The organism is Lampropedia aestuarii, from assembly GCF_004803635.1.
In the GTDB taxonomy this organism is placed as follows: domain Bacteria; phylum Pseudomonadota; class Gammaproteobacteria; order Burkholderiales; family Burkholderiaceae_C; genus Lampropedia; species Lampropedia aestuarii.
Window position 1 is genome coordinate 1 of the sequence record NZ_SSWX01000020.1, and the last position, 57,671, is coordinate 57,671.

Here is a 57,671-nt window from a genome sequence, read left to right on the forward strand (position 1 = left end):
GTTGAGCGCTATAACCGTACCGTACGCTATGTTTGGCTGGCCCAGCACCTGTTGTTTAGCAGTCTGCAAGAAGTTCAGCTAGGCGCCTCTGCCTGACTATGGAGCTACAACAACGAAAGACCGAACATGGCTCTGGGGGGCATGACCCCAATACAAAAATATAGCCAATAAACAGTCAAACATCTCTACTAATGCTTACTGCTAAAAATAGGGGATTACCATTTGAGTAAAAAGAAGGCAAGGTAATTCCTGCCCTCTATGCTGACTCCACAACATCTAAAAATGCTGGCCAACTATTCAGGCCATGGTCTGAATCGCAACGATACGCTGCGCTGTACAGGCCAAGTAGCCGCCATCCAACGTCCGGTAAATACATAGCGTATGTTGCAAGCCGAGTGCATCACTTTTGTGATTGTTAGGCAACGCCACGCGAGCGTTATGTCCACATGCCCACACACCTGGCACTTGCGGATCAAACACCAGCAAACTACGCAGTTTGGGCGGTCTAGTCGCACTATGCTCACACTCCACTCCAGTGACCAGCATCCACCGCTTGCCCTCTTTTGGCAATGCCAATTGCACCAGCATCACGCCATCTGAAGACAAGCCTTTGAGCAGAGGCTGTGCCATTGCATGCATAGAACTTTCAAGCGTTTTTGCTTGGTACTGCGCGCCTGCCTCGTCTAACCATGACTGCCATTCCACCGTTGTTTCAGGCACGGCTTGTGGGGCATCGCGCAACAAGTCATTGATACGCACCAACAGCGAAATCTTTTTTTGGACTGCTGTTGCTATGGATGTCCCATCTTGCTCAGAGCACAGCGGTTCCCAACGCCCTTGCTCTTCCAAATATTCCAGCTCCGTATCAAACCGCAGTCCTGCCATGAAGCAGTGCTGCAGCTGGGGTTTGATCGATAGGCTTTGTGAGTCACCGCTTGCGTTCATACTCGTCATACAGCCCCCTGAATTGCTGGTTGATTGGATTGAACGGAATCAGCAAATCCTTGGTGGCTGCCATCAACCGCCTTGGCTTTGATTTCCAGCTCATGGGCCAATGAAGGCGTTCGCGTTGATCGCTTGGAACTGGCTGGCAAGGCAGTCGTTACCCCTTCGGCATTGCCTACTAGGTAAAACTCCTCCATCACCCCCAGCCCTTGGACAGAGGCGTTTTTAAACACGCCATTGGCCTGGCCTAGACGGGCAGCGTCATCCAATGCCTGTTGATCCATCCCTGCCTCTTGCTTTGCCTGCGTATCTTGTTTGGCGTGTGTGATGGCCTCAGCGAGGCTCATGCCTGAGCGCACCACCAAGTCAGCGTAAAAGATCGGTGCGCTATGAGACTGCGTGCTCGACTTGGCTCTGGGCTTCACCTCCAGCGGCCATGTCGCCAAGTGGTTTCCTGAGACAGCGGCCCAATAGCGCAGTCGTGCAGCCCATGTCCAGGTACTGTTGTAAGTCGCGGTTCGAAACACATAGCTGCCCAGCGCACCTATTGGTGGTTGGGTTTCTTTTGAAGTTTTTGGCGTGGTCGTTACAGCATCAATTACCACATTGAGCCCGGCATACGGCTTGCCGTTGCTGCCTAGCTTGTGCTGGCTTTGGTCCGGTGAAGTGCGCAGCAGTGTTTCCACTCCTTGGGCTGTTTGCCTTCTGCTGGCTTCCGCATTGCCCACGCACTCCGCCCTGCCAGTTTTGCACTCGAACAAACAGTAGTCAGCTCGCAGATTCGAATCTGGCTCATTGAGCAGCACCTTGACCGGAATACTGCGTAGTTGGCTTGTCGCCGTGTTTGCCTGGTTTTGCTGGCAGGCGTTTACATAGGTGGCAGTACCGCTGCGCAATGGCTCATCGAGTCGGTGAAGAATCCAGCTTGCTTGGTGCTGCACCTGGGTGGTGATGGTAAAACCAACGTCTTTCTGCAGCAGGCGCTTGCCATAGCGTTCGATTGCTTTGCCAATGGATATGCGCCCCACGACTGGGGACGTGATAGCGAGGCCTTTGATCATAAAAATCCTTTCTGCACACTGCGGTGCAAACAAAAAAAGGCACCTCAAAACCGAAGTCTTGACGTGCCTGACGGAATGATGGAAATTGGGTACGAAATCGAGTGAAATCTGCTGCCTGAAGCTGAACGTTGGTTGGTACACCTCATTCTTTGGTTTGCAATAAAAACCGTTTGAAGCCTGCTTTGGGTTGCGTGTATTGCGCAATGAGTTCAGGCTGGTCTTGGGCCAGTTTCTTGGTGTCTATGCGGCTCCACTCCCTGGCTGGTTTCCAGCTCACGACGCCCGTCTCAAACAAGGCCACACTGGCACTGCCCATCGCCTGCTGAATGGTTTGCTTCAGTTGGCTTTCTTGCTCCTGGTATTGGGTCAATTGGCTGCGTACATCCAGCAAATCACCAAATGTGACGCCCATAGAGGGATCTGCTTTCCAAGCCACGATGGGGCTTGCATCTTTGGGGTACAAACACCGCAGGGCCAAATCCGCTGAATCCGAGCCATCGGCAGCGGGCTCTTGGTTGGAAGTAACCAAGCGCCAGAGCTGCTGCTCCAGTGCAATGAGTTGGGCAATCATGGTCTCGTCCCTTTCAATGCGATGCGCCTGCAGCTCTTGACCGCGGATGAGTTCGGCTGCGTCAGCGGCTTACTTGCCTGTGACGGCCAGTTGGTGCATGGCTGGTAACTGGGTGTATTCAGGCACGCCGTCTTTCCAGAGACGGGCATCCGTTCAGGATGCTGCAGCACCGCATTGACCCAGCCTTGATGGCTGTGCGTTTGGAGTGCTGCGCAGCCACAATGGGCTTCAGCAATATGCCCAATACATGGGACTCGATTCGTCATTGGAGCCGTTTGGTGACAGTAGGTGTTGCTTGCCTGTTGTGACCAGCGACAACTCCAGTCGGGAGCAATAGCGATTGCGGCCCACCGCATAAGCGGTACTGGATGAACCAAGGCCTTTGATGCGCACATCCAGCCATTCATTGCGTGAGAGGCCATTGGTTTTAACCAAGCGTAGTACTGGACACACAGCTGGGTGCAAGGGACGTTGAATGGGTTCCGCATTTGGAGTGACTTGAGACACCAAAACCTCCGTGGAGTTAAAAATGGCATGCATAGATTAATGGCGTTTGATCCCGCATGGTCTGTCATACTCAGCCCCCACATCAAAAAAATCCCATGTATCTCGAGAAGGGCCTTATGACGGGGATTTTGGGACGTAGACACTAGTCAGGTTCACGCCACCATCTGTAAGCCCTGTTCCAGGGCCTTCTGTTTGATTGCAGCCCCTTGACCGAACCTGGCACTGTTCAAGCGGTTGTCTTGAGAGCGTGCACGGCGCTCATGGTCCACAAACTCCGCAATGAACGACAGCAAATCCCAAGCCGTGCCTTTGGCTGCTTGCAGGTCTGCATCACGGCCTGCGCCCTCATACAAGGACTGGGCTTTCTTCAAAGCCAGTTCATTGGTCAAGCCAGAAGAAGCGCGAGAACCATTGAAACCGCCTACCCTGCCTGCGCGCTCTCGGAGGATCTCGGAGGAACACAACACTTTGAGGAAGAAGCGCTTCGCCTCATGGATTTTGACTTTGCGATCAGCAAGGCATTTTGATGCGGTGCATCAAGCCATCCCACTGGGTCACTGCAATGCCCAATTGGCGTTTGACCTCTTCTGAATTGAATGAGCGGCTATGTGGCAAACCGATAGCACCAGAGGCGTTGCCTGCTGCAATGGCCTAGGCAATAGACAAGGTGTTATTGCACGCGCCACTCACGTTTGTTGGCGCTGCAGTAGTGGCCAAGGTGCCATCGCAAGATGGCAGCCAGCAGCAAATCCCCTTTGACTACACCCTTGCCTTTAAGCGCTGTTTCTTTACCTGTACGGACTAATGCCCTGCACTTACGCCAAGCACGGAGTTCGCGTAAGTGGCCAGCGTACTCTCCCACTGAAGTGCATGCTTTGGGTTTGACCACTCTGACTTCTTCGACTTGATGCACTCGATTGCAGCATCCTTGAATTTGATCTGCTGCCGAGCGGCCTTGATGTTTTCCACCCGTGTGGCGCGCAGGCTTTCCAGTGGGTCGATTCCATCGTTGAGTAAATCCGCTGCGGTTCTAGCCTTCTCTGGCTTTGGCTAGAGTAACCAAGGGAAAGGCACCTGTGCCCATCCTGCAGCGCATCTTTGTCGACGGTGAGGTGTAGCGCAGCACCCAGGCACGCCGCCAACAAGATATGAGCCGTTTTCTTTGAGACGAGAGACTTCGAGAGCCCCTGATTCCTTTGCCCGTTTTGGCATTGAAACTACTATAGGCCATCCTATAGGCCATCGCATTTAAGGCTTAATCGGTCGTATTTGGCCCTATTTGGCCTTTAACTTAGCGATTAGGTGTGTTTTAAGCCAATCATGCATAAAAAAACCAGCCTTTTGGGCTGGTTTTCCTAATCTATCACTTCAAGTGGCGGAGACGAAGGGATTCGAACCCTTGATGGAGCTCATCACCCCATACTCCCTTAGCAGGGGAGCACCTTCGGCCTCTCGGTCACGTCTCCGCTTGAAGACCATGATTATGCACGAAAATTAGGTCATTTCTGGCAAATCACGATTTTTTTGATTATTTTTCATCATTGCGCTTCGGTACTTCGATGGCGCTGTCGCCATCCAGGCCAAAAGCCGTATGCAAGGCACGTACCGCCAGCTCAACGTACTTCTCGTCGATCACGACCGAGGTCTTGATTTCAGAGGTCGAGATCATCTGGATATTGATGCCTTCCTGGCTCAAGGCACGGAACATCGTGCTGGCGACACCGGCATGACTCTTCATACCAATACCGACGATACTGACCTTGCTGATGTGGGGGTTGCCCACAGTGCTGGTGCCTTCGCCCAGTTGTGGCAGGACTTTTTCATTGAGCAGCTTCAGGGTGCGATCGTAGTCGGCACGCGTGACCGTGAAACTGAAGTCGGTCTTGCCTTCTTTACTCAGGTTCTGGATGATCACATCCACGTCGATCTTGGCATCGGCGACCGCGCCCAGGATGCTGTGCGCAATGCCAGGCTTGTCAGGCACACCCAACACCGAAACCTTGGCTTCATCACGCGTGAAGGCGATGCCTGAAACAACTGCTTTTTCCATTTTTGCGTCTTCCTCGAAAGTGATCAATGTGCCGGACTGGGCTTCCTCTGCCAAGTCAATATCCCAGGGTGTGAAGCTCGACAACACACGCAAAGGCACGCGGTATTTACCAGCAAACTCGACCGAGCGGATTTGCAAAATCTTTGAGCCAAGGCTGGCCAATTCCAGCATTTCTTCAAAAGAAATGGTTTTCAGGCGCTGGGCATTGGGCACCACGCGTGGATCGGTGGTGTAGACACCATCCACATCGGTATAGATCAGGCACTCATCGGCCTTGATGGCAGCAGCAATGGCCACTGCCGAAGTGTCAGAGCCACCACGCCCCAAGGTCGTGATATTGCCCTGGCTGTCAATACCTTGAAAGCCCGTGACAATCACCACGCGGCCGGCATCGAGTTCTTTGCGAATGCGCTGGCCTTCGATGGATTCAATGCGCGCTTTCATGTACGAGCTATCGGTACGCACCGGCACTTGCCAGCCGGTAAAACTCACCGCGTCCTGGCCTTCTGACTGCAAAGCAATCGCCAGCAACGCCGATGAGGCCTGCTCGCCTGTTGCAGCCAAAGCGTCCAGTTCACGGCGCGTGTTGCTGCCGCGTTCCTTGGGCTCGAGCTCCGCGGCCAGGCCCAACAAGCGGTTGGTCTCACCGCTCATGGCACTGGGCACCACCACCACTTGGTGACCGGCGTTAACCCATTTAATGACGCGTTTGGCCACGTTACGGATGCGTTCAGTGGTGCCCATCGAGGTACCACCGTATTTATGAACAATCAGTGCCATCTTCTTTTCAGGAGGTTGTGCAATGCCAAGGACGTCCTACAAACCCTCGCCTGCTGGACAGCCTCCGGTATCAGAATGCGCCGCAAGGCATCTTGTGAAGGCCATAACCATCGCCATGAACCCAAAGACAACCAAACAGATCGCCTGAAACCGTGCTCAGACCACCACAGGGAGTTTCGCAGCGCGCGCCTAGGCATTGCGCTCAAAAACTGTCAACGCCATTAAAACTAACTTGCAGTACTACCACAAAGTCCCAACAGAATTGATTCGCAAAAGCAAAACCGGTCTATTCTACCCAAACTAGCAAGTCCTTGACACGGATGACCATGCCGCGGCCAACTTTTATCGCGATGGCGTGGCCCCGGGTCGTGCAAGCGGCCAGCTGGCGCTGCAGCTCTTTGAGCTGCGCCGCCGCCGCCTGTGTCTGGTACTGTGCCAACCAGTAACGCAGCACATTGGCCTGGCGTGCACAGCTCAATTGCTGCAAACCACGGATTGAGGCTTGCTGGCCTAGTGCCAGCCAGTCGTCGTGCGCGACCTCTTGCAGCAATTGCTGGGCCTGCGCCGCATGGGCACTGCTGCGCGCAAAAGTCTGCCTGAAACTGGGAAAAGCCTGCGCCAGTGCCGGCACGATCTGCTGGCGAATGCGGTTGCGGGTGAATTGTGTATCGGTATTGCTGGGGTCTTCGATCCAGCCTTGCCCTTGGACACGCAGCCAGGCTTTGAGGTCTGCAGCAGGCACGTCGAGCAAAGGCCTAAGCCATTGCAAACCACCGCGCTGCGACTGCCTGGGCATCGCCGACAAGCCGGGCAAGCCTGCGCCTCGGCTGAGTGCCAGCAGCAGTGTCTCGACCTGGTCATCGGCATGCTGGGCCAATGCAATCGCCTCAATCGGGGCTGCGCGCTCTGCATTCAAGGCGACAACCCCTGCAGTCAGCGCCCGGTAACGCGCCTGGCGCGCTGCATTCTCCGGGCTTTCGCCCGGCTGGTGGCGCGCGTCCACATAGGCCACATGCAAGGGAATCTCGCGCTCTGTACAGAACTGGGTGCAAAAGTCCGCAAAGTCTGCCGCTGCGGCTTGCAAACCGTGGTGTACATGAATGGCTGCGACTTGCTGGGGCCAGCGCTGCCATACAGCCAGCAACAAGGCCGTTGAGTCGGCGCCACCGCTAAACGCGATGGCAAGCGGCAGATGTGCTTCCAAGCCGTTCAAAGGGAGATTAGGAGTAGCAGACACGTTGCACACGCCAAGAAGTGAGCGCCAGCAATAGGCGAAGGGGCTGAAGTGGCAAGCCACTGCTTTGCATGCCTGCTGCACTGGATTGTAAACAGCGTGAGGGAAATTTCTACAAAGCGCCCTTTCTTGGCCAGAGCACAGTCTCAGGCGACTCTGTAGAGTCGCCCTAATCAAGGACAAAGCCGCTGGGGACTCGGCTCACGATGTCATATTGCCCGCATTCAAAGCACTTGACCCACAGCACGCGCCCAGGCTCCCTGCGCAAAGCACTGAATGCGGCGCCGTCCGTGCGGTCTTCAAACACTTGCAGCACACGTCCTGCCTCATCAAATATGGCAAGAAACCGGCCTGCCTGGGATTGCCTATCTTCAAACACGCCAACTCGTAATAGATACAAAGACGTATCCGTCACTGGGATTACGCTGCTAAACACGATTCCTGACTCATCAAACATCTCGCGGTTTGCGGCTGTGATGGTTTCAGGGAATGAATTAACGTCAATGAATTTCGCCTCAAGCCAGTTGTGGCGCTGATTGAGAAGAGTAGAAATCAAGGAGGCACTTGAAGCCACTTGATCGCTTGAAGTTGCCCGTATATGAGGCTGCACACCGCCTTCATTTGAAGATTGAATCTGGCCATTGGTACTACACGCCACCAAACCCAATGCCATCCATGCCAGTAACAACAATTTCATAGCCATCACCAATCAATATGCCAGTGTTTACCAGCTGCGGCACGGGGCTCTCTCAACACTGTGGCGCCTAGCACTTCGATGCGTGTCTGTATTTCATCAAGATCATGCGCTGAACCATTGGGCCAAGCAATGTCTCTTGCTGTGTTCGATCAATGGTTTGACACCACGTCTCCGCGCGCGACCGCATGTCGGATGATTTGATCAAATCGCGCAACCGCCTCATCCCGAGAGACGTTAGGATTTTGCAATGTCCATTGATCCATCTCTGTGATGTGCCGCCGCGGGGCATAGGTGCTTAAAAATTCTTGCCTATCGGCTCGAATTCGATCCACCATCAACTCTGCCTGACGCGATGTCGTTCGAGCACGACCCGTGATGCGAATCCCAGCAGATGGAAACTCCCTCGCCACGATATTGATAAGGGTATCAATATCTCTCGGACATATGCTTGACACCATGACACCTCCCTCCGGTCTTGCAGTCTGAGCAGACTAATTGGCAAGACCTGGAGGCGTCAATCGGGGAGGTGTGAACAATGCTTATCTAGCGTCTTTGAACACGCCATACGCCATGATTTTCTCTTGCCGCTTGTGCAGCAATTGAGGAATGTCCATGGCTTGCAAACGGTGCAGCTCTTCACGCAAGGCCGTGCGCAGGTAATTGGCGGCCAGTATGGGGTCGCGGTGGGCGCCGCCAGCAGGCTCGTTGACAATGCGGTCAATCAGCGCCAGCGATTTGAGCTTAGGCGCAGTAATGCCCAAGGCTTGGGCCGCCTCTTCGGCTTTGTCTGCGGTTTTCCACAGAATCGACGCGCAGCCTTCTGGGCTGATCACCGAGTACACCGAGTACTGCAGCATCATCACCGCATCGGCCACGCTGATGGCCAAGGCCCCGCCCGAGCCGCCTTCCCCAATGATGGTGCTGATGATCGGGGTTTTGAGCTGGGCCATCTCAAAGATATTGCGGCCAATGGCTTCGGACTGGTTGCGCTCCTCGGCCTCAATGCCTGGATAAGCGCCTGGCGTATCAACAAAGGTGAATACGGGGATACGGAACTTCTCCGCCAGCTTCATCAAACGCAAAGCTTTGCGATAGCCTTCTGGCTTGCTCATGCCGAAGTTGCGTTTGGCGCGCTCTTTGGTATCGCGGCCTTTTTGATGGCCCAGCACCACGCAAGGCATGCCGTCCAAGCGGGCCAAACCGCCAACGATCGAGGCGTCATCGGCGAAATGGCGATCGCCATGCATTTCAGTGAAATCGGTAAAGATTTCGCGCACATAATCCATCGTATAGGGGCGATCCGGGTGGCGAGCGACCTTGGTGGCCTGCCAAGGCGTCAAATCCTTGTAGATGTCGTTGGTGAGTTGCTGGCTTTTTTTACTCAGTTGCTCAATCTCACGGGAGATGTTGACCGAGTCATTGCCTTCATTGACAGTGCGCAGCTCTTCAATGCGCAGATCCAAATCGGCGATGGGTTTTTCAAAATCGAGATAATTTTTTTTAGCCATGATTGATAGGTACGGGGTCAGGCTTTCATCAAGTCCCAACCTTTGAAATGACACGCAGGCGATGGCGCATTTTAGGCCAGCAACCGAGCTGCGTGAGAATTGGCGCTTTTTGGCTGCGACCGCAGCGCAGTTTTCCGGCCCGCCAAGCCCAACTCGGCCACAGAACTGCTGCGCGAGCCAGCCTCACAGGCAGCGGAGTTGATTCAATAAGACTGGGGCTCAGACAGCGAGCGCCACATATACCAGGTGGCCACGCTGCGCCAGGGCTTCCAGGCTTCTGCGACCTCTCGCGCATCGCTGCGCGAGACCGGCTCGCCGGAGAAATAGTTGCGGCTAATGCCCTGAATCAGGCCAAGGTCATCGAGCGGCAAGACATTCGGGCGCATCAAATGGAACATCAAGAACATCTCGGCGGTCCAGCGGCCAATGCCGCGCACTGCCGTCAATGCGGCAATGATTTCTTCGTCTTCGGCCTGCTGCCAGGCGGTGACGTCCAAGCGTCCCTCATGCACATGCAGCGCCAAATCATGCAGGTATTCGGCTTTGCGGGCCGATAAGCCGCAAGCGCGCAGTTGCGCAGACTCCAGCGCCAACACTTTGGCTGCTGTTAACTGGCCCTGCACGCTGTGTTCAAAGCGTGTCCAGACAGCCGCCGCCGCACTGGTGGAGATTTGCTGGCTGACAATGCTGCGTGCCAGGGTCGAGAACGCATCGCCTTGCGACTGCAAACCCATTCCCGTGTATTTGGGGATGATTTTGCGCAAGATGCGGTCTTTTTTGATCAGATAGCGACAGGCCTCGTCCCAATAGTCAGGGCGAATCGCGTCTGGCAGCGCGGCAACTTCTGCAGCCACTTGCTTGGCAAGTGGCGTTTTCTTGACGGCATTTTTTGCACCTGCTGGCGTTTTGGCTGCCGCTTTTTTAACCGCCACCGGCTGCGCAACTGGGCTGGCTGCAGTTTGGGCTGGGGCTACTTTGACGGGCGCAGGCTTGGCAACCGGCGCTTTGGCCACGCTTTTGGCGGGCGCTTTTTTCACGGCGGCTGGCGTGGCGACGCGCAACTTGCTTGCACTCGGCTTAGCCGCTGCCACTTGAGGCGCAGTCACTGGACTGGGCTTGGCTTTGCTGACTACCGCCGCTTTCACCACTGCAGGTTTCTTGGCAATGGCCTGGGCCTTGGACTGCGTTGCAGCAGCAGTTTTTGTCTGAGGCGCAACAGGCGCGGCAACCATTTTAGCCGCCTTCGACTTGGCCGCAGTCTGTGCATTGGCAGCCAACTTGCTGGCCACCGCTTGAATGGCTGGAGCCTTGGTAGCAGGGGCTTTGCGCGTTGCCACTGGGCTTGTAGCGGGCTTTTTCACCGCTGTTTTTGCCGCAGGCTTCTGACTGGCGGCCACTTTCGTCTTGCTGGCTTTGGCGCTAGCGGCTGGCTGCACAGGCACGGCAGCTGTCCGCTTAGCTGCCACAGGTTTAGCCGATACGGCTTGCAGCGCCGTTTTTTGAGCGGCCGGCTTTGGCGCAGCGGGCTTTTTAGCTGCTGCTGGCGACGCGGCGCGCTTCACGCTGGCCTTTGTGGCTGCCGGCTGCTTGGCGGCCACTGGCGCTGCAGAGGTCTTGCTAGGCGCTTTGCTGGCCGCCTTGGCTTTGGGCGCTGCGGACTTGGCTTTGGCGCTTGTGTCGGTGGTCGCCATTAGAGTGCCATCTCCCAACTCGTACCCTGCGGCGAGTCTTTGAGCACAATGCCCTGCTCCAGCAGGCTTTTGCGAATGGCATCGGCCTTGGCAAAGTCTTTGGCCGCTTTGGCCGCAGCGCGCTCGGCAATCTGGGCCTCAATCACGCCTGCATCAACGGCATTGCCGGCCTGCAGAAACTGCTCAGGATCGCGCTGCAAAATGCCCAGCACCCCACCCAAGGCTTTGAGCAAGGCCGCCAGCTGCGCGTCATGGCTGCGGTTGACCTCGCTGGCCAGATCAAACAATACGGCCACTGCTTCCGGTGTGCCAAAATCTTCGTTCATCGCCGCGGCAAAACGGGCGGCATGGGGCTGCTGCCAGTCAATCTCAAACGGTGCCGCTGGCTGAACCAGGGACAGTGCGGTGTACAGACGCTTGAGCGAGGCATGCGCATCCTTCAGGTGCACATCGCTGTAGTTGACCGGACTGCGGTAGTGGCTGCGCACAATGAAGAAACGCACGGTTTCGGCATCAAACTCTTTGAGCACATCGCGGATCGTGAAGAAATTGCCCAGGCTTTTGGACATTTTTTCATTGTCTACGTTGATAAAGCCGTTGTGCATCCAGACGCTGGCAAACGGCACGCCATTGGCGCCCTCGCTCTGGGCGATCTCGTTTTCATGGTGCGGAAAGGTCAAATCTGCGCCGCCTCCATGGATGTCGAAGTGCTCGCCCAGCAGCGCGCAGCCCATGGCCGAGCACTCGATATGCCAGCCTGGGCGGCCCTTGCCAAACGGGCTGTCCCATTTGGCGTCGTCTGGCTCACTGTCCTTGGCGCTTTTCCACAGGACAAAATCAAGCGGGTCTTGCTTGCCATCGAGCACCGCCACACGCTCGCCCGAGCGCAGCTCTTCCAGCGACTTGCCAGACAGCTTGCCGTAGCCGGGAAATTTGCGCACGGCGTAATTCACATCGCCCTCGGCACCTTCGCCTGCGCTGCGGTAAGCCAGGCCCTTGCTCTCCAAGGTGCTGATCATATTGAGCATTTGCGGCACGTAGTCAGTCGCTCGTGGCTCGTAGGTCGGGCGCTCAATGCCCAGCGCGTCGGCGTCTTCGGCCAGCGCAGCAATCATGCGATCGGTCAGATGGCGAATGCTTTCGCCATTCTCAGTCGCGCGGCGAATGATCTTGTCATCAATATCGGTGATGTTGCGCACATAGGTGACGCGCAAGCCGCTGGCCTTGAGCCAGCGCTGCACCACATCAAACGCCACCATCGAGCGCGCATGGCCCAAATGGCTGTAGTCGTACACCGTCATCCCGCACACATACATGCGCACATGGCCCGCCTCCAGGGGGGTGAACTCGCTCACGGCGCGGCTAAGGGTGTTGTAGATGCGAAGACTCATACGGGCAAATTATTCCATTAATTCGAAATGCGGCCGCACCAAGGGCAAGAGATGCGGCAAAGGCGCCATTGCAGCCCCTCTGCCAACCAAGCTCTTGGATTGTGCAACGCGAATGTAACCTGCCATTATCAGCGAATTGAAAAATTCCGTCAGTAGATTGCCCAGTAATCGAGCACGGCAGTGGCCATTTGTGGTAGTCCAAGCAGTCTTCATGCCAGTTTCATATTGGCTTCACACAGGTTTTCCCTGAGCATATTGGCATCGACAAGGCTTCACACGGCGCGGCGATGCTTGCAGCCATTCTCAACTGCAAGCGGAGCACCCCCATGGCCACTGCCCAGCCCTCGCACACTCGGCTGTCTTCCAGCACCCCCCTTCCTGCACGCGCCAGCACGCGCCGTGTGCCAACCCTATTGCTGGCGCAGCGCTTGCGCCAGGCACGCCAGCACCTGCAGCTCGCAGCCTTGCTGCTGGTGTTGTTATTGCTGTGCAAACCCGCCAGTGGCATCGCAGGCGAGGCAGCACAGCCGCCGATCTGCGCCGAAGACCGCGTCTGTAGCCCGTATTTTGTGCTGCCCTCAGGCGATCCAAGCATCGACGCCCTGCCGCTGAAATCCACCGATGTGCAAGTGGCCATCTCCGGCATGATCGCCGAGGTCACCGTCAAACAAACCTACCGCAACGAAGGCCGCCGCACGCTGGAGGCACGCTACGTGTTCCCAGGCTCTAGCCAGTCTGCCGTGCATGCGCTGCAGATGCGCCTGGGCAATCGCATCGTGCGCGCCCAAATCCGTGAAAAACAGCAGGCGCAGCAAGCATACGAACAGGCCAAGGCCGAAGGCAAAACCGCCGCCTTGCTGGAGCAACACCGCCCGAACGTATTTGAGATGAACCTGGCCAATATCCTGCCAGGCGATGAAGTGCAGGTCGAGCTGCAATACACCGAGCTGCTGGTGCCTACCGATGGGCAATACGACTTTGTCTTTCCTACCGTGGTGGGGCCGCGCTACAACAGCCCGGATGCGTTGCAAGCCGACTCTGGTGGCAGCGACCAGGCGTTCAGCCAAGCCATTAGCGCCCCCGCTGACAGTGCCGCGGCAACGCCGAAGTTTGATCTGCAAGTCCAACTCAACGCCCCGATGCCACTGGCACGGGTGACTTCGCCCAGCCATGCGATTGCCACCGCCTATGCCGACCACGACAGCCGCGCGCTGGTGCGCCTGGCCCACCAGGCCACGCCCGCCAACAACCGCGACTTTGTGTTGCACTACCAGCTGGCTGGCCGCAGCATTGCCTCAGGCGTGCTGCTGTATGAAGGTGCGCAGGCTGGCGACGACAACTATTTTCTGGCGATGGTCGAGCCGCCCAAAACCGTCACCCAGGCCGACATCACGCCGCGTGACTATATTTTTGTCGTCGACATCTCCGGCTCAATGAACGGTTTCCCGCTGGACACGGCCAAAACCATGCTGCGCGAGCTGATCGGCGGCCTGCGTCCCAGCGACACCTTCAACGTCATGCTGTTCTCGGGCAATAACGTGATGCTCAGCCCGCAGTCCGTGCCAGCGACCAAAGCCAACATCCAGCAAGCGCTCAAAACCATCGACCTGTCGTATGGCAGCGGCAGTACCGAGCTGATTCCTGCGCTGCGCAAAGCGATTGCAATGCCCAAGGCCGACAACACCTCGCGCAGCATCATCGTCGTCACCGACGGCTATGTATCGGTCGAAAGCGAAGCCTACGCGCTGGTACGCAACAACCTGCACCGCGCCAACCTGTTTGCCTTTGGCATTGGCAGCTCGGTCAACCGCCATTTGATTGACAGCCTGGCGCGCGCTGGCATGGGCGAGCCTTTTGTAATCACCAACCCTGACCAGGCGCGCGAGCAAGCACAACGCTTTCGCGCCATGGTTGAGCAGCCAGTGCTGACCCATCTCCAAGCGCGCTTTGAAGGCATTGAAGCCTACGACCTCGTGCCCGCCCAAATCCCCGACGTCATGGCCCAGCGCCCGGTCGTCGTGATGGGCAAATGGCGCGCCAGTCAACCGGGTACGCCAGCAGGGCAATTGGTGCTCAGTGGCTACAGCGCCAATGGCGCCTACAGCAGTACGCTGCCATTCAGCCAAAGCCTATCCATGCCCAGCCCCTTGGCGAATGCGTCGGGTGGGGCAACCGCAGACGACAACCCAAGCAATACGGTGCTGCGGCTGCTGTGGGCACGCCAGCAAATTGCCAGCCTCAGCGACGAAGAAGCCTTAATTGGCGGCAACGCGCAGCGCGACGCCATTACCCAACTCGGGCTGGATTACTCGCTGCTGACCCAGTACACCAGCTTTTTGGCCGTCGACGAGCGCGTGCGCAGCAATGACCCAGCTGATGCCGTCAGCGTCAACCAGCCCAATCCGCTGCCAGAAGGCGTCAGCAGCCTGGCTGTTGGCGGCCAGGCCGTGCCCAGCACCCCGGAAGCAGGCACCTTGGGCTCGCTGGTGCTGGTGACCTCGCTGATCGCCGTGCTGGCGCGCCACCGCAAGCGCCAACAGCGCCGCCGCTACACCCGCTGACTGCTTGGCACTTTCCGGCCCCTCTCCCGGATGGGTCGATGGGGCCTCACCACTGCGGCCCATTTTGACTGACCGATTTCCAGGAAACACCCGCATGTCCTACCCTCTCGCCACCCCTGCCCAGCTTGTCCAAGCCGCCAACGCCTGGCAAGAGTCACCGCCCGAGCGTTCGCTGCAAGGCGCGATTGTGCAAGCGGTCGTGGCCGCGATGCTGATCGCGCTACGCCTGGCCCCGGCGGCATATTTGCTGGCCATGATGGCCGTGGCCTTGTGGCCGCAATGGCAATGGCTGGCCGCACGCATGCAGGATGGCTCGGACAATCCACTAGGCCTGCTGGCAGCGGCCGCCCTGCTGGGTTTGGCGCTGTGGCATGCGCCCAGCGCCTTGCGCCAGCCGCTGCGGCTGCGCTGGCTGGTCTGCGCCGGTGCTTTGTTTGTGCTGGCCGTACTCAGCCAGCACCAACTGCCGGCCTTGGCCAGTGCGCTCTTGGCCTTACTCAGCGTGGTCTGTCTGTGGCTGGCCGTGCGGCCCAGCACGCTGGCAGCTCTGCCCATCATGGGGCTGACCGTGCTGGCCCTGCCGCTGATTGCCTCGCTGCAGTTTTACGCCGGATACCCACTGCGCGTTGCCGTTGCCGAGGTGTCGCGCTGGCTGCTGGTGCCATTTTTCAATGTCAGCCGCACCGGCGCGGCGCTGCAGGTCGATGGCCAATGGATCCTGGTCGATGCCGCCTGCTCAGGCGTGCAAATGGCCTGGTGGGGGTATGCGACAGCCTGCATCAGCGCCTTGCTGCTGCAGCTGACCAACCGCCGCTTTGTACTGCGCCTGCCCTTGGTTGGCTTGCTGGTGCTGGTGGGCAATATTGCGCGCAATGCGGTTTTGGTCGCACTGCAGGCCGATGGCCAAGTGCTGGCATTCTGGCTGCACGAAGGCATCGGCCTGCTGGCCTTGCTGCTGGTGTGCCTGGGTATTTGGTGGCATATGGCCCAAGGCAGCCAAACGCAAGGCGCAACCTGCTTGGCCCCAGCACCGCAACGCGCCAACCCCTACCAAGCCAGTTCGATCGCGATTGTGCTGGCCATTGGCAGCCTGGCCGCCTGGAGCCAACTGGGCAACAGTGCGCAGTCCACAACCACCGTGCCCCACAGCGCCAGCCCAAGCTACCTGGAAGCGCCCAGCCACTGGCAGGGCGAGCGCTTGCGCCCGCTGGCCTTGAGTGCAGTCGAAGCACGCTTTGCCCAGCAGTTTCCCGGCCGCATTGAGCGCCTGACCAATGGCACAGACACCTTGATCTGGCGCCATGTGCAGCAGCCGACCCGCATGCTGCACCCAGCGGCAGACTGCTTTCGCGCCATGGGCTATCGCATCAGCCAGGAGCAGCTGAGCGACAAGGACGGCCAAGTCTGGCGCTGTTTCATCGCCGAAATCAATGGCCAGCGTTTCAAAGTCTGTGAAATCATTCAAAACGCCGATGGCCAGCACTTCAGCGATACCTCGGCCTGGTACTGGGCGGCCTTGCTGGGCCAAAGCCAAGGGCCATGGCAAGCGTGGACGGTGGTGAGCGCTTTGTAATCAAGCAAAATAATCACTACCTATCTGCATCAGGCCGACCTCCGCAGCGCCCAATCCAGTGAATAATCCAGCACAAAGCACCCGATTGGGGTGCCTGCGAGCCCGGTGTCAAAGGCTCTGCGACAATAAGAACTTGTTCTAAGAACGTGTTTAGCCTGTTCAAAGTCCCTAGCCCGACTGTCCTACCGATCCATGCACTATCTGCGCGCCTTTTTCTCTGCATTGCTGACCACGGCGTGTAGCCTGGTGGTGGTGCTGGGGCTGGCCGCGCTGCTCGCTGGGCTGGCGCTCTACCACCTGCGCCCCAGCAGCACGGACTGGCAAACGCAGTTGCAGATCCCGCTGCCGGCCGCGCTGGCCCAAGTGCTCGATCACCAAGCCCGCGCCTACTTGCCCAGTGATTGGCACTTACGCTCAGGCGGCGCGCCCAGCACGGCCATCTCGGCTCAGGCCAAGCAAGCGAACGGGCCACAGCAGCCACAAGGCAAGGCCGCACTGCCGGCCACCACAGCAGCCGCCCATCCAGCCGTTCCCAATACCGTCCCGAGTAATGGCCGCGCCAGCCTGATCGTGCCCATTGGCATTGCCGCCGCCGTCGACTGGATCACTTCGCCCACGGTGGCGCGCCTGCTGGGCGGCACGCAGTGGAATACGCGCTATGGCCCAATGGCCTTTGAGTGGGATGCGGACAGCCAAACCCAAACCCTGGTGTGCCAGGCCTGCAGCGCCACGCTGCCAGCACTGGGCTCCAACCCAATCAGCCTGCCTGAGCTGCGCATTGCGCTGCAGCGCGAAGGCCCACACCTGCAAGGCCAAGCCCAGGCAGGCGCACTGCAAGCGCGCTGGACCGCGCTGCTGCAACGCCAGCAGCTAGACATTGACCTGCAGTTTGACGAGCAACCGATTCGCTCGGTGTTTGCCGCCTTTGCCGCGCAAATCCCCGAAGTGGAAAAGGCCCAGATTGACGGCACACTGGCCCTGCAAGTGCAGCTGAGCCTGCCCAGCTGGCAATTGGAGATGGCACCGCAGATCAGCGATTTTCGCGTTCAAGGACTGGGCACCGAGACCCTGCCCACGGCCCCGAACCACTGTCCACGCCGCAATGATTTGCCGGTCGACGTTAACGGTTTTCTGGCCCGCGCAGTCATTGCCACCGAAGACCAGCGCTTCTACCAGCACCCTGGCTACGACCTGGCCGCCTGGCAAGACAGCCTGCAACACAACCAAACGCGCAATAGCAGCAGCAACCCGAGCGACCCACAAGGCAAACCAGTGCAGCCGCTGCGCGGCGGCAGCACTCTGACCCAACAATTGGCCAAGTTTGTCTACACCGACGGCGACCGCACGGCCTTGCGCAAACTGCGCGAATTGCTCTACACCGTCGAGCTGGAGCAGACCCTGGGCAAAGAGGGCATTTTGCGGCAGTATTTGGAGCGCGTATATTGGGGCGAAGGCACTTGCGGCGCGCAAGATGCGGCAGAGCACTATTTTGGCCAGTCGCCCGACTCGCTCAATCCAGCGCAAGCGGCCTGGCTGGCCGCGATGCTGCACCGCCCCGACTACCACGCCCAACGCTGGACTAATACTGGCCGCATCGACGTGCGCCGCACGCAGTGGGTGCTGGACCAGATGCGCATGCTGCCGCCGCTGCGCATGAACCAGCGCGAGCGCCAGCGCTGGCAGCGCTTTGTCACTGAGAACGACTGGCGCAGAAGCCGCTAAAACCAGTCCTTGCCTCAATCCACTGCGCGCTTAGAGCCTGTTCAAAGTCGCGACGCAGTCGCGCAAGGCACAAAAAAGAGGCAGTGCAAGGCGCCTGTTGCAGCTCATACGTCTGTATGAGCAAAACGGGCAACGCCGCAAGGCGCTTTTTTGTACCTTGCCCTTCGGGTTGGAGTCCAAAAGGCACGCTGCTTTGTTAAAAATCCTCGCCGGGCAGATAGCCCGACTGCGGCTTTTGCCGCGCATCGTTTCCTTTTGGGCTCCAACGCGGTCTGCGTGGAGACTTTGAACAGGCTCTTAGAACGTGTTTACGATCTTAACGCAGCCCCAGCTGGTCCAAGCCTTGGCGCAAAGAATCAACCGTGCGGTCGACGTTCTGCCATTTCTCAATGCCAAACAGGCCTAAGCGGAAGCTGCGGAAATCCGCCCCTTCATCGCACATCAAGGGCACGCCCGATGCCGCCTGAATGCCCACACCCAGCCATTTTTTGGCGTTTTGAATATCTGGATCGGTGGTGTAGCTGACCACCACACCCGGCGACTCAAACCCGGCTGCGGCCACGCTGGGAAAGCCGCGCGATTGCAGCAAGGCACGCACTTCGCGGCCCAATGCGATTTGCTGCGTGCGCAAATACTCAAAACCCAGACTGTGCATCTCCAGCATGGTCTGCTGCAGCCGCAGCAAACCATCGGTGGGCAGGGTCGCATAGTAGGCGTGCTGGCCTTTTTCATAGCCTTCGGCAATGTGCAACCACTTCTTCAAATCACAGGCATAACTGCTGCTTTGCGTGGTCTCAATCGCAGCGCGCGCGCGCGCTGACAACATCACCAGCGCGCAGCACGGCGTGCTGCTCCAGCCTTTTTGCGGCGCGCTGATCAGCACATCGACACCCAGCTCCTGCATATCCACCCACATCGCACCAGAGGCAATGCAGTCCAACACCAACAACGCACCGACTTCGTGTGCGGCTTGGGCCAAGCCGCGGATATAGTCGTCCGTCAGCAAAATGCCGCTGGCAGTTTCACAATGCGGCGCAAACACCACCTTCGGCTTTTCTGTGCGAATGCTGTGCGCAACCAGCTCTCTATCTGCCGGTGCCCAAGGCGCTTGCGCACCCTCGCCCACCGGCTGGGCCTTGTGCACCACTACACCGGCGTTCGCGCCAAACTGGCCCACTTCAAAAATCTGCGACCAACGGTAGCTGAAAAAGCCATTGCGCACGACCAGTACTTTCTCGTTACCGGCAAACTGGCGCGCCACAGCTTCCATGCCAAAGGTGCCACTGCCAGGCACGATGGCCACGGCTTCAGCCCGGTAAACCTGCTTGAGGGTGCGGATGATGTCCTGCATCACGCCAACGAACTTCGTCGACATATGGTTCAAAGCGCGATCGGTGTAGACCACCGAGTATTCAAGCAAGCCATCGGGATCAACGTTGGGCAACAAGCCGGGCATACAAAAGTCCTGTTATGTGGGTTCGAATGCAAGAGCGCAGACCACGCCAACGCAGCAATTTGGCGCAGGCAGCGGTACAGCTGTGAGCATAACGCATGGCGCGCCACTGCACAGCGCCGTGATTGACCAAGCAAGCAGCCAACAGGCTTTATCATCAACAGCAGCTGCCCGTATTGAGGGAAGCCGCTCCCATCCACCCCCATCAAAAAAACCCAGCGCGTGAGCACCGATTTTTTGCAACAACTCCAGCAGCTCATTGAAGACGAGCAGGAGGTGGCCTATGCGCGCTTATTCGAGCTATGGCAGCGGCCCTTGGCAGACAAGCTGCGCAAAGGCATCAGCCAGGGCTTTGTCCAGCTGGACCCCGGCCCAGAGCCCGGCACGTTATGGGCCTGGCCCGATGGTTCGGAATCGCGCTTTCGCGAAGGCGATTTATTGCTGCTGCACCAGGGCGATGCGCTGACCCCGCTGGGGCGGCAGCTCAGTTTTGAGGCCGAAGACGAGTCGCGCTGGCTGCTGCGCGGCGAGCAGGCCGACCAGGTGCTCAAGGCCTACCAGTCGGGCGCATGCTACGCCGAGCCCGACACCCTGAACATGGCTGGCTACTACCGGCTCAGCCTGGAAGAGATAGGCAGCTCGCGCATTGGCCAGGAACTGCTGCTGCCGCTGCTGATGGGCCGGCTGGAGCCAACACTGGACGAAGCAGCCATGGACGAGGCCTTGCAGATCGCACGTCGCGAGCAGTTCAACGAGCGCCAGGCCGAGGCCGTCAGCTGGGCGCACGGCGCGCACCACATCGCCTGCATTCAAGGCCCGCCGGGCACAGGCAAAACCCGCGTGCTGGGCCTGATTGTGCGTTTGGCCGTCGCCTGTGGCGAGCGCGTGCTGGTCAGCTCGCACACCCACACGGCCATCAACAACGCGCTCAACGCCATCGCCGCCCACGGCGTGCCGCTGGTCAAGGTCGGCCGCAGCACGCAAAGCAAGGCCTTGCACGCGGGCATTGCCATGGTCGAGAAACTGGGCGAATGGCACGAACGCCCAGAGCGCCCAGGCCAGGGCTATGTGGTGGGCGCCACCCCGTTTGCGACCTGCTCCAGGCGCTTGCAAGACTACAGCTTTGACACCGTGGTGTTTGATGAAGCCAGCCAGATCACGCTGCCACTGGCGCTGATGGCCATGCGCAAAGCACGCCGCTATATTTTCATTGGCGACCAGCGGCAATTGCCACCGGTGCTGCTGACGCGCTCAGTGCTCGATGGGCGCCAGCACTCGGTCTTTGCCCACCTGACCCATGCAGGCGGCGACCATGTGGTGATGCTGGAAGAAACCTACCGCATGAACCAGTGGCTGGCCGCCTGGCCCAGCGGCCACTACTACGGCGGCCGACTGCAAGCCACAGGCAGCAACGCCCAGCGCCAGCTGCAGTTGGACTGGGCCGCCGTGCCGCAGCCATGGCAAGCAGCGCTGGCCGCAGACCAGCCGCTGGTGTTCATTCCAACCCGTGATGGCCAAGCCCGCACCAGCAACCTGGCCGATGCCGAGCTGGTCGCCGAGCTGTGCGAGGCCTTGCTAGGCGCGGGCCTGCCCGCGCATGCGATTGGCATCGTCTCGCCATTTCGCGCCCAAGGCCGCCTGATTCGCAAACAGCTGCAATGGCGGCTGGGCCTGCACAACGCGCGCCAGATTCTGGCCGATACGGTCGAGCGCATGCAAGGCCAGGAGCGGGAAGTGGTGATCCTGTCACTGGCCAGTGGCGACCACGATTTCATTGCCGCAGCCGCGGCCTTTCTGTTCCAGCCCGAGCGCATCAACGTCTCGATCACCCGCGCCAAAATCAAGCTGCTGGTGATTGGCCCCGAAGGCCTGGACGCCAGCGACATCGAACACCCAACGCTGCGCCGTTGGCTGCAGCAATACCAAAGCCTGCTGGCGCACTGCCACAGAGTGCCGCTGTAAAAATTTCTTGCAGCGCAAGTCCCTGTTTGGGCCTCACAAGCAAGCTTGCAATGCGCCTTTTACGCTTGGCGCTGGGCGTTTTGTAATCCAACAGCACACCGCTGTGTTAAAAACCGTCGCCGGGCTGCCAGCCCATTCGCGTTTTGTATGCCACACACCCTTTAGGCTCCCACGCGGTCGCGCCAAGACCGCCCAATGTTCTTTCGCATGGCCATCTTTATTCCCGAAAAACTCGCAACCGCAGGGGCCAAGGCCATCCACATCAAACGGGCGTTGAGCCAGCTCGACGACCATTTTGTCGTGCGCAGCCCGTTTCAGCGCCGCAGCTGGCTGCCGGACTTTCTATTGCAGCATGCCCAACGGGGCTGGCTGGCGATGGCGGTCTGCGATCTGGCGTTTGCGCATATTCCGTTTGGTCGCCGTTTGTTTGAGCCCAGCAAGCCTTCGGCTTTTGAGGCTTTGCTGCAAGACTTTCAGCAGTTTGACCAAGGCCGGGCGGCACCAGCGGCGAAGGCGCCCGCCCATGGTGCAACCAAGCCAAGCCTGCCCAAAGTCGTGCTGATGTGGCGCTGCAACCGCCAGGAAGTGCAGCACCTTGCCGCGCGTTTTGGTGCCACACATGGCCTGGTGTTTGTCTCCAAAGAGGCCTTGCAGGCCGAGGGCGCAGCGCTGCTGACAGGCCTTTTGGCGCCGCTTGACCTGCCGCAATCACAGGCACTGCTAACCCATTATTTTCCCGAGGCCGAAGTGCCAGCGCGTGCCACCACGCGCCGCCTGTTTGTGCGCGACAACCGCGCCAGCCTGGGCAAATTCTTTCTCGACTACAACCAGGAATGGGCCGCCAAACTGGATCTGCGCACACCGCAAGACAGTGACGAAGCCAGCGCCCACTTTTCACTGCGCCTGGTCAATGGCGTTGCAGGCAGCGGCAAAACCCTGATCGCCGTCGCACGCGCGATGCTGCTGGCTGAGCTCAATCCGGCACAAAAAATCGTCGTGCTGATCCACAACACGCCTGTGGTCGCCGACCTCAAGGCCAAGCTGATCCGCACGCATGGCGCGCTGCCCGCCAACCTCCGCATTCTGACCTTTTTCAGCTGGGCCACCAGCCAATGGATGCGCTTGTACGGCTACAAGCCGCACTTCGCCACCCCCAGCCAAATCAAACAGGTGCTGGCCAGCCAGCGCAGCGCCTGGCCGCAGTTGGCGCACAGCGATGCGCAATTGCTCGACGAGCTGGATTTCATCAACGACACCCTGCTGGAGAACGAGGCCCAATACCTGCAGGCCAACCGCACAGGCCGCGGCTTTGCGCTGCGCGAGAAAGAGCGCAGTGCGCTCTGGGGCTTGTACCAGGCCGTGACCCAGGCACTGGCGACCAGCCCCAACAAAAGCCTGCTGTGGAGCGCCTTGCCACGCGGCATTTGCCTGGCCGATGACCACCGCAAACTGGCCCTGGTCGATCATGTGCTGATTGACGAGGCGCAGTTTTTTGCGCCCGCATGGTTTCAGGCTGTGCGCCTGGGCATGCAAGGCAGTGGCAGCCTGTTTTTATGCGCCGACCCGAACCAGGGCTTTATGAAAAACCGCCTGAGCTGGAAAAGCGCAGGGCTGGAGGTGGCTGGGCGCACGAAAAAACTGCACCGCTCGTACCGCACGACGCAGGCGATTCTGTCGGCCGCCAACAGCTTGCTGCAACAACACACCAAGGCCGATGCCGAAGATTTTTTGCAGCCGGACTTGAGCGGCATGGAGCCTGGCCAGCCGCCAGTGCTGATCCACTGCGATTCGCAGCAGGACAGCATCGACCGCCTGCTCAATGAGATGGAGCTGGCGCTGCAAACGCCAGGCATCACAGTTGACAACATCTTGGTGGTGTTTGGCGATCCCCGCCTGCAGCAGCCGCTGTACGAGCGCTTGCGCAAGCGCTTTGGCGAACAGGCCGTTTGGTCTTTGAACCACGAAGACACGAAAAACGAACCACCGCATGGCCTGCAGCGCGACTACCTGCGCATGGCCAGCGTAGCCACGGCCACCGGCTTAGAAGCCGGTGTGGTGTTTTTGATTGGCATGGAGGCACTGGTGTCTGCCAGCGCGCACGCAGCCTGGCAAGCGCACCGCGAGCAGGAGGCTCGCACCGCCGCCACCGAAGCCCATGTGCGCAAACTGTATATGGCCATGACACGGGCCGGCCAGTCGCTGGTGTTACTGGCCAGCCAGCCGGTGGCAGCTGGCATTGCGCGCCATTTCAAGCAGATGTAAACACCTGCTCACCCTGCTTTACTCAGACTTGGCCGCCTGGCCCGCTTGCAAGGCCGTTTGAATCCAACCATCAAACGTCGCCTGGTGGGCCTTGATCCACGCATCGGTGTGGCGCGCCACGTCTTGCTGGCGGTTTTCGCCCTCGTTCATCAAGCGGTTCTGGCGGTTGATGTCGTCAATCGGCAGAGACATGATTTCAAACAATTTGGCAGCAGCCGGGTTGTTCTGCACAAACGTTTTATTGGCCAGAATGTACTGGTTGTTGATCGGAAAACCGTAGTTCTTGCCATTGGCCTGCGTGGTGTCGGTGCCCGCTTGCACGCCTGGCATCGCAGAGCGTGGCACCTCTAACCACACCACTTCCTGGCCTGGGCGCAACACATTGCTGAGCCAGTAGGGCGTCCACGCATAAAACAGCACCGGCTGGCCTTGCTTGAAGCGCGACAGCGTATCGGCAATCAGCGCCGGGTAATTGCCCTGCACGTAGTTGACGGTGTTGTTCAAATCAAAAGTCTTGAGCTGGTGGTTCACCACCGCTTCACCGCCCCAACCAGCGCTTGGGCCAACCAGATCGGCCTTGCCATCGCCATTGGTGTCAAACAGTTTGGCCAGTTTGGGATCGCTGAGCTGGCTCAGGTCCTTGATGCCATAGGCATCGGCGGTTTTTTTATCGATCATATAGCCCTGCGCGGCGCCACTGACAAACACACCCTCGCGCGACAAACGGGCCTCGCCCCCGGCGCTTTTGTAAAACTCAGCGTGGTGTGGGTTCCAGTGGTTGGCCAAGAACGTGGCATCGCCGTTGGCCACGGTCAAATGCGCCAGCGGGTATTCAATCTCTTCAATCGGTTGCACTTCGTAGCCCAGCTCAGTGAGTGCGCGCACCACCAATTGGGTCTGAAATGTCTCTTCTGCCAGGGAGCTTTGTAGCGGTAGCACCTTGACGCCTTTGCCGGGTAAATCGCTCGCGTGGACAAACGTGCCAGCAGCGATCAGTGTGGTCACCAGCAAAGTACGGGCAAAGTGGTTGAGCTTCTTCATGCGATCAAAATCCTTTCTCTTGTGAATAGATGCCTATGCATACGAGGTGCATGGGTCGCGCGCGCATCGTGCGTGCAACCGATTGTTTATAACTCACATTACATATTAAAGTCAAATTTCAGGCGCAAACGTCATAAAGGATCAGGCAGCCAATGCACTAGTAGTGCGACGCGCCTGGTGCAAGCAACGCTTCGCGTGCATCGCGGGCGTAGAGCCCGTGCAGCATTTGCAGCCAACGCACTGCGAATTGACAATTAAACTGACTAAAAACTGCTTCCGACCTGCATCACAGCACCGCTACCATCACAGTATTCGCCAGTGGTTTGTCCACCGTACTTCCCAGGCATAGCCCCCACACGAACAACATATGTCCATGGTCGCCCCTTTCCTCACCCCCACTGCGCTGCGCTCTGATGCAGCCATGCTGCTGCCGCTGTGCAGCACCGTGCGGGCCGGTTTTCCCAGCCCAGCGGATGATTTTTTGCACAAGCACATCGACATTGGCGCCGAGCTGGTGCGCCACCCGCACGCCACCTTTTTGCTGCGCGTGGCTGGTCGCTCGATGGAAGCCTTTGGCATTTTTGATGGCGACCTGGTGGTGGTAGACAAAGCCATCACCGCACGCCACGGCCATATTGTGATTGCCGTGATGGATGGCGAATTCACCTGCAAACAGCTCTACACCAAGGCCGGCAAAACCAAGCTGCTGGCTGGCAACCCGGAGTTTGAAGCGCTGGGGTTTCAAGAAGGCCAGACCATGGAGGTCTGGGGCGTCGTGACCTCGTGCATCAAACAATTCCCGATCTAGCCACTGCACACCAGCCATGACCGACCGCCCACCCCGCACCCGCCCCTTCAGCCGCCGCCAGCGTGCCGAGCCGCAGCTGACCTACCGCATCGCGCCCACGCTCAAGGCACTGGCCCAGGCCCTGCCGCAAGGCCCAGGCGTGTACCTGTTCTGGGGTGCTGAGGGCGACAAACTGCCGCTGTACGTGGGCAAAAGCATCCATATCCGCAAACGCGTGCAAGACCATTTGCGCAACCCCGAAGAAGCGGCAATGCTGCAGCAAACCCAGCGCTTTGAAGCCCGCCCCACCACCGGCGAAATTGGCGCCTTGCTGCTGGAATCGCAGCTGATCAAAACCTACCAGCCGCTGTACAACCAGCGCCTGCGCTACAGTCGCCAGCTGTGCAGCTGGTCCTTGGTGAATGGGCAACTGCAACTGGCACACGCCAACGCGATGGCCATGACCCCGTCTGCCCAATTATTTGGCTTGTACCGCAGCGCCCACGCGGCCAAAGAAGCGATTGCCACACTGGCTGACACGCATATGCTGTGCCTGAGTACGCTGGGCCTGGAGAAAGCCAGCCCCGGCAAGCCCTGCTTCAGGCACATGGTCAAACGCTGCGCCGGTGCCTGCTGCGGCAAAGAAACGCCAGAGGCGCACCTGGCGCGCTGCATCGCCGCACTGGAAGAGCTGCGGCTGCAAGCCTGGCCCTATGCTGGGCCGGTCGCGCTGGTCGAGCGCGCAGACACGCAGCAGCAGTGGCACGTGCTGGACAACTGGTGCTACCTGGGCAGCGCGCCCGACCAACACAGCGCGCAGGCCCTGGTCACGCCAGTCAAATCCTATGACGTAGACAGCTACAAAATTCTGGTGCGGCCGCTGATGCTGGGCCAGCATGAAATAGTGCCGCTATTGGCCCGCGACAAGATCGTAAACACGTTCTAAGGACGCGCACCATGTTTGCACTGGTTGACGGCAACAATTTCTACTGCAGCTGCGAGCGCGTGTTCCAGCCCTATTTGCAAAACCGCCCGCTGATCGTGCTGTCCAACAACGACGGCTGCGCCATTGCCCGCAGCGACGAAGCCAAGGCCCTGGGCATACGCATGGGCGCGCCTTATTTCCAGATCAAACACCTGGAAAAAACCGCCAACCTGGCCACCCGCTCGGCCAACTTCACGCTGTACGGCGACATGAGCAACCGCATGATGGGCGTGGCCGCGCAAATGGGGCCCGAGCAAGAAATCTACTCGATTGACGAATGTTTCATTGGCCTGCACGGCCTGCCAACGAACAGCCTCACCGAACGGGCCTGGCACACGCACCGCCAAATTGCGCAGTGGACTGGCATTCCCAACTGCATCGGCATTGGCCCGACCAAAACGCTGGCAAAATTAGCCAACCACATCGCCAAATCGGCCGACCGCCAAATCAAGCCCTATCCGGCGATACTGGCCAAAGTCTGCAATTTTGCCGAATTGAACGACAGGCAAACAAGCTATCTGTTCCAAAAAATCGCCGTCAGCGAAGTCTGGGGCATTGGTAGGCGCATTGCACGGCAACTGCAGGCCGAAGGCATTCTGAGCATCTGGGACTTCATGCAACTGAGTGCGGCCACCGTGCGCCAGCGTTGGAGCGTGGTGCTGGAGAGCACCTGGCGCGAACTGCACGGCACGCCTTGCAGGCAACTGGAGGCCAACCCCGAACCGCGCCAGCAAATCGCCTATACCCGCAGCTTTGGCCACCCCACCACCGCACTGCCCGACCTCGAAAGCGCGATCACCACCTTCGCCACCCGCGCAGCTGACAAGCTGCGCAAACAACACAGCCAAGCCAGCCAGGTGCTGGTGTTTGCCAAAAGCAGCCCGTTCGCAACCAACACCGCCCCACATTCGCGCACTGTGGTGCAAGGTTTGAGTGAGCCAAGCAACAACACCGTCGCTCTGGTCGCAGCAGCGCTGGCGGCCTTGCGCAAGCTGTACCAGCCGGGTATTCGTTACAGCAAAGCGGGCGTGATGTTATTGGATTTGTGCAATGTGCCGCCGTGGGGGCAGGCTGGCAAAAGCCAGCGCGCATTGGATGAACAGGCAGGGGGCGACGCGCTGGATTTGGGGCTGCTTAACTCGCACGATGCAGCGCTTGTGCATGGCGCAGAGACCGAGCAGCTCAGTTTGGACTTTAGTCCCTTGGCCGCTCAGCAAGCGCACAGCCAACAACAAGCCAAGGCACAGCGCTTGATGACAGCGTTGGATGCGATTACCCACCGCTTTGGGCATGACACGGTGGTGCTGGCTTCGCAGCTCGATGGAAAGCGCGGCTGGCAGATGCGGCAGGAGCAAAGGTCACCGCATTACACGACTTGTTTAGGGGATGTGCCTGTTGTGAGGGTTTAGGCAGTTAGGCTGGCTTGCGGCCTTGGCTGGGCGCTTGCGTTGACGCTATCGAGCGCATGGCCGTGGGCATGTCTTCTACCTGCACGGATGGATTGACCGCCAAATACCTAAAGAGGCTATTGTCCACAGCACTTGGCAACGCGGCATGTCTCAACGGCGGTTGCCGTGGGCAGCTTTGCTGCCCACACTACGCAAAACCTGCTTAAAGACTTGGAATATTGCAGACCTGCTTGACGTCATGACGGAAGCTCAGCTGGAACACTTCAAGGGGCGCATTCTTTGGATTGGGTAGACAAAATTCGCCTGTAAATAACCACCTAGAGTTGTTGTCACCGCTATAGCCCACAAAAGCACTGTACTCCGTATGCGTCTCGAACAGGTCAGTGCCAAATGGTGCAAAGCATTCATTCAAAAGGATGTCTTTGGAGTTAAATTCAGCACTCATGACACTGACAAATTGATTCGTGGCAAGCGATCTTTCTGAAACAGAAATATAAACTCTGCTGTATTTATTGAAGTTTTCTTTAAACTCATTATTTCCAAAACAGACCTTGCCGCCATTTGCTTTGACCTCTAGCAAATCCAAACGATCCGGATGACCTCTAGGCACACAGCCAGCAACAGCCACAAATAATAAGAGAATTAAAATTAATCCACCCAACCTCACAATTACTATCCTACACACAAATTTCTACTGCTTTTACAACTCCCTCTCGCAAGTAGAAAATCTCTCAAAATAGACTCATACAAAGGAATAAGAGATTCGGAATTTTGATTACCGTAATTTTTAATTTTATTCATATAAAACCATTCACCAACACCACCATAATTCAATAAAAACCAATAATCAGCAATGATGCTGACTTGTTGCTCCATCCTATAATTCATCAGCGACTTCTGCACCGGACTACCAAAGGGAACCTCTCATAACCCCTAAAAACGCGAATTCATCGCTTGTAACTCATTGATTTAGTTGATGCGAATTTTTCGAGACTGAGGTTTTGAGAGGTTCCCCAAAGTCCAATTCATACTTATAAGACACCAACCCACTCACCATTCCACGAATAAAAACAGCCATTCCAGACTGATGCTGCCACACATGGCTCATTTCATGCATAAAAATATGCTGTCTTTGCATCGAAGATGATGAATAATCATTAGAATACAGTTCGCCATAGGCTGGCATGTAGATCATTCCATTAGGAGCCATCGCCACACGCTTGCCTTGCATATTAAAAGGCAAGTAACTTTCCTGAATGATACGAACTTGGCTGTAGGTGATGCTATGGCTGAAAATCTGAAAAGCCATATTGCGCTCCCCCTCTGCCAACGGCCTTTGCCTACGGCAGCGGTAGGATGCAGTAGGTGTCTGCAAGTCCCCCATTAAAAATTCTGCAGTTGATTCACAGATACGGGGAATCAATGGATAATTGCCAGGCATAATAATCCTTGCCATTGAATAAATGCACGCGACATCAATTAATTTTCAAATAATTTTTGCGCAAGAAATTATAGAATTTGGCCTCGACTTCATGGCGTGCCAGCTGAAATATTGACTATTTCTTGCATTCCTTGCACGGCATGCATCCTTGTACGGCGGATCAAGACCCGCCTTCTAATCACCCACAAGCTGCCCGCGATCTAACAAGGCCAGTTGCGCGGCCCCCAAGCTCGCCTCTGGCTCTCTCGGCTTGAGAAGTTTTGGTGAGTTGCGGTCTTGCTCAAACATGGACCCATCGCAGGTCAGCTGGAAGCCTTCTCACGCCTTGGCTGCCACAGGCAAGCGGAACAGCGCGCCTGGCGCGGTGTCTTCAACATGGTGTCCCTATCTGTCTCAACCACATTGGCTGCCCCACCAGCAAGCTGTCAACGCGAACTCGGGCAAATTCACTGCCCTGCCCCACGCGCCATCCTTAGCGCTACATGCTTAGCGCGCCAATTCTTGCCGCACAATCTCAGCCCCAGCACTGAGCGCATGCAGCTTGCCGCGTGCCACCGCGCGCGGCAGCGGGGCCATGCCGCAGTTGGTGGACGGATAGAGTTTGTCGGCATCGACGAACTGCAGCGCCTTGCGCAAGGTATTGGCCACTTCGTCTGCGGTCTCAATCGTGTTGGTGGCCACATCAATGGCGCCCACCATGACTTTTTTGCCGCGAATCAGCTCAATCAAATCCATCGGCACATGCGAGTTCTGGCATTCCAGCGAGACGATGTCGATAGTCGATTGCTGCAGCTTGGGGAAGGACTCTTCATATTGACGCCACTGCGAGCCCAGCGTTTTTTTCCAATCGGTATTGGCTTTGATGCCGTAGCCGTAGCAAATGTGCACGGCGGTTTCGCATTGGAGCCCTTCGATGGCACGCTCCAAGGTGGCGACGCCCCAGTCGTTGACCTCGTCAAAGAAGACGTTGAAAGCAGGCTCATCGAACTGGATGATGTCTACGCCTGCAGCTTCCAGCTCTTTGGCTTCCTGGTTGAGGATTTTGGCAAATTCCCAGGCGAGCTTTTCGCGGCTTTTGTAGTGGTTGTCGTACAGCGTGTCGATCATCGTCATAGGGCCAGGCAGCGCCCATTTGATCGGCTGCGTGGTTTGCTGGCGCAAGAATTTCGCATCTTCAACGAACACCGGCTTTTGGCGTGCGACCGCCCCCACCACAGTGGGAACGCTGGCATCGTAGCGATTGCGAATACGCACGGTTTCACGTTTTTCAAAGTCCACGCCTTCAAGGTGCTCAATGAAGGTGGTGACAAAATGCTGGCGGGTTTGCTCGCCATCACTGACGATATCGATGCCCGCTTGCAATTGCTCTTGCAATGCGACTCGCAAAGCGTCTTGCTTGCCTTCGATCAGTGCATCGTCCTGCAACTTCCAAGGCGACCACAGCACCTCTGGCTCGGCCAGCCAGGCAGGTTTTGGCAAACTGCCTGCTGTCGACGTTGGCAATATTTTTTTCATAAGCAATGACCTTGTTAATCTGGTAAATCAAACTGCATTTTGCGCAGACCACTGCTGCAAAATATGTTGGTAGGGCTTGATAAAGTGTTCCTCGGTGAACTTGCCTTGCTCGACGGCCAAGCGGCTGCGCTCTTCGCGGTCGTAGACAATTTGCGTCAAGGAGTGGTCTTTGTTCTTCAAGCTAGGCTGGTAGCAATTGCCTGCAACGGAATTGGCGTTGTAAATCTCTGGACGGTAGATTTTCTGGAATGTCTCCATCGTGCTGATGGTGCCGATCAACTCCAAATTCGTGTAGTCACTGAGCAAATCACCGCAGAAATAAAATGCCAATGGCGCCGAACTATTTGGCGGCAAGAAATAGCGCACTTGCAGACCCATTTTTTCAAAATACAGGTCGGTTGAAGACCGTTCGTTTTGTTGGTATTCAACCCCCAAAATAGGATGCACATTGCCGGTGCGGTGGTAGACCTTGCTGCTGGATACGCTCAGGCAAATCACCGGCTTTTTGTGAAAGTGCTTTTTATAAGCACTTGAATTCACAAAATTTTTGAACAACTTACCATGTAAATCGCCGAAATTGTCGGGCATGCTGAATTCACTTTTATTTTTATTGTGATCCAGCAACAGGACGCTAAAATCATAATCGCGCACATAGGAAGAAAAGTTATTGCCTACCAAGCCGTCAATGCGCTGACCGCTGTGGCGGTCAATAATCGTTGTCTTAAGCACTTCAATAACAGGAAATGCCTCGCCCTTGCCTTCCACATCCAGATCGACCGAAACAATGTCCAACTCGACCGAATAACGATCCGCCTTTGGATTATCCCAATTGGCCAAACCATTGAATCGGTTATCGATCATTTGCAAGGTATTGAGCAAATTATCTTCGCGACTGGCACCACGCGCCAAATTCGCAAAATTGGTGGTAATACGCGTATTATTCGATGGACGGTAATTACCATCAAATCGAATACTTTTAATACCAAACTCAAAACTTGCAGCCATTACGACCTCCCGCCAAATATCCAATTTCAAAACTGAATGGATTCTATGCGGCGGTCACTTGCAAGTACAATGAAATAACTTCATTGAAGCATTAGCTGTATTCATGGCGTTGGGCACGGGGGATTTTGTCTCTGAATAGCGCCGCTCAAACCATGCCCAATAACCAGCGCAGTCACTTGACTCGGCTGCGTATCTACGCCATCAGCTTGTCCGTCAGGCCCACGCCGCAGCGCGCACGCGTGAAGTCCTGCAATGGGCCATATTCGATCTGGCAGGCAGTGCTGCGCAGCGCATCAAAAGATGCCGACCTGGTGCATACCGCTGGCGGATCGAACGGCTGCCGCGGAGAGCGACGCGCACATCGCCACTGCTGCGCCCGAACCGCACGATGTTGTGTGACGGCCCAATTGCGACACATTAGCCCATGGTGCCGCTGACACCGACAAAAATGGTTGTCATAACCAGCCCCTTGTTCCAAGAGACCGCAACCAAACCCGCTTGCACTGCAACAGCTGGCCATGGCGCTTGGAATGGAGCCAAACTCGCGCTCAGGCCTTCAGCTGTAAATTGCGCCCAGCAAGCAAGCCCACCCACACCGCACACAAAGCCAGCAAAGCGCACAGGCCAAGGGGCACCAACCAGCCGCCCAGCCCATCGTGCAAAGCACCCATGGCCATCGGTCCAGCGGCGGCCAGCAAGTACCCCATGCATTGCGACATCCCCGACAGCGCCGCAGCTTGTTGTGCATTGTGGCTGCGCAGGCCCACAAAGCTCAGGCCCAGAATCATGCCAGCGCCAGTGCCCAAGCCAAACAAAACAGACCACAACAGCGACCACTGCGGCCAGACCATCAAGCCGAGCAAGCCGATCAAGGACAAGCCGGCCGTGGCCGCTGCAGGCACACGCTGGTCAGACAATCCACGCAATAAACGCCCCATGAACAAGGCAGGCACGGCCGTTGCCAGTTGCAGCACACCATGCAGCGATCCCGCATAGTCCGGGGCTTGGCCTGCATCAATCAAAACAGTGGGCAACCAGCCGACGACCACATAGTAGATGGTGGAATTCAAACCCAAAAACAAGGTGACCTGCCAGGCCAGCGCCGAACGCCAGACCGAGCCAGCCTGTGCCAGCGGGGCTGGGTCTGCCGCAGGTATATGGCGCTGGCGCAATTGGCTGGTCCAAACGGCCATAGCCGCCAGCGGCAGCACAATGAACGTGCCCAGCGCGATCTGCCAGCCCCAGGCGCGTGTCAATGGCACGACCACCGCCGAGCCCAAGGCCGCCGCAATCCCCATCGCCAGCACATAGGCTGACGTGAGTGAGGCCACCTGCTGCGCGAAGTCGCGTTTGACCAGGCCGGGCAGCAACACATTGCCCACGGCAATGCCCATGCCAATCAGCATCGTGCCCAGATACAGCAACCAGCCGGGCCCGAGCGAGCGCAAGACAATGCCCAGCGCAATCGCGACCATTGCGCCAAACAAGCTACGCTCCAGCCCAAATGCACGCGCGAACAACGCACTGAAGGGGGAGAGCAAGGCAAAAGCCAGCAAGGGCAAGGTGGTCAATGCGCCCGCTGCCACGACACCCAAATCCAAACCATGCTGGATCGCGCCCAGAACAGGCGGCAAGGCAGTGACTGGCGCACGCAAGTTCGCGGCGATCAGAAAAATACCAACCAACAGCAGTGCGCTGCTGGTCGTGCGAGAGGCTAAGAAAGAACGCATGGCATCAAGGTAAATGGCGACCCCTGCACATTAGCCTGCAATTTTCTGGAAGAATATAGAAGGAATGACAATCAATCGCTAAAAAATGACAAGCAGCACTCTTAGCCTATCTTTGTGCGCCTTTGATCCGGATTTAGACCAACGGCCCGCCATTGCTTTAGAGCTTGATGTGCAACACAACGACGTGGAGCAACCCCTGCACCAGCACCGCAAAGGCCAGCTGATTGTGGCGCTGCATGGCGCGGCGCAGTGCGAAGTGCCGGGCGGCTTGTGGATGGTGCCACCGCAACACGGTGTCTGGATTCCGGGCGGCACTCTGCACAGCAACCGCGTCACCCACAATGCCCATCTATGCCTGTTGTTTGTAGAGCCGGGCACGGCTGACTTGCCAGACAAATGCTGCACGCTCAGCATCACGCGCCTGGTGCGCGAATTGATCCGACACTTGGCGCACATAGGCCCACACTACGCGCCAGGCAGCGCCAGCGAGCGCTTGGCCTTGGTGCTGCTCGAACAATTGGCCGATGCCCAAGTCGAGCAGTTGCACTTGCCGATTTCAGAACACCCCAAGATTCGCCGTATCGCCAATGCTTTGGCGCTGGATCCATCGGACCGGCGTACGCTGGGTGCATGGGCGAGCGAGCTGGCCATGAGCGAGCGCACCTTGGCGCGGCTGGTGCAGCGCGAAACCGGCTTGAGCTTTGGCCGCTGGCGCCAGCAATGGCATTTGGTGGTTGCGCTGCGCCAACTCGCCTCGGGCGCCGCAGTGCAGCAAGTGGCGGGTGATTTGGGCTATGACTCGGTCACGGCCTTCATCACCATGTTCAAGAAAGCCTTAGGCGCCTCGCCCACGCAGTACTTTGCGGCGCTGCGTTGAGTGTAAAAGCCTGTTCAAAATCTCCACGCAGTCGCGCAAGACTCAAAAAGGTGGCAGCACTAGGCGCCTGTTGACGCTCATACGTGTGTATGAGCAAGACGGGCAGCGCAGTAATGCGCTTTTTTGAGCCTTGCCCTTCGGGTTGGAGTCCAAAAGACACGCTGCTTTGTTGAAAATCCTCGCCGGGCAGCTAGCCCGACTGCGGTTCTAGCCGCGCATTGCATCCTTTTGGGCTCCAACGCAATCTGTAAAAAGGGCGAAAACACGTTCAAAGATGGATTGCCTCCAAAAAACTCGCTAAAAAGTCAAGGCAATAACCTATGAAAGACAGGTTGTGGAGCCCAATGTGCGAGCGGCCATCTTGAATCAATTCATTGACTTGGAAGGCCCCAAGAAGGTCACTGCGGGATCACTGCCCCTGCGGCTGGGCAGCGCAGCCTCTTTTTTGTGCCTAGCGCGGCTGCGTGAAGATGGTGAACAGGCCCTTAAGGTTTGGGCCCCACAGTGAACTCAAAACTGCCCACACCTTCAACGCCACCAGACACCACATCGCCGGGCTGCAAAGCGCCCACGCCCGATGGCGTGCCGGTGTAGATCAAATCGCCTGGTTGCAGCTGCACCGATTGCGAAATGTAGCTGATCACATCGGCCACAGGCCAGATCAGCTCGTTCAAATCGCCCTCTTGCCTGACCTCACCGTTGACCTCAAGCCACACACGGCCTTCGCTGGGGTGGCCGACTTTGTCAACCGGCAGCAATGGGCCGCAAGGCGCAGAGGCATCAAAGCCTTTGGCCCAATCCCAGGGGCGGCTCATTGTCTTGGCCACATCCTGCACGTCGCGGCGGGTCAAATCCACACCTACGCCATAACCCCAGACCAAACTCAAGGCTTGCTCAACGGGCACGTTGCGGCCAGTGCCACCAATGGCCACGACCATTTCAATCTCATGGTGCAGGTTGTTGGTCAGGCTTGGGTAGGGCACCACACCGCTGGCAGGCACGACCGCGTCAGACGGCTTGGCGAAAAAGAACGGCGGCTCACGGCTCGGGTCATTGCCCATCTCACGCGCGTGGGCGGCGTAGTTGCGGCCAACACAAAACACCCGGCGAATTGGAAACAGCGCGGCTGTTTCGGCCACTGCCACTGCGGCCTGTGCAGGGGGCGTAATCACGTACTTGCTCATCGTCTTTGTCTTTATCGAGAGATGGTTGAAAACTGCAGCCAACGAAAACTCTGCAAAACTTCCTAGCTACTTTGGCTGCTTATGTGCTCTGGCTGCTTATGCGCCACAGCTCGTATTTTGATTTCATTGTGGCAAAAAGAAAATCAATTATTATTTTCCGAATTCATCAAAATGATTGATCAATGCTCAAAGAACTGAAATCCCTCATTGCCGTCTCTCATGAAGGCACGTTTGCAGCAGCGGGCCAGAAAATCGGCTTGACCCAGGCAGCCATCAGCGCGCAAATGAAACGGCTGGAGGAGGAGCTCAACCTGGTCCTGTTCGAGCGCAACGGCCGCGCCGCGCAGCTCACGCCCGCTGGCCATACGGTATTGCTACAAGCCAAGGAAATTGTCGGCCTGTGCCAGGAACTGGGCACAGACAAGCCCCCCACTGCTCCCGCACAACAAACCATCCAGCTGGGCGCGATTGCCTCGCTGCAAAGAACCATCTTGCCGGCGGTGCTCGCCCAGGTGCACAACCAGCACAGCGGTTGCAGAAGCCGGATTGTGCCGGGCGTATCACTCGATCTCTACAACATGGTCGACTCTGGCGAGCTGGATCTGGCTGCCATCATCAAGCCGCCGTTCTCGCTGCCCTCCGAGTTGCGCTGGACCACGCTGGCCAGCGAGCCGTTTGAGCTGATTGCCGCCAAAAAATGGGCGGACCACGACTGGGAAAGCCTGCTGCGCACGCAGCCCTTTATACGCTACGACCGTGTGTCATTTGGCGGACGGCAAGTCGACCGGTTCTTGCGCAAAAACAAAATCCACCCGCACGAGATCTGCGAGCTCGATGAACTCGATGCGATCACCGAGCTGGTCAGACACCAGGTTGGCATCGCCTTGGTGCCCAAAACCCTGTCGCAACCGCACTGGCCCAGCGACATTCAGGCCTGGTCGCTGGGCGACAAAGGCTTTCATCGCGAGGTCGGGCTGGTCCACCGGATCTCACACGCGCCCAGCAGCGCCATGCAAACCATGCTGGCCATTTGGCCGCAACTGGTGCAAGAGCAAATGGCCCAATCTGTGGCGCCATGAGCAAACGGCGCAAAACAAAAAGGCGGCTCAAGAGCCGCCCAACGCCACCCCTTTCAGAACGTGTTTACTTGGCAAACAACTGGCCCATGTCTTGAAAGGCCTTGAACTCCAGTGCATTGCCGCATGGGTCGAGCAAGAACATCGTCGCCTGCTCCCCGACTTGGCCTTTAAAACGCACATAAGGCTCAATCACAAACTGCACACCGAATGAGCGCAGGCGCTCAGCCAGCGCCTCCCATTCAGGCCAACTCAACACAATACCGAAATGCGGCACCGGCACATCGTGGCCATCGACCGGGTTGGTGTGCGCGCTTTCTTGGGCTGCAGTCAGCGGGTGCTCGTGGATCACCAACTGGTGGCCATAAAAATTGAAGTCCACCCATTGCGCGCTGGAGCGGCCCTCCTCAAGACCAAACACTTCGCCATAAAAACGGCGCGCAGCGGCCAAATCGTGCACAGGAATAGCCAGATGAAAAGGAGAGAGTTGCATCGCAGGTACCTTCTAAGAGATCGTAAACACGTTCTAATGTGTGAATCAAGACACAAGCAATGGTAGAGATCTCACTCACAAAAACAAGCAATCATTTTTTCTACGATGAATCATTTTTTTTGATGAATCCAACACCATCGGATTCAATGGCTTCGGAGGGTGGGCAGCTGTACTGCCCACGCGGATGGCGCGAGCGGCTCACACCCGCGAACCCCGCGCAGCCGGTCAATCGCCCCCCAAATCGCAGCCCATACAGTACGTTCAAGCCATGAGGCTCAAGCGCCACGCCTCCTGCCATTCGCTGCCAAGCATCCGCCTGTGGGGCTAAAAACCATCACGGCGCTCAAGCCGCCTGCAACAAGCCCCCACGGTCTTGTGCAGCAGAACATTCTTTTTACTACTCTTATTAGATAATAGCGGCTTACTACAAGTCCAACCCCACGAGTTCCCACCATGCTAGCCCACGAATTGGAGCTGCTTGCGCCTGCGCGCACAGCCGATATTGGCATTGAAGCCATCAACCACGGCGCTGACGCCGTCTACATTGGTGGGCCCGCTTTTGGCGCACGCGCAACGGCAAACAATGACCTGGCCGATATTGAGCGGCTGGTGCGCCACGCACACCGCTTCAACGCCAAAATTTTCATCACGCTCAACACGATCTTGCGCGACGATGAGCTTGAAGGCGCGCGCCGCATGGCCTGGCAAATCTATGAGGCCGGTGCCGACGCCCTGATCGTGCAGGACATGGGCTTGCTGCAACTCGATTTGCCGCCGATCCAGTTGCATGCCAGCACGCAAACCGACATCCGCACCCCCGAAAAAGCCCGCTTCATGCAAGATGTGGGGTTTTCTCAAATCGTGCCAGCGCGGGAATTGACGCTCCAGCAAATCGCAGCGATTCGCGATGCCATCGACATCAACCGCACAACCATTGAATTTTTTGTGCATGGCGCGCTGTGCGTGGCCTACAGCGGCCAATGCTTTATCAGCCATGCGCATACCGGCCGCAGTGCCAACCGGGGCGACTGCTCACAGGCCTGCCGCCTGCCCTACCAGGTGCAAGACGACAAAGGCCGCTTCATCGCCTACGACAAACATGTGCTGTCGATGAAGGACAACAACCAAAGCGGGAATATGCGCGCACTGGTCGATGCGGGTGTGCGCAGTTTCAAGATTGAAGGGCGCTACAAAGACATGGGCTATGTGAAAAACATCACTGGCCACTACCGCAAGCTGCTGGACGAAATCATTGAAGAGCGCGAACTGGGCGAGGCACCACTGCGCCGCGCCTCCAGCGGCAAGACCACGCTGCACTTCACGCCAGACCCGAACCAAAACTTCAACCGCGAATTCACCGACTACTTTGTTGGTGGCCGCAAAGAAGACATTGGCGCATTTGACAGCCCCAAAAACCCCGGCACAGCCATTGGCTGGGTCACGGCGATTGCCAAAACAGGCGATGCCAGCGCCCACAGCGCCAGCAAAAGCCTGCACAAACATGGCAAGTCGCCAAAAACACCGCAGGCCCCAGCCTTCAATGCTGGCGAGAGCTGGGTCGAAATCCAATTGCAAGACCCACAAGCCATGCTGTCCAACGGCGATGGCCTGTGCTATTACGACCTGCACAAAGAGCTGGTCGGCATGGCGATTGACCGCGCCGAGCCTGCGCCCAGCAAGCAGCCCGGTCTGTGGCGTGTCTGGCCCAAGGATGCGCTCAGCAGCCTCAAAGACCTGCGCAAAGATCTGGAGATCAACCGCAACCGCGACATGAACTGGATCCGCATGATGGAGCGCCAGTCCAGCGAGCGCCACATCGGCCTGTGGGCCCAACTGCAAGAGCCTCGCCCAGGGCAATTGCAATTGCTGCTGACCGATGAGGACGGCTACACCGGCACGGCACAGGCCGAACACGCCCAGCAACTCGCCAACGAGCCTACACAAGCGGCGACCACGATTGCCAAGCAACTCAACCGCTTTGGTAATACCGCCTTCCATGCGCTGGATGTGCAAGTGCAATGCAAGCAGCCATGGTTTTTGCCAGCCTCACAACTGAACCAACTGCGCCGCGACGCACTGGCCCAGCTAGAACACAACCGCGCTGCCGGCTACAAGCGTCCAGAACGTGCCGCACCGGTTGAGCCGCCAGTGCCCTTCCCCGAAGACACACTGACCTACCTGGCCAATGTGCTGAACCACCAGGCCCATGACTTCTACATCAAACACGGCGTGCAAGTCGTGGATGCGGCCTATGAAGCCGACCAGGAACTGGGCGAAGTCAGCCTGATGATCACCAAACACTGCGTGCGCTTCTCCATGAGCCTGTGCCCCAAACAGGCCAAAGGCGTGATTGGCGTCAAAGGCACGATCAAGGCTGAGCCGCTGCATTTGATCAACGGCAAAGAAAAGCTCACCTTGCGCTTTGACTGCAAACCCTGCGAAATGCATGTGGTCGGCAAAATCAAACCCGGTGTGCTGCAACAGCAAAAACAGGCTGTGGCGCAATCGCGCAGCCAAGGCGTGCCGATGACGTTTTACCGCAAGCGTCCGGCCCACTTGTAAAGTGCCACCCAAGCCAGCGCCTCAATCCTGAGGCCGCGCTGCACTTTGTCTGGCCCAGCCCTCGCCTATTGCCTGGGCGCGGGCGGTCATCGCGGCCACCAAACTCGGCAAATGCCGCTCAGGCATGCGGTTTGCGACTGCAATCACGGCCAGGCCTGCCACGACTGCGCCCTGCGGGCTGAATACCGGCACGACAAGGCATGGATATAGGGCGCGACGCCTACAGGCACACAGGCAAAGCCCCTGTCTCTGGTTACGGCTACGCGCTCACGCAACGCTTCAGGCGCAATATCCAGGCTTTGGAGCTTGCTGGCATTGCGCTGCATGATCTCGTTGATACCGGCGTTATCCTATCCCGCCAATGCTGCGTTGATACTAGGTGGGTGGCCCTTCAAACCGGCCGAGCTCACGGTCGATATGCGCCGCATTGACGCGATTGTCAGCAAAACGGTGAGGTGGAAGAAGCGGTCTGGCCTCCGGTATGCTCAACCACCCAGCTTAGAGCCTGTTCAAAATCGCCACGCATTCGCGCAAGACACAAAAAACGCAGCAGCCATGCTGTCTTGCTGCTTGCGCTTGGCCGCGTTTTGTTTCGGCTGGTCACATTGTTTAAAAAGTGACATGCATATTCAAACAAATGCCTATTGCTATCTTTTCAGATGGTGCGAACATGGCTTGTGATCGATTGAATTTCTTTTTTATTACTTTGACTGCGTATTAATTTATGTCTAACTACCACAACCTCATCGGGGGCCAGTGGCGTGCAGGCCACAGCACCAGCTCCAATATCAACCCCAGCAATTTGGCCGATGTCATTGGCGACTACGCGCAAGGCGACGCCAGCGACGTGCAAACGGCCGTGGCCTGCGCCAAAGACGCTTTTGCCAGTTGGTCCCACTCCTGCATCCAGGCACGCCACGACGCGCTGGACAAGATCGGCCATGAAATCCTGAGTCGCAAAGACGAATTGGGTGAACTGCTGGCCAGAGAAGAAGGCAAAACACGCTCCGAGGCCGTCGCCGAGGTCATGCGCGCCGGTCAGATTTTCAAGTTTTTTGCTGGCGAATGCCTGCGCCTGTCAGGCGAAGCCCTGCCCTCAGTGCGCCCGTACGTCGGCGTAGAAATCAGCCGCGAGCCCTTGGGCGTGGTCGGTCTGATCACACCCTGGAACTTCCCGATGGCCATTCCGGCCTGGAAGATTGCTCCGGCCCTGGCCTATGGCAATTGCGTGGTGTTCAAGCCCGCAGAACTCACACCAGGCTCGGCCTGGGCGCTGGCTGAGATCATCCATCGCAGCGGCATTCCTGCCGGGGTTTTCAACCTCCTGATGGGCCGAGGCCGCGTGATTGGTGAAGCACTGGTCAACCACCCGGATGTCGCAGCCATCAGCTTCACTGGCTCAGGGGCCGTTGGCCGTGGTATTGCGCTGCGTGCCATCGAGCTGGGCAAAAAATTGCAATTGGAGATGGGCGGCAAGAATCCGCAAATTGTGCTTGATGACGCCAACCTGGCCCAGGCCGTCGAGTTGTCGGTGCAAAGCGCGTTCTACTCCACCGGCCAGCGCTGCACAGCAGCGAGCCGCTTGATCGTCACCCAAAAAATCTACCCGGCCTTCATTGAGGCCATGCAGGCACGCATGGCCCATTTGAAGATCGGCTCTGCCTTGGCCAAAGACACCGACATTGGACCAGTGGTCAGCCAAGCGCAGCTCGAGCAAGACCTGTCGTATGTGACGATTGCCCGCGAAGAAGGTGGCAAATTACTCAGCGGCGGCCAGCGGGTGAACTGCCACAGCGGCAGTGGCGATAAAGGCTACTTCATGGCACCAGCGCTGCTCACCGACACGCACCAGGCCATGCGCATCAACCGCGAAGAAGTATTTGGCCCAGTGGCCAGTGTGATGCGCGTCAAAGACTATGAAAGCGCCTTGGCAGCGGCCAACGACACGGTGTTTGGCCTCTCAGCAGGCATTGCAACCACCAGTCTGAAGTACGCCACGCACTTTAAACGCCACAGCCAAGCGGGCATGGTGATGGTGAACCTGCCCACAGCCGGGGTCGACTACCACGTACCGTTTGGCGGACGCAAAGGCTCTAGCTATGGCCCGCGCGAGCAAGGCCACTACGCGCAGGAGTTTTACACCACCGTCAAAACGGCTTACACCATCGCTTGATGGCTCGGCGGCGGTCATGCAGTGCATGTCATGCTCCCTGGCCGCCTTGAACAGCTTCGTTGTTTGAGCCTTGCGCGACTGCAGAGCGATCATGCGCTGGTTTTTGACTCTTGGCTGTTGCCACGCGCCGATAGCCCTCCATCTCTGGGCCAACACACGCACTTCTCGCACTATCATAGGCAGCACCCACGCGGCATGGCATGCCATGGCCCAAGCAATCAACCGCGTAGGCAAGTCACATGGTGTCAGAGTTGAAGGAAATGCATGTTGCAAGAATTTTTCGGCGCGATTGATGGCTATTCTTGGATCGTTTTGGTCTGTATTTTTGCTGGCCTGAGCCTGGCCGCCTGTCTTGGTAAATTCAGCTGGGGCAGCAGACACCAGCACGACTCATCCACCGCTGCCGAGCTGCAGATTGTGCTGGGTGCGACCCTGTCCTTGTTTGGTTTGTTGGTGGGCTTTTTGGTGAGCGTGGCAATCAACGGCTACAACAGCCGTGTTGCGGCTGAAGAAAACGAAGCCACAGCCATTGGCAATGCCTTCCAGCACACCAGCTTGCTGCAAGAGCGCTACCAGGCGCCGGCAGAGGCCATGCTGCAAGACTATTTGCGTTTGCGCATTGCCTTCTTTGAAGCCAGCAACGACCAGCAACGCGCACAACTGCGCCTTGAATCCATGCAGGTGCAAACGACAATGTGGGAATTCATTAGCCAGTTGGCCCAACGCCAACCAGACCCTGTGATCGCCAAGGCACTCACGGTCAGCAGTGAACTCTACGTCAGCCAACAAAAAACGGTGGCCAGTTGGCGCCACCAAATACCGATTGCAGCCTGGACCATCTTGGTGATCTTTGGCTTGTGTTCGAACTACCTGATCGGCAACAACATCCGGGGCAAAAGTGGTCGCAACCGCCTGTTGTTCTTTATGCCTGCCGTGACTGCATTGACCCTGTTCATGATTGCCGAGATTGACGCGCCTGGCAAAGGCGTCATCCATGTGACGCCCGAGAACCTGAAAGACATTCTCTACATGCTGGAGCACCGCGCGTTGATGCAGTAATGTGCAGCCCGCCATGGCCGCTTGGCTATGGGACAATAGCCGTCTTTCTCACCCATGCGCACACCATGTGCACATGCTTAAAAGCACTTACTTGACGTTTTAGAAGGAGCGCCCCATGTCATTGGCCATGTATATCGTGCTGGACCACCCCGAGCCCGGCTTTGACACTTTTGTCGATGGCAAGGCATTGGCCAGTGCTGCCGACGAACTCAATGACTTGTGTGAGCAAGAAGGCCTGGAGCCGCTGGACTCGTTCGTTGGCCAAAGCGAAAGCGAGCTCGATGGCTTCTCCGACGACCGGCGCGATGCCAATGAAGACGACGAAGATCCCTGGGCGCAGGACAGCGCCGAGGAAGCAGCCGACTGGTGGGACGCGGCCGAAGGCGTGGCCTGGATCAATGCGGTGATCGAATTGATCGAAGAAAACCCCGATGCACTGGAAGACCCCGATGGGGTTCTGGGTGATCTGGGCGACTTCTTGCACGTGCTGGAAAAAGCCCAGGCTGCCCGTATCCGCTGGCATTTTGCCTGGGATTTCTAAGAACGTGTTTACGATCTAAGAGCCTTTGATCGCCCAACAATAAGACCTGCTTCCAGCATCACTGCGCACGCTGGAGGCAGAACGCCCAGCTAGCATTGCCATGCAGACGCTTTTCTCTGCGCAATGCAACCGCCGCAAGGCAGAAATGAGATTTGGCATGAGTGTGGAATCCGCCTACCAAGCCGTATTGGCAGAAAAAGGCTACACAGCTGACCCCGCGCAATTGCGCGCCGTGGCCGCTTTGCAGCGCTGTGCCAATGAGTGGGCCGAATACAAAAACAAGCGCTCGAACCGCCTGAAAAAACTGGTCAACCGCCCAGACATCCCCAAAGGCGTGTACATGTACGGTGGCGTAGGCCGTGGCAAAAGCTTTTTAATGGAGTGCTTTTTCAAGGAAGTGCCGATCCAGCGCAAAGTGCGCCTGCACTTTCATGAGTTCATGCGCGAAGTGCACCGCGAACTGCATGCCATGCAAGGCACGCAGGACCCGCTGGACAAACTGGGCGCACAGATTGCCAAGCGCTACAAACTCATTTGCTTTGATGAATTCCACGTCGCCGACATCACCGATGCGATGATTCTCCATCGCTTATTGGTGGCCTTGTTTGACAACGGCGTGGGCTTTATTACCACCTCGAACTTCAAACCCGACGAGCTCTACCCGAACGGCTTGCACCGCGACCGCATTCTGCCTGCGATTGCCTTGCTCAATGCACGCATGGAAGTGGTCAACGTCGACAACGGCACCGACTACCGCCGCCGCACGCTGCACCATGTCGAGCTCTACCACTGCCCGAATGGCCCAACAGCTGATGCTGCCATGACGCAGGCGTTTGACAGCCTGGCCGAAATTGCCGACGAAGAGCCAGTGATGCGGATTGAATCGCGCAGCATCACTGCTAAGCGGCGTGCCGGAGGCGTGATCTGGTTTGACTTCAAAGAGCTGTGCGGTGGGCCACGTTCACAAAACGACTACCTGGAAATTGCCAACCAGTTTCACACGGTGATGGTCTCGGACATTCCGCAAATGTCGCCCAATTTGGCCTCAGAAGCGCGGCGCTTTACGCTGCTGGTCGATGTGCTGTATGACCGCTGCGTCAAACTCATCGTCTCGGCTGCAGTGTCGCCTGAGCAGCTCTACCAGCAAGGGCCACTGGCACACGAATTCCCGCGCACGGTCTCACGCCTGAACGAAATGCAATCGCAGGAATACCTGGCGCTGGAAAAACGCATAGTCGACACCAGCCTCAGGTAACAAGAGCGGCTCACAGGCCCCCGCGAGGGCGCGCCCACAAGGCAAAAGCGAACTACGGCCCTGGCGCCTACGTGCACGGCATCAAAAAACGCATGATTTTCTTGGTACTGTGGCCATAAATCTCCGACAATCCGCATGTAGTGAATGCGCCAGCCAGACAAGTGCTGCAACCCCTTGCTGCTGCAATCACCATGGTCTCAGCAACACGGCATGACGCAGCGCTAAGCATAGCGCAGACCCCAGCCGCACTGTTCACCGCCTTTTTCCTCGATTGCCATGTCCGCTGTTTTCAACTTCACCTTTGTTCCCTGGTTTCGCTCGGTGGCGCCCTATATCCACAAGTTCCGACACCAAACCTTTGTGGTGGGCATTTGCGGTGAAGCCATTGCCGCAGGCAAGCTGGAAAACATCGTGCAAGACCTGGCGCTGGTGCACAGCATGGGTGTCAAAATTGTGCTGGTGCACGGCTTTCGCCCACAGGTCAATGAGCAGTTGCTGGCCAAAGGCCTGCAACCCCAGTACTACAAAGGCAACCGCATCACCGATCCCGCCGCGCTGGATGCGGCGCAAGAGGCCGCGGGTCAGTTGCGCTTTGAAATCGAAGCCTGCTTCAGCCAGGGCCTGCCCAACACCCCCATGGCAGGCTCGAAAATCCGCGTGATTTCGGGCAACTTCATCACCGCCAGACCGATGGGCATTTTGGACGGCGTGGACTTCCAGCACACCGGCAAAGTGCGCAAAGTCGATGCCGATGGTATTCACCACTCGCTGGAGAATGACTCGGTTGTGCTGCTCTCGCCATTTGGCTCCTCGCCCACCGGCGAGGCCTTCAATTTGTCGATGGAAGAAGTCGCCAGCTCAATTGCGATTGCACTCAAGGCCGACAAGCTGCTGTACGTCTGCGAGGTGCCAGGCATTCGCAAGCAACCTGAACAAGCGCCTGGCGAAGACAACCCGATCATCACCGAGATGACCTTGGCGGACGCCAAAAACATCTTCAAGCAAGCCCCTGAGGCAGAAGAGCCGACCGACACCGGCTTTTACCTCAAATACTGCATCAAGGCCTGCGAAGGCGGGGTGGAGCGCAGCCACATCATTCCGTTCTCGGTCGATGGCTCGCTGCTGCTGGAAATCTATGTGCACGATGGGATTGGCACAATGGTGGTCGACGAGCGGCTGGAAGAGGTTCGCCAGGCCACGGCGGACGATGTCGGTGGCATCTTGCAGCTGATTGAACCATTTGAAAACGACGGCACCCTGGTCAAACGCAGCCGCACCGAGATTGAGCGCGACATCAACAACTACACGATTGTCGAGCACGACGGCGTGATCTTTGGCTGCGCGGCGCTCTATCCGTACCTGGAAAAAAGCACCGGCGAAATGGCCGCTGTCACCGTCTCGCCCCACTCGCAAGGCCAGGGCGACGGCGAAAAGCTGCTCAAGCGCATCGAGCAACGAGCGCGCAGCATGGGCATGACCAGCATCTTCTGCCTCACCACCCGCACCATGCACTGGTTCATCAAACGTGGCTTTGAAGTGGTCGACCCCGAATGGCTGCCGCAAGCGCGCAAGGACAAGTACAACTGGAGCCGCAAGAGCAAGGTGTTGGTCAAGCGCTTGTAAGGGCCATCAGTGTCGCCTCAGCAGGAGATCGCACACCTCGCTGCGCTTTAGATGGGTTGTCGGCATCTACAGTCCAATGCAAAAGCCCCAAGGAGCAAGCATGACTCTTGCTCCTTGGGGCTTTTCTTCATCTGTGAATGGCCTTAGGGCTTGGCTGCGGCCTTAGCCTTGGCTTGGTTATCTTCTGCGATTGCGGCAATGGCCTCCTGATTGACCACCGCATGGTCTAACACAGCTTGCACCAAGGCATCGCGGCGCTCTTTGATGATGCGGTTTTTAGCCTCGTCCATCAAGCGCTCTTTGACATCATCAAACGACAACTGGCCTTTGGCATGGGCGCCATCTAGGCGCGCAATATGCCAGCCATACGCGGTTTTAAACGGCTTTGAGATTTCGCCTTGCTTCAGGGTTTTGAGTTCTGCCTCAAACTCTGGAATCATTTTGCCCTCAGGAAAATATCCCAAAGAGCCATGCTGGGCCGCACTGGCTGGGTCTTGGGATTCCTTGAATGCCAGATCGCCGAAATCAGAGCCCGATTGAATCAGTGCATACAAGGCATCAATCTTTTCTTTGGAAGCAGCGCTATCGCCAGCAATCAGAATATGGCTGGCAGCCAGCTCGCCTTGGGTCGTGAAACTGCTTTGCTCATTTTTATACACGGTTTGTGCGTATTTCAGCAAATCGGCCTCTGAGGGCAGCGCCTGTTGCGCAGCCTCTTCCATCAACAATTCCATCAACACGGTTTGCTGCGCCTGCTCCAAACGCTTTTGCGCTACAGGCGATTGGTCCAAGCCACTGGCTTTCGCCTGCTGTGCCAAGCTAGAGCGCACTAGCAAGCCACGGGCTGCGCCTTCAATGCGTGCTTTTTCTGACAATGCAAATGTGCGGCTGGTCGGGTCTAAGCGTGCTGCATCCGCTTGTAAATCCAGTACGGTGATTTCTACCGGCTGCTCACCTGCGCCGTGGACCAATACCTGCGCCTGCGCAGCTGTGCCCAAGGCCAGCGCCGCGCAAACTGCAGCACCTGAAATCAAGGGTTTTGCCATGCTTGCCACGTAGGCATTTAAACAGTTGTGCATCATTTTATAAATCCTTTGAATGTTTCGCATTGAACGGCATGCGTAGTAACGCTTATCGCGCAAACTTCCACTGAGTCCTCTGCGCCAACTAAGTTCCGGCCCAGTGTATCGGCTGACAAGTGCATCATGCTGCAACAGCTTGCCCAGTCAATACAGATACAAAAAAAGCAGACCCTAAGGTCTGCTTTTGATTAGCACCTGGCCTTAGCCAAATGCCTTGTTGACATCGGTCAACTGCCCACAATTACTTGTTGAAGCGGTGTGCGTATGTCAGGTTAATGCCGTTACCAGCGGTCATAGTAGCAAAGCCGATCACTGGCAGGCCTGTACCTTTGGTACCGCCAGTACCATTAGCTGCTGCCAGCTTGAATTTAGCCCAACCAGACTCAACAGCTGCACCTTTAACTTGAGGAGCAATGTTGTTGTAAGCGATTGTACCACCCAAGATGGAGTCAGGAGCATTACCGTTGAATGTGAACACGTTCACTTCACCAGAAATGTATGGCAGACCAGCTGGAGTGCTAGGAGAAATCACAGCGCCGTTATCGACAGCGCTCATGCCTTCTTCTTTATCCCAGTAAGTACCATTCAAAGTGATTTGAACAGATGGGATACCATTTGCACGGTTCAATTTAGAGTTAGCAGGTGCGAAGTAATCGCTATCGTCGTTGAATACGATGTCGCCAACTACATTGCCACGTGAATCTTCCGCTGCGTAATCAATTGCTACGCCATAACGACGTGTTGGCAGAGAGAATACCCAGTCAGTTTTGAAACCAGCTTCACCAGTTGTGAATTCGTTGATGATTTCAGAAACTGCCAAAGCGGCAGAAACGTGATTGGCTTGATCTGACGGTGTATTTGCACCAGTCAAGTAAGGAGTCGACAGATCTGGGAAGTCGTAGTAAGCGGCTTCGATCGCAGGATCAGCACCTGTGAACAATGGATCAGCTGTACCATCAGTAATCCAAGCAGCGCTCACAGCAACAGCGTTTTGTGGAGCAACAACAAAGTTACCGACACCAGCAACACCGTTAGTATCAACAGCTTGCAAAGCAGTTGCATTGCCGCTGGCTGTAGAACCAGTTGCAACATCCATCACAGCCCAGTTAGCGATCAAGCCAGTGGTTGGGAAGCCGAAGCCTGCAGCAGTCACTTCACCTGCAGTAGTCAACGGAGTAGCAAATGCGTCGTTGATCGCTTCTGTCTTGGAGTAGCAAGGAGCCACGCCATTGACGTGCTTAATAGCTGTGTACAGCGATTCTTTATCACTGTTTGGAGGAATATCAGCAGCAGTCAGGATTTCGACATAACCTTCGCGTGTTTCAGACACCAGGTTATCGAATACGCGACCAACTGGGAATGCTGTGCTTTGCACAACTTCATTGTTAGGGTATGTGCAAGTTGTGTCGCCGTTCAGATCCAAGCGTGTGTTACCGGCTTCATCTTTGTACACGCGTGAACGCCATACGTCACCTGGGGACAACAACAGGTAGAAGTCAAACACGTCGTCGGAGTTACGAGCGCCACGGAAACGCACTTTAACGGCTTTACCGTTTACGGTGTCTGTGTTGACAACGTTCAGCAATGTGTTGTTGCTGTTTTGAACGGTGTAGTAAGGAACCAATTGGATGTGACCCACACCACCGGCGTTGATTGCAAATTCTGTTGCAGCAACTTGATTAGCTCCCGGAACAGCAGAAACTGATTGCGCGGAAGCAGAACCGGCCAGAACTGCCAGGGCTGCTGCAACGCTCAATGCGAAAACATTTTTTTTCATGAGGAAACTCCAAAAATGAAGAGGTTTGAATGCGTAACGACCAAGTTTCAATCACGCTGCGGCATCGTAGCACGAAGACTTATCGCCGAAATGGCTACGCAAACGGAAATTGAGCGTTTTTTCCAAAAAAACAACACACTTCGCTTCGCGCGCGTTAACCCATGCCATTCTGGGCGCAAGTCTATGTGCATCTGGGCGGTAATGCAAGTTAATTTATAGCGCCCAACCTATTTTTTGCTAGGCACAGTGTCATTTTTTTCAGCATGCAATGGCTTGCATTGCATGCTGAGCAGCCAGGCGATCACCTCTTAATTTAGGCTCGCTATTTACTATTGGCTGACCACCATGCACCGCTCGAAGTTTCTTTTGCCACATCGGTTTCTTGTATCCAAGCGGCACATTCTGTCGAAAAAATGTCACATCAACTGCCACAAACACATGGCAGAAAGCTGGCAGAGTTGGACGCAACGTAATAGATCCTAGATCCGCCTGCGCATGGCCCCTACTCCTACCATTAGTATCTATGTAGCAGCATTTAGTCACTCATGCACAATAGCGGCTACAGTGTGCTTTCTGCATGGGCTGCACGCCCGTGCTTCTGATTTGATTTCCACGCCCTCGCGGGCCTGATGCGCTATGAATAAAACCCATTTTGGCTTTGATACCGTCAACGAAGAGGAAAAGGCCGGCAAAGTACGCCAGGTCTTTGACTCGGTCGCCCCCAAGTACGACATCATGAATGATTTGATGTCGGCTGGCCTGCACCGTGCTTGGAAGGCCTACACCGTGATGGTGGCCAACTTGCGCCCAGGCCAGAAGGCGTTGGATATTGCCGGTGGCACAGGCGATTTGGCCAAGGCGTTTGCCAAAAAGGTGGGGCCCACTGGCATCGTGTGCCACACCGACATCAACGAGGCCATGCTGCGCACAGGCCGCAACCGCTTGCTGAACCACGGCTTGGTGTTGCCGACCATGGTGTGCGACGCCGAGAAGCTGCCATTTCAGGACAATTATTTTGATGTGGTCAGCGTGGCCTTTGGCCTGCGCAATATGACGCACAAAGACCAGGCCCTGGCAGAGATGCAACGCGTGCTCAAACCCGGTGGCAAGTTGCTGGTGCTGGAGTTCTCGCAGGTCGCGCCACCACTGCGCAAGCCGTATGACTGGTATTCGTTCAATATCCTGCCGCGCCTGGGTCAGGCCATTGCTGGTGATGCTGACAGCTACCGTTATCTGGCCGAGTCGATTCGCATGCACCCAGACCAGGCCACGCTCAAAACGATGATGCACAGCGCCGGCTTTGGCCATGTGGACTACCACAACCTGACTGCTGGCATTGCCGCCTTGCATGTCGGGATTAAATGCTGAGTTTGAGAGCCTGTTTACGATCTTTTCGCAGCCCGCGTTGTAGCCATCCCCAAGCATCAACCAACCTAGCTAGGATGCACTCTCCCTCATGGCTCCTTTTCTGACCCAGCTCAGCGGCCTGATGGACCAAGGCCCGGCGTGGATGGCTTTGACCGGCGCGGGCATGAGCACGGCCTCCGGCATTCCTGATTACCGCGATGCCAACGGCCAATGGAAGCGGCCACAGCCGATTTACTTTCAGCCTTTTATGCAGCAAGCCGAGGTGCGTGCACGCTACTGGGCGCGCAGCATGGTCGGCTGGCGCTTTTTTCATCAGGTGCATCCCAATGCGGGCCACTTTGCAGTGGCGCAATTGCAAACCCAGCACCTGCTCGATGTGGTGGTGACGCAGAATGTCGACGGTTTGCACGAGCAGGCAGCACGGCGGTGGTGGATTTGCATGGCCGTTTGGACCAGGTGCGTTGCATGCAGTGCGGCTGGCGCCTCTCGCGCCAGGACTTTCAAGGCATGCTGCAGGGCCGCAACCCGGGCTGGCTGGATGCGCAAGCGCCAATGGCACCTGATGGTGATGCGGATCTGGAAGGGGTGGATTTCAGCCAGTTTCAGGTGCCGCCCTGCCCACAATGCAGCGGCATTGTGAAGCCTGATGTGGTGTTTTACGGCGAGCACGTGCCACCCGAGCGCCACCAGCGGGCCACCGCAGCCATGCATGCCGCTGGCGGGCTGTTGGTGTTGGGTACCTCGCTGATGGTGCAGTCCAGCTACCGCTATGCGGTACTGGCGGCCAAACTGGGCAAGCCCATTGCCATCATCAACCAAGGCATGACCCGGGCGGATGCACTGGCCTCGTACAAACTGGACGCGCCAATTGAGAGTGCGCTCAGCGCACTCGCAGCCCTTGCTGCCAGCCACTAGCTGCCGCTGTGCTGCACCGAACTTGGCGCACTGTCTTCTACTGCAACATGCGCGTGATGGCTTGCCACAACAGCCTGGCAGGCAGACCTCACTGCAGGCACCTGTTGGCACCTGTTGGCACTTATTGGCACAGACTCCTGCTGCAAAAGACCATAAAATGCGGCCTGGCAACACCCCCTGCCCAGCGCAGCCACGATTGGCTGACAGAGCATGACGCTGCGGCATTTGCCAAAGCAACAAATTCAGTGGCATGATGGGTGGTTTCGCTACTGCACTTTTGGGTGCGCAGTTGTGCTGCGCGCTGCAAGCAGTGGCTATTATTACTAGATTTTTGCGTCTTTTTCATGTCCCAATCCCCCGCCACTTCGGATCGCCGCAAACCGCGCAAGCCGAATGCCAACCAAGCTCGCGGCGCGTCCAATGGCCGCAAGCCTGCTGCCCCATTCAAGCCTGCACATCCGGTACTGGAGCGTCTGGCGCAATTGCACCCTGCGCTGTTTGGCGCGCAGCCGCTGCCGCTCAAGCGTGGTATTTTTGAAGACATCACCAGCGCCCACCCCGAATGGGAGGTCGAAGAGCTCAAGCAAGGTTTGGCGATTCACACGCGTTCAACCCGCTATTTGCAAGCAGTTTCGAATGCCCGTGCACGCCACGATTTGCAAGGCCAGGCGGTTGAGCCGATGGCCGTGGAGCACGCATTTCACGCGCTGACCGAGTTGTACCGGCGCAAATTGCGCCATGCCGACCGCGCTGAAGAATCGCAAAAACCTGCCCTGTTGGAGCAAGCGCAGCAATGGCTGGAGCACCGCTTAGGCAAAGCGATCGAGCAATCCGGCCTGCGCGCTGCAGCCTACCAAGAAAGCGTGCACACCCGCGATGCCACAGTGCAGGCCACACTGGCCCAGGTGGTCAAAATCGCCACCGAGCAGCAGGCTCGCGATGAAGCCATGCTGCATGCGTTTGAAGCCAGTGGCTCCAGCGTATCGGCGTTTGCTGAGATGTATGGCCTGACTGTGCAAGAAGCAGGCTTGATGTTGGCGCGCGCACGGCTGCACCAAGAGCGCTTGAAAGAGCAGCAAGCGGCAGCTGACACAAGCAGCCAAGCCAGCGCTGAGTGAAGCGCACCTGCTTGCAAGCCAGGCAACTGGTATGAGCGAGCGACACACCACAAAAAAAGGGCGCTATGCGTCCTTTTTTGTTGTGCCTGCGTTGCTTGTCTGGGGCGGCAGCCTCCAGACAACTGCAGCCTCACTACTCCCACAGCCTTTTGAGTTCAAGCAACTCCGCATCAAAATGGCGCTCAATGCGCTCGATCTCTGCCTGCTTGCCCTCAACAAAAGTGGCCTGCTCCTGAATTTCTCGTGCATTGTGCTCAAACTGGCGCTTGAGCGATGCCGGGGCCTTGGCGATGTCGTTGCCGTAAAACTCCAATTCACGGTCCAGCTTGTTTTTTTGCTCAACCAGTTGGGCCGAGCGCACTTGCGCTGCGCTGATCACGCCGAGCAAGGTTTCTTTGGCACTCTCACGCGCAGCGCGGTGTGCTGCCTCATTCGGATAACGAATCAGTAAACCGCGCTCATATTGGCGCTTTTCATTGGCTGCACGCACTCGGGCTTGCTCGCGGGCTTTTTCACGCTCCATGGCATCGCGCTCGGCCTGGGTATAGCTGGGCTGCCGCACACCTTGCAGATGGCCGGTCACGCCATCCAAAATGCGCTGGGGCCGGTCATTGCATTGCGGAATTGGGCGGTCTGAAGTCAAGGTGCGGCCATTGCCATCAACGCAGGTGAAAATCTTCGCGCGCTCTTGCGCCATACTGCCCGCCATCAGCGCCAGCAAGGCCCCTGACACACAGGTGATTTTCATTGCATACATGACTTTCTTCATACAACCTTGTTCAGAAACACAGTCGGTAAACAGCAGACGCATGGCCCATAACGGCCATATGCAGCACTATGGCGCCATTCGTGACACGCTGGGGGCAAGGCGTTGGCAGCGCATGCTGGATGAATGGCCGCAGCGCAGATGGTGCAGCCCCAGCTTCAAATACAAGCGGCAACCTTACACGCCGTAACGTTCCCTGTAAGCCTGTACTTTGCCATGGTATTGCTCCAGCTGGCTAGCGGCGGAGTCATCTGATGTGCTGGAGTGTGACAAATACCCCAAAATGGCACTCAAATTGGCAATCGCGCAAACCTGCAAGCCCAATTGGTCTTGCACCAGCTGCACTGCGCTGTGCGGCACATCCTGGCCGTTTTCAGTGGCCATCTCTTGGCGATCCAGGGCAATGGCCAGCGCATGGGGTGTTGCGCCTGCCGAGCGGATAATCGCCATCGCTTCACGCACGGCCGTGCCCGCAGAGATCACATCGTCAACAATCAGTACGCGCCCTTTCAGGGGCGCCCCCACCAGCATGCCGCCTTCGCCATGGTCTTTGGCTTCCTTGCGGTTGTACGCATAGGGCGCGGGACGACCCAAACGGGCCAATTCCATCGACACCGCCGCAGCCAGCACAATGCCTTTGTAGGCTGGGCCAAAGATCACATCGAACTCAATGCCGCTGCGCACGATCGCATTTGCATAGAATTGGGCCAGTGTCAGCAACTTCTGGCCATCATTGAACAGGCCCGCGTTGAAAAAATACGGGCTTAAACGACCGGCTTTGGTCGTGAATTCACCAAACCGCAACACACCACTTTCGATGGCGAATTGCACAAATTGCTGCGCCGCTTCTGCGGATGGGCTATTGCTAGCGGTGTGTGTGCGGTCAGCCTCTTGAGCAGTCATCAGATAAATCTCTCCATGCAAAAAGCATTGTTTCACCTCACCAGCCTCAACCTCAACGGCATTCGATCAGCAGTCAACAAGGGGCTGGTGCCTTGGCTTGAAAAAAACAAACCCGATTGTATGTGCGTGCAGGAAGTCAAAGCGCAACTGCCCGATCTTGAAAAAGCCCAGCTGACGCAATTGGCTGGCATGCAAGGCTATTTCCACCTCGCACAGAAAAAAGGCTATTCCGGTGTAGGGGTATACACGCGCCATGCGCCCAGCGAGGTCATTTACGGCTGGGACAAGGGCGAGTTTGACGACGAAGGCCGCTACATCGAGCTGCGCTTTGACAGCCCGGCGCGCAAGCTCTCCATCATCAGCGCTTATTTTCCCAGTGGCTCTTCAGGCGAAGAGCGCCAGGCCGCCAAATTCCGTTTCTTGGCTGGCTTTTTGCCCTACCTGAACGCCTTGCAACGCGAGCGTGAATTCATTTTGTGCGGCGACATCAACATCGCCCACCAGAACATCGACTTGAAGAACTGGCGCAGCAACCAGAAGAACAGTGGCTTTTTGCCCGAAGAGCGCGACTGGATGACGCATTTGTTATCCAACACCGAGCAAGAGCGCATCCCGCTGGTCGATGTCTATCGCCACCTGGAGCCCGACACCACCGATGCCTGCTACACCTGGTGGAGCAATCGAGGCCAAGCCTATGCGAACAACGTGGGCTGGCGTTTGGACTATCATCTGGCTACGCCAGCCATTGCCCACTTGGCACGTAGCGAGCAGATATACAAGGCTGAAAAATTCTCCGATCACGCACCGCTGACGATCGGCTACGACTTTCAGCTGTAACCAACCCAGCAGTACATGCTGCAAACACGCAGACGCTTAGAGCCTGTTCAAAGTCTCCACGCAGACCGCGTTGGAGCCCAAAAGGATACGATGCGCGGCAAAAACCGCAGTCGGGCTATCTGCCCGGCGAGGATTTTTAACAAAGCAGCGTGCCTTTTGGGCTCCAACCCGAAGGGCAAGGCACAAAAAAGCGCATTGCGGCGTTGCCCGTTTTGCTCATACAGACGTATGCGCTGCAACAGGCGCCTTGCACTGCCTCTTTTTTGTGCCTTGCGCGACTGCGCCGAGACTTTGAACAGGCTCTTAAAGCAGCGCCATGCTTGTTTGCCTGTGCCCTCCTATCGCCATGCCCTTACGCCTTGCTCCTCCGCGCTCTGCGACTTTGGCACCAGCGCGCCGCCGCTTTCTACAGCACAGCCTAGTGGCTGCCAGCGCCAGCTGGTGGCTCGCTGCTTGCTCCACCACCATGCACCAAACACCTCCGACCATTGCCGAACACCCGATGCACCCGACCCGCATGCCTTTGTCGGGCTGGCTCGACTGGGAAGATCCTCATTCAGGCCATATCTGGCGTGTCTGGTTACAAATGCCAGAAAGCCCACCACCGGCCGAAGGCTACCCTGCGCTGGTCGTGCTCGATGGCAATGCGATCTTCCCGCTAGCGGCGCAATGGTCCAGGCTGCAGCAAACACGCCCGGCCTATGTGCGCGGCGAGCCCAGCATTATCATCGGCATTGGCCACCCAGGCGATGCCTTGTTTGACCCGATGAACCGCCGCCGCGACTACACGCCGCCAGCACCGGGCGTGCAAGCGCCTGAAGGCGGCGCCGACCATTTGCTGGAGTTTCTAGACAAAGTCCTGCTGGCCGACTGGGCCGAGCGCCTGCCACTGAACCGCAACAAGCTGGGGCTGTTTGGCCACTCGCTCAGCGGCTTGTTTGTGTTGCACACCTTGTTCACAAGGCCACGCTTGTTCACAAACTACTACGCAGCCAGTCCCTCGATCTGGTGGCACGACACCTATTTACTGCAAGAGCAAGCACAGTTCATCGCCCATGATGCGGCGCTGTTTGCCCAAGCGCCGACCGAGGCCCATGCTGACAGCGCCGCGCATGCGAATGTGTTTTTGTATGCTGGCTCGCTCGAAGAGCCCAGCAGCGAAGCGCGCCCGGCCAATGCACCGACGACCGGCCAGCGCCACACGGTGCGGCTGCAAATCACCCGCGCACGCGAGATGGCCCAAGAGCTGAACGACCTGCAATGGCCAGGCCTGAAGGCACAGTTCCATTTGTGGCCCGACTTGACCCACGGCGATACGATGATGCCCTCGCTGATGCAGGCCGTGGCCAATACCGGCATGCCCAAAGCCTGGAAAGACGCCGATTACGGCCTGCGCAATCCTGAACAAGGGCGCTGATTGCGCTTGCAGCACGCAGTACGCAGTTCGCAGTTCGCACGCAAATCCGACGGCTAAACCACACCCTGGCTGCGCAACTGGGCAATGCCCTCAGCGCCCAAACCCAACTCCTGCAGCACTTCATCGGTGTGCTGGCCCACAGTGGGCGGCGCGCGGCGGTTTTCCACCGGGGTGGCTGACATTTTGATCGGACAGGCCACCTGTGGCACTTGGCCACTGGTGGGGTGCGGCATGCTCAGCTGCATGCCACGGGCTTGCACTTGCGGGTCGGCAAACACTTCTGAGAGCTGGTTGATAGGCCCACAAGGCACGGCCTTGGCTTCCAAAGCGGCAATCCACTCTGCGGTGCTGCGTTGCACGGTGAGCTGGCGCAGCAAGGGCACGAGCTCCTGGCGGTGCTGTACCCGCAGCGCGTTGGTGCTAAAGCGCGCGTCGTGGGCCAGCTCAGCCTGCCCTGCCTCAGCACAAAAGCGCTGGAATTGGCCGTCGTTGCCAATCGCCAAAATCATATAGCCGTCGGCAGTGGGAAAATCCTGGTACGGCACGATGCTGGGGTGGGAGTTGCCAAGACGCTGCGGATTCTCGCCAGTGGCCAGATAGCCCAAGGCCTGGTTGGCCAGGCAGGCAACCTGCACGTCCAGCAGTGCCATGTCGATGTGCTGACCCAGGCCGCTTTGCTCGCGCCAGGACAGGGCGGCCAGCACCGCATTGCTGGCATACAAGCCGGTCAAAATATCGGTCAGCGCCACACCCGCTTTCATCGG

At 57.4% G+C, this 57,671-nt stretch carries 46 protein-coding genes, 1 tRNA gene and 2 pseudogenes (1 of these 49 running past the window's edge); 22 read left to right on the forward strand and 27 right to left on the reverse strand.

The window, feature by feature from the left end:
• Window positions 1–171: pseudogene (locus tag E8K88_RS18375) on the forward strand (integrase core domain-containing protein); the annotation flags it as partial.
• A gap of 126 nt (window positions 172–297) precedes the next feature.
• Here E8K88_RS18375 and E8K88_RS13890 read toward each other — a convergent pair.
• The 12 genes from E8K88_RS13890 to cysS form a co-directional block, all read right to left on the reverse strand.
• Window positions 298–954 (reverse strand): hypothetical protein, encoded by a 657-nt coding sequence (locus E8K88_RS13890; protein WP_136407284.1) that lies wholly within the window; start codon window positions 952–954, stop codon window positions 298–300.
• On the reverse strand, window positions 951–2,006 hold the full coding sequence (locus E8K88_RS13895) for a recombination directionality factor (protein ID WP_136407285.1): 1,056 nt from the start codon (window positions 2,004–2,006) through the stop codon (window positions 951–953). Before E8K88_RS13895 ends, E8K88_RS13890 begins: the two co-directional genes overlap by 4 nt.
• 142 nt (window positions 2,007–2,148) lie before the next feature.
• Window positions 2,149–2,577, reverse strand: a complete 429-nt coding sequence (locus E8K88_RS18380) for a hypothetical protein (protein ID WP_240754539.1) — start codon at window positions 2,575–2,577, stop codon at window positions 2,149–2,151.
• A 228-nt stretch (window positions 2,578–2,805) separates the two neighbouring features.
• Window positions 2,806–3,030 (reverse strand): YqaJ viral recombinase family protein, encoded by a 225-nt coding sequence (locus E8K88_RS18385; protein WP_240754540.1) that lies wholly within the window; start codon window positions 3,028–3,030, stop codon window positions 2,806–2,808.
• Window positions 3,031–3,236: 206 nt separating this feature from the next.
• Entirely contained in the window at window positions 3,237–3,551 is a 315-nt protein-coding gene (locus E8K88_RS18530) for a DUF932 domain-containing protein (RefSeq protein WP_338092878.1), read from the reverse strand.
• A 906-nt stretch (window positions 3,552–4,457) separates the two neighbouring features.
• Window positions 4,458–4,550: transfer RNA gene (locus tag E8K88_RS13910), tRNA-Ser, on the reverse strand.
• Between the two features lie 62 nt (window positions 4,551–4,612).
• A complete protein-coding gene (locus E8K88_RS13915; protein WP_136407286.1) occupies window positions 4,613–5,914 on the reverse strand; it encodes an aspartate kinase in 1,302 nt (433 codons plus the stop codon).
• A 286-nt stretch (window positions 5,915–6,200) separates the two neighbouring features.
• Window positions 6,201–7,151, reverse strand: a complete 951-nt coding sequence (gene tilS, locus E8K88_RS13920; protein WP_136407287.1) for a tRNA lysidine(34) synthetase TilS — start codon at window positions 7,149–7,151, stop codon at window positions 6,201–6,203.
• Window positions 7,152–7,317: 166 nt separating this feature from the next.
• Entirely contained in the window at window positions 7,318–7,845 is a 528-nt protein-coding gene (locus E8K88_RS13925) for a hypothetical protein (RefSeq protein ID WP_136407288.1), read from the reverse strand.
• 539 nt (window positions 7,846–8,384) lie between these two features.
• On the reverse strand, window positions 8,385–9,353 hold the full coding sequence (locus E8K88_RS13930; RefSeq protein WP_136407289.1) for an acetyl-CoA carboxylase carboxyltransferase subunit alpha: 969 nt from the start codon (window positions 9,351–9,353) through the stop codon (window positions 8,385–8,387).
• A 203-nt stretch (window positions 9,354–9,556) separates the two neighbouring features.
• A complete protein-coding gene (locus tag E8K88_RS13935; RefSeq protein WP_240754541.1) occupies window positions 9,557–11,044 on the reverse strand; it encodes a DNA-3-methyladenine glycosylase family protein in 1,488 nt (495 codons plus the stop codon).
• Window positions 11,044–12,435: a cysteine--tRNA ligase gene (gene cysS / locus E8K88_RS13940; RefSeq protein WP_136407290.1), complete on the reverse strand. Its 1,392-nt coding sequence runs from the start codon at window positions 12,433–12,435 to the stop codon at window positions 11,044–11,046. The genes E8K88_RS13935 and cysS overlap by 1 nt, the downstream gene beginning before the upstream one ends.
• 326 nt (window positions 12,436–12,761) lie before the next feature.
• Here cysS and E8K88_RS13945 point away from each other — a divergent pair, with 326 nt between their 5' ends.
• From E8K88_RS13945 to E8K88_RS13955, 3 genes are all read left to right on the forward strand, one after another.
• Complete coding sequence (locus tag E8K88_RS13945; RefSeq protein ID WP_136407291.1) at window positions 12,762–14,996, forward strand: VIT and vWA domain-containing protein; 2,235 nt, start codon at window positions 12,762–12,764, stop codon at window positions 14,994–14,996.
• 94 nt (window positions 14,997–15,090) lie between these two features.
• Complete coding sequence (xrtQ, locus tag E8K88_RS13950) at window positions 15,091–16,569, forward strand: exosortase Q (protein WP_136407292.1); 1,479 nt, start codon at window positions 15,091–15,093, stop codon at window positions 16,567–16,569.
• 192 nt (window positions 16,570–16,761) lie between these two features.
• Window positions 16,762–18,291, forward strand: a complete 1,530-nt coding sequence (locus E8K88_RS13955; protein WP_136407293.1) for a biosynthetic peptidoglycan transglycosylase — start codon at window positions 16,762–16,764, stop codon at window positions 18,289–18,291.
• Between the two features lie 316 nt (window positions 18,292–18,607).
• Here the strand turns inward: E8K88_RS13955 and E8K88_RS13960 are convergent, their stop codons facing one another.
• Window positions 18,608–19,747, reverse strand: a complete 1,140-nt coding sequence (locus tag E8K88_RS13960) for an aminotransferase class V-fold PLP-dependent enzyme (protein WP_136407294.1) — start codon at window positions 19,745–19,747, stop codon at window positions 18,608–18,610.
• A gap of 219 nt (window positions 19,748–19,966) precedes the next feature.
• Between E8K88_RS13960 and E8K88_RS13965 the strand changes: the two genes are divergently transcribed.
• Both E8K88_RS13965 and E8K88_RS13970 read left to right on the forward strand, forming a co-directional pair.
• Window positions 19,967–21,706, forward strand: a complete 1,740-nt coding sequence (locus tag E8K88_RS13965; protein ID WP_136407295.1) for a DEAD/DEAH box helicase — start codon at window positions 19,967–19,969, stop codon at window positions 21,704–21,706.
• A gap of 195 nt (window positions 21,707–21,901) precedes the next feature.
• Complete coding sequence (locus E8K88_RS13970) at window positions 21,902–23,968, forward strand: DEAD/DEAH box helicase (protein WP_136407296.1); 2,067 nt, start codon at window positions 21,902–21,904, stop codon at window positions 23,966–23,968.
• Between the two features lie 18 nt (window positions 23,969–23,986).
• On the opposite strand, the gene proX is transcribed toward E8K88_RS13970, so the two are convergent.
• On the reverse strand, window positions 23,987–25,009 hold the full coding sequence (gene proX, locus E8K88_RS13975; RefSeq protein WP_136407297.1) for a glycine betaine/L-proline ABC transporter substrate-binding protein ProX: 1,023 nt from the start codon (window positions 25,007–25,009) through the stop codon (window positions 23,987–23,989).
• Window positions 25,010–25,382: 373 nt separating this feature from the next.
• On the opposite strand from proX, the gene E8K88_RS13980 reads away from it, so the two are divergent.
• From E8K88_RS13980 to E8K88_RS13990, 3 genes are read left to right on the forward strand one after another with little or no spacing between them, the layout of a single operon-like run.
• Window positions 25,383–25,817: a LexA family protein gene (locus E8K88_RS13980; protein ID WP_240754542.1), complete on the forward strand. Its 435-nt coding sequence runs from the start codon at window positions 25,383–25,385 to the stop codon at window positions 25,815–25,817.
• A 16-nt stretch (window positions 25,818–25,833) separates the two neighbouring features.
• Entirely contained in the window at window positions 25,834–26,742 is a 909-nt protein-coding gene (locus E8K88_RS13985) for a GIY-YIG nuclease family protein (protein ID WP_136407299.1), read from the forward strand.
• Window positions 26,743–26,753: 11 nt separating this feature from the next.
• Entirely contained in the window at window positions 26,754–28,190 is a 1,437-nt protein-coding gene (locus E8K88_RS13990) for a Y-family DNA polymerase (protein ID WP_136407300.1), read from the forward strand.
• A 202-nt stretch (window positions 28,191–28,392) separates the two neighbouring features.
• Here the strand turns inward: E8K88_RS13990 and E8K88_RS13995 are convergent, their stop codons facing one another.
• From E8K88_RS13995 to E8K88_RS14015, 5 genes are all read right to left on the reverse strand, one after another.
• Entirely contained in the window at window positions 28,393–28,857 is a 465-nt protein-coding gene (locus tag E8K88_RS13995; RefSeq protein WP_136407301.1) for a hypothetical protein, read from the reverse strand.
• A gap of 294 nt (window positions 28,858–29,151) precedes the next feature.
• A complete protein-coding gene (locus E8K88_RS14000) occupies window positions 29,152–29,631 on the reverse strand; it encodes a hypothetical protein (RefSeq protein ID WP_136407302.1) in 480 nt (159 codons plus the stop codon).
• Between the two features lie 486 nt (window positions 29,632–30,117).
• On the reverse strand, window positions 30,118–31,146 hold the full coding sequence (locus E8K88_RS14005; RefSeq protein ID WP_136407303.1) for a methionine synthase: 1,029 nt from the start codon (window positions 31,144–31,146) through the stop codon (window positions 30,118–30,120).
• A 27-nt stretch (window positions 31,147–31,173) separates the two neighbouring features.
• Window positions 31,174–32,151 (reverse strand): DUF1852 domain-containing protein, encoded by a 978-nt coding sequence (locus tag E8K88_RS14010; RefSeq protein WP_136407304.1) that lies wholly within the window; start codon window positions 32,149–32,151, stop codon window positions 31,174–31,176.
• A gap of 548 nt (window positions 32,152–32,699) precedes the next feature.
• Window positions 32,700–33,881: an MFS transporter gene (locus tag E8K88_RS14015; protein WP_136407305.1), complete on the reverse strand. Its 1,182-nt coding sequence runs from the start codon at window positions 33,879–33,881 to the stop codon at window positions 32,700–32,702.
• Window positions 33,882–33,966: 85 nt separating this feature from the next.
• Between E8K88_RS14015 and E8K88_RS14020 the strand changes: the two genes are divergently transcribed.
• Window positions 33,967–34,758, forward strand: a complete 792-nt coding sequence (locus E8K88_RS14020) for an AraC family transcriptional regulator (RefSeq protein ID WP_136407306.1) — start codon at window positions 33,967–33,969, stop codon at window positions 34,756–34,758.
• Window positions 34,759–35,243: 485 nt separating this feature from the next.
• Here E8K88_RS14020 and E8K88_RS14025 read toward each other — a convergent pair whose 3' ends face one another.
• On the reverse strand, window positions 35,244–35,942 hold the full coding sequence (locus tag E8K88_RS14025) for a fumarylacetoacetate hydrolase family protein (protein ID WP_136407307.1): 699 nt from the start codon (window positions 35,940–35,942) through the stop codon (window positions 35,244–35,246).
• Between the two features lie 182 nt (window positions 35,943–36,124).
• Here E8K88_RS14025 and E8K88_RS14030 point away from each other — a divergent pair, with 182 nt between their 5' ends.
• On the forward strand, window positions 36,125–37,021 hold the full coding sequence (locus tag E8K88_RS14030) for a LysR family transcriptional regulator (RefSeq protein ID WP_136407308.1): 897 nt from the start codon (window positions 36,125–36,127) through the stop codon (window positions 37,019–37,021).
• Window positions 37,022–37,085: 64 nt separating this feature from the next.
• On the opposite strand, the gene E8K88_RS14035 is transcribed toward E8K88_RS14030, so the two are convergent.
• Window positions 37,086–37,511, reverse strand: a complete 426-nt coding sequence (locus E8K88_RS14035) for a VOC family protein (RefSeq protein ID WP_136407309.1) — start codon at window positions 37,509–37,511, stop codon at window positions 37,086–37,088.
• Between the two features lie 453 nt (window positions 37,512–37,964).
• Here E8K88_RS14035 and E8K88_RS18390 point away from each other — a divergent pair, with 453 nt between their 5' ends.
• Window positions 37,965–40,073 carry a peptidase U32 family protein gene (locus tag E8K88_RS18390; RefSeq protein WP_240754543.1) on the forward strand — a complete coding sequence of 703 codons (2,109 nt, stop codon included), beginning with the start codon at window positions 37,965–37,967 and terminating at the stop codon, window positions 40,071–40,073.
• Between the two features lie 21 nt (window positions 40,074–40,094).
• Here the strand turns inward: E8K88_RS18390 and E8K88_RS18050 are convergent, their stop codons facing one another.
• The gene (locus E8K88_RS18050) at window positions 40,095–40,265 is read right to left on the reverse strand and encodes a hypothetical protein (RefSeq protein ID WP_168797332.1); all 171 of its coding nucleotides are present in this window, start codon (window positions 40,263–40,265) and stop codon (window positions 40,095–40,097) included.
• Window positions 40,266–40,797: 532 nt separating this feature from the next.
• Here E8K88_RS18050 and E8K88_RS14055 point away from each other — a divergent pair.
• The 5 genes from E8K88_RS14055 to argA all read left to right on the forward strand — a co-directional run bounded on the left by E8K88_RS14055 (window position 40,798) and on the right by argA (window position 46,724).
• The gene (locus tag E8K88_RS14055; protein ID WP_136407310.1) at window positions 40,798–42,246 is read left to right on the forward strand and encodes an aldehyde dehydrogenase family protein; all 1,449 of its coding nucleotides are present in this window, start codon (window positions 40,798–40,800) and stop codon (window positions 42,244–42,246) included.
• A 264-nt stretch (window positions 42,247–42,510) separates the two neighbouring features.
• Window positions 42,511–43,305, forward strand: coding sequence for a bestrophin-like domain (locus E8K88_RS14060; RefSeq protein WP_240754544.1), 795 nt, complete (start codon window positions 42,511–42,513; stop codon window positions 43,303–43,305).
• A 115-nt stretch (window positions 43,306–43,420) separates the two neighbouring features.
• Window positions 43,421–43,846 (forward strand): hypothetical protein, encoded by a 426-nt coding sequence (locus tag E8K88_RS14065; protein ID WP_136407311.1) that lies wholly within the window; start codon window positions 43,421–43,423, stop codon window positions 43,844–43,846.
• A gap of 157 nt (window positions 43,847–44,003) precedes the next feature.
• On the forward strand, window positions 44,004–45,101 hold the full coding sequence (gene zapE, locus E8K88_RS14070) for a cell division protein ZapE (protein WP_136407312.1): 1,098 nt from the start codon (window positions 44,004–44,006) through the stop codon (window positions 45,099–45,101).
• Window positions 45,102–45,377: 276 nt separating this feature from the next.
• Window positions 45,378–46,724 (forward strand): amino-acid N-acetyltransferase, encoded by a 1,347-nt coding sequence (argA, locus tag E8K88_RS14075; protein WP_136407313.1) that lies wholly within the window; start codon window positions 45,378–45,380, stop codon window positions 46,722–46,724.
• 143 nt (window positions 46,725–46,867) lie between these two features.
• Here argA and E8K88_RS14080 read toward each other — a convergent pair whose 3' ends face one another.
• Window positions 46,868–47,770, reverse strand: coding sequence for a peptidylprolyl isomerase (locus E8K88_RS14080; protein WP_168797333.1), 903 nt, complete (start codon window positions 47,768–47,770; stop codon window positions 46,868–46,870).
• Window positions 47,771–48,047: 277 nt separating this feature from the next.
• On the reverse strand, window positions 48,048–49,583 hold the full coding sequence (locus E8K88_RS14085) for a cell surface protein (protein ID WP_136407315.1): 1,536 nt from the start codon (window positions 49,581–49,583) through the stop codon (window positions 48,048–48,050).
• Window positions 49,584–50,219: 636 nt separating this feature from the next.
• On the opposite strand from E8K88_RS14085, the gene ubiE reads away from it, so the two are divergent.
• The 3 genes and pseudogenes from ubiE to E8K88_RS14100 all read left to right on the forward strand — a co-directional run bounded on the left by ubiE (window position 50,220) and on the right by E8K88_RS14100 (window position 52,984).
• Window positions 50,220–50,951 (forward strand): bifunctional demethylmenaquinone methyltransferase/2-methoxy-6-polyprenyl-1,4-benzoquinol methylase UbiE, encoded by a 732-nt coding sequence (gene ubiE, locus E8K88_RS14090; protein WP_136407316.1) that lies wholly within the window; start codon window positions 50,220–50,222, stop codon window positions 50,949–50,951.
• 88 nt (window positions 50,952–51,039) lie between these two features.
• Window positions 51,040–51,866, forward strand: a pseudogene (locus tag E8K88_RS14095) (NAD-dependent protein deacetylase).
• Between the two features lie 344 nt (window positions 51,867–52,210).
• A complete protein-coding gene (locus E8K88_RS14100; protein WP_136407317.1) occupies window positions 52,211–52,984 on the forward strand; it encodes a ProQ/FINO family protein in 774 nt (257 codons plus the stop codon).
• Between the two features lie 133 nt (window positions 52,985–53,117).
• Here the strand turns inward: E8K88_RS14100 and E8K88_RS14105 are convergent, their stop codons facing one another.
• Together E8K88_RS14105 and pyrE are read right to left on the reverse strand one after the other, a co-directional pair.
• Window positions 53,118–53,753, reverse strand: a complete 636-nt coding sequence (locus E8K88_RS14105) for a DUF4124 domain-containing protein (RefSeq protein WP_168797334.1) — start codon at window positions 53,751–53,753, stop codon at window positions 53,118–53,120.
• Window positions 53,754–53,927: 174 nt separating this feature from the next.
• Window positions 53,928–54,653 (reverse strand): orotate phosphoribosyltransferase, encoded by a 726-nt coding sequence (pyrE, locus tag E8K88_RS14110; RefSeq protein WP_136407319.1) that lies wholly within the window; start codon window positions 54,651–54,653, stop codon window positions 53,928–53,930.
• 27 nt (window positions 54,654–54,680) lie between these two features.
• Here pyrE and E8K88_RS14115 point away from each other — a divergent pair, with 27 nt between their 5' ends.
• Together E8K88_RS14115 and E8K88_RS14120 are read left to right on the forward strand one after the other, a co-directional pair.
• Window positions 54,681–55,490, forward strand: a complete 810-nt coding sequence (locus E8K88_RS14115; protein ID WP_136407339.1) for an exodeoxyribonuclease III — start codon at window positions 54,681–54,683, stop codon at window positions 55,488–55,490.
• Window positions 55,491–55,956: 466 nt separating this feature from the next.
• On the forward strand, window positions 55,957–56,907 hold the full coding sequence (locus E8K88_RS14120; protein ID WP_168797335.1) for an alpha/beta hydrolase: 951 nt from the start codon (window positions 55,957–55,959) through the stop codon (window positions 56,905–56,907).
• Between the two features lie 53 nt (window positions 56,908–56,960).
• On the opposite strand, the gene E8K88_RS14125 is transcribed toward E8K88_RS14120, so the two are convergent.
• A protein-coding gene (locus E8K88_RS14125) for a CaiB/BaiF CoA transferase family protein (protein ID WP_136407321.1) crosses the window boundary here: on the reverse strand, window positions 56,961–57,671 show its 3' portion. 510 nt of this gene lie beyond the right edge of the window; 711 of the gene's 1,221 nt are visible here — the last part of the coding sequence; its start codon lies off the right edge, out of view; the stop codon is at window positions 56,961–56,963.

Coding starts and splice junctions, on each gene's coding strand:
- E8K88_RS13890 (WP_136407284.1), bottom strand. CDS start 954: ATGACGAGTATGAACGCAAGCGGTGACTCACAAAGCCTATCGATCAAA.
- E8K88_RS13895 (WP_136407285.1), bottom strand. CDS start 2,006: ATGATCAAAGGCCTCGCTATCACGTCCCCAGTCGTGGGGCGCATATCC.
- E8K88_RS18380 (WP_240754539.1), bottom strand. CDS start 2,577: ATGATTGCCCAACTCATTGCACTGGAGCAGCAGCTCTGGCGCTTGGTT.
- E8K88_RS13915 (WP_136407286.1), bottom strand. CDS start 5,914: ATGGCACTGATTGTTCATAAATACGGTGGTACCTCGATGGGCACCACT.
- E8K88_RS13925 (WP_136407288.1), bottom strand. CDS start 7,845: ATGAAATTGTTGTTACTGGCATGGATGGCATTGGGTTTGGTGGCGTGT.
- E8K88_RS13930 (WP_136407289.1), bottom strand. CDS start 9,353: ATGGCTAAAAAAAATTATCTCGATTTTGAAAAACCCATCGCCGATTTG.
- E8K88_RS13935 (WP_240754541.1), bottom strand. CDS start 11,044: ATGGCGACCACCGACACAAGCGCCAAAGCCAAGTCCGCAGCGCCCAAA.
- cysS (WP_136407290.1), bottom strand. CDS start 12,435: ATGAGTCTTCGCATCTACAACACCCTTAGCCGCGCCGTGAGCGAGTTC.
- E8K88_RS13945 (WP_136407291.1), top strand. CDS start 12,762: ATGGCCACTGCCCAGCCCTCGCACACTCGGCTGTCTTCCAGCACCCCC.
- xrtQ (WP_136407292.1), top strand. CDS start 15,091: ATGTCCTACCCTCTCGCCACCCCTGCCCAGCTTGTCCAAGCCGCCAAC.
- E8K88_RS13955 (WP_136407293.1), top strand. CDS start 16,762: ATGCACTATCTGCGCGCCTTTTTCTCTGCATTGCTGACCACGGCGTGT.
- E8K88_RS13960 (WP_136407294.1), bottom strand. CDS start 19,747: ATGCCCGGCTTGTTGCCCAACGTTGATCCCGATGGCTTGCTTGAATAC.
- E8K88_RS13970 (WP_136407296.1), top strand. CDS start 21,902: ATGTTCTTTCGCATGGCCATCTTTATTCCCGAAAAACTCGCAACCGCA.
- proX (WP_136407297.1), bottom strand. CDS start 25,009: ATGAAGAAGCTCAACCACTTTGCCCGTACTTTGCTGGTGACCACACTG.
- E8K88_RS13980 (WP_240754542.1), top strand. CDS start 25,383: ATGGTCGCCCCTTTCCTCACCCCCACTGCGCTGCGCTCTGATGCAGCC.
- E8K88_RS13985 (WP_136407299.1), top strand. CDS start 25,834: ATGACCGACCGCCCACCCCGCACCCGCCCCTTCAGCCGCCGCCAGCGT.
- E8K88_RS13990 (WP_136407300.1), top strand. CDS start 26,754: ATGTTTGCACTGGTTGACGGCAACAATTTCTACTGCAGCTGCGAGCGC.
- E8K88_RS14000 (WP_136407302.1), bottom strand. CDS start 29,631: ATGCCTGGCAATTATCCATTGATTCCCCGTATCTGTGAATCAACTGCA.
- E8K88_RS14005 (WP_136407303.1), bottom strand. CDS start 31,146: ATGAAAAAAATATTGCCAACGTCGACAGCAGGCAGTTTGCCAAAACCT.
- E8K88_RS14010 (WP_136407304.1), bottom strand. CDS start 32,151: ATGGCTGCAAGTTTTGAGTTTGGTATTAAAAGTATTCGATTTGATGGT.
- E8K88_RS14015 (WP_136407305.1), bottom strand. CDS start 33,881: ATGCGTTCTTTCTTAGCCTCTCGCACGACCAGCAGCGCACTGCTGTTG.
- E8K88_RS14020 (WP_136407306.1), top strand. CDS start 33,967: ATGACAAGCAGCACTCTTAGCCTATCTTTGTGCGCCTTTGATCCGGAT.
- E8K88_RS14025 (WP_136407307.1), bottom strand. CDS start 35,942: ATGAGCAAGTACGTGATTACGCCCCCTGCACAGGCCGCAGTGGCAGTG.
- E8K88_RS14030 (WP_136407308.1), top strand. CDS start 36,125: ATGCTCAAAGAACTGAAATCCCTCATTGCCGTCTCTCATGAAGGCACG.
- E8K88_RS14035 (WP_136407309.1), bottom strand. CDS start 37,511: ATGCAACTCTCTCCTTTTCATCTGGCTATTCCTGTGCACGATTTGGCC.
- E8K88_RS18390 (WP_240754543.1), top strand. CDS start 37,965: ATGCTAGCCCACGAATTGGAGCTGCTTGCGCCTGCGCGCACAGCCGAT.
- E8K88_RS14055 (WP_136407310.1), top strand. CDS start 40,798: ATGTCTAACTACCACAACCTCATCGGGGGCCAGTGGCGTGCAGGCCAC.
- E8K88_RS14060 (WP_240754544.1), top strand. CDS start 42,511: ATGTTGCAAGAATTTTTCGGCGCGATTGATGGCTATTCTTGGATCGTT.
- E8K88_RS14065 (WP_136407311.1), top strand. CDS start 43,421: ATGTCATTGGCCATGTATATCGTGCTGGACCACCCCGAGCCCGGCTTT.
- zapE (WP_136407312.1), top strand. CDS start 44,004: ATGAGTGTGGAATCCGCCTACCAAGCCGTATTGGCAGAAAAAGGCTAC.
- argA (WP_136407313.1), top strand. CDS start 45,378: ATGTCCGCTGTTTTCAACTTCACCTTTGTTCCCTGGTTTCGCTCGGTG.
- E8K88_RS14080 (WP_168797333.1), bottom strand. CDS start 47,770: ATGGCAAAACCCTTGATTTCAGGTGCTGCAGTTTGCGCGGCGCTGGCC.
- E8K88_RS14085 (WP_136407315.1), bottom strand. CDS start 49,583: ATGAAAAAAAATGTTTTCGCATTGAGCGTTGCAGCAGCCCTGGCAGTT.
- ubiE (WP_136407316.1), top strand. CDS start 50,220: ATGAATAAAACCCATTTTGGCTTTGATACCGTCAACGAAGAGGAAAAG.
- E8K88_RS14100 (WP_136407317.1), top strand. CDS start 52,211: ATGTCCCAATCCCCCGCCACTTCGGATCGCCGCAAACCGCGCAAGCCG.
- E8K88_RS14105 (WP_168797334.1), bottom strand. CDS start 53,753: ATGAAGAAAGTCATGTATGCAATGAAAATCACCTGTGTGTCAGGGGCC.
- pyrE (WP_136407319.1), bottom strand. CDS start 54,653: ATGACTGCTCAAGAGGCTGACCGCACACACACCGCTAGCAATAGCCCA.
- E8K88_RS14120 (WP_168797335.1), top strand. CDS start 55,957: ATGCACCAAACACCTCCGACCATTGCCGAACACCCGATGCACCCGACC.